Raw genomic sequence first — 42864 nt, forward strand, 5'->3', positions numbered from 1 at the left:
GGCGCCCCCCCCACCTGCGTGACCGCCACCAACGGCGCTCCGCGCCTGGTCCTCAATCGCCGGACGGGCTACCTCCCACCCACCCGCCCAACCTTCCCCTCACTGACCAACAGCCCGGCACCGTCAGGCCCCGAAACACCTCACCCACCGGGTGCCCTTACAGCTTGCCCACTGGGCACCTTCGAGCCCGCCCGGCAGTATCCAGCCCGTCCGGCGCTTGAGGACGAGGCGCGGAGCGCCGACGGCGGGGGTCCAGGGGGCGGCAGCCCCCGGTTTCGGAGAAGGGGTGGGACTGGGGCGCCCCGCGAAGGCCGACGGGCCCTAGGCCTGTCGCTGCTGAGCCGCGGCCTTCCGCTCGGCCTCGGCCTTCTCCTCGGCCTCCATCTCCGCGAACACATCGATCGGCGGCGGCGCCTTCGCCAGGAAGACCCAGGTGAAGTAGACGGCGAGGACCATCGGCGGCAGCTTGAGGGCGATCAGGACCCAGCCGAGCTGCTCGGTGTCCGCCCACCAGTACAGCGGGAAGAGGATGGCGTACTTGGCGAGGAAGATCAGGCCCCAGGCCAGCGACGCCTTCGTGTACGCCTTCTTGCGTCCCGGATTGCGGGTACGCCAGGAGAGGTTCTCGCGGAAGACCGGCCCGAGCAGCAGCCCGAGCAGCGGATAGCCGACGAGCGCGGAGAGGAAGAAGGCCGCGCCGAGCCCGGTGCCGTAGATCATCCCGGGCAGGTAGAAGTCCTTGGCGTTGCCCGTGAACATGGCGAAGGCCACGCCGAACGCGACGCCGAAGACGCCGCTGAACGCGTGCTTGACGGTGTCCCGACGGACCAGGCGGACCACGACCAGGATCAGCGCCACGGCGAGGGCCGCGATGGCCGACAGGTGCAGGTCCTTGCTGATCGTGTAGATCAGCACGAACAGCAGGCCCGGCACCATCGTCTCGACCGTGCCGCGGATGCCGCCGAAGGCGTCGAACAGCGCGGCCTGGGTCAGTGCCCTGGTCTCGGCGTCCTGGGCCGCGCGCGCGGCCTCCGCGTCCTGCGGGCGGTCGCCCACGGCCTGGTCGGTCGGCTTGTCGACTGACGTCACCGGTTACTCCCGTCCGAGCGGTCTGAGTTCGTACTTGGGATTGAAGAGCACTCTGCGGCCGCGGTCTATGGAGATCCGCCCCGACGCGATCAGGCGGCGCCCCGGCTCGATCCCCACGATGGAGCGCCGGCCGAGCCACACCACGTCGAGCGCGGCGGAGCCGTCGAACAGCTCCGCCTCCAGGGCGGGGACGCCGGCGCGGGGCCGCAGGGTGACCGTGCGCAACGTACCAGTAACGGTGACTATCTGGCGGTCGTGGCAGTCACCGATGCGCGTACAGCCGGCCGTCTCGGCGTCCTCGCGCAGCTCCTGCGACTCCAGGTCCTCCTGGGAGGACGACAGCCGGTCGAGCATGCGCCGGAAGCGGCCTGCCGGCTTGCCGGATCCAGGGGCAGAACCAGGAACAGCACTCATACCCGAAAGCGTACCGGTGGTCACCGGCGCCCCCGCAATGGGTGCGCTCACCTGTGCTGATGCCCACCAGGGGCGGGCGTCAAGCCTCCGGGGGGCGAAACCCGGCCACCGCTCCCCCGCCACCCCGAGGCCGCACTACCGTTCGAACCGGTATCCCATCCCGGGCTCCGTGATGAAGTGCCGGGGGTGCGCCGGATCCGCCTCCAGCTTCCGGCGCAGCTGGGCCATGTAGACGCGGAGGTAGTTCGTCTCCGTTCCGTACGAGGGGCCCCACACCTCCTGCAGGAGCTGCTTCTGGCTGACGAGACGGCCCGCGTTGCGCACCAGGACCTCCAGGAGGTGCCACTCCGTGGGGGTCAGGCGTACGTCGCGGCCGTTGCGGTTGACCTTCTTCGCGGCCAGGTCGACGGTGAAGTCCTCGGTGTCGACCATCACGTCGTCCTCACCGGCGCCGGTGGGCTCCGCGCGGCGGACGGCGGCGCGCAGCCGGGCGAGGAGTTCGTCCATGCCGAAGGGCTTGGTCACGTAGTCGTCGGCACCGGCGTCGAGGGCCTCGACCTTCTCGTCCGAGCTGTGCCGGGCCGAGAGGACCAGGATGGGCACGCGCGTCCAGCCGCGCAGGCCCTTGATCACCTCCACGCCGTCCATGTCGGGCAGACCGAGGTCGAGCACGATCACGTCGGGGTGGCGGGCGGCGGCGAGCTGGAGGGCGGTGGCGCCGTCCGGTGCCGCGTCCACCTCGTACTTGCGTGCCTTCAGATTGATCACGAGGGCGCGTACGATCTGCGGCTCGTCGTCGACCACGAGCACCCGGGTCATTCCTACCTGCCTTTCGGGCTTGTCAGCGCCGCTGACGCGGCTTTCGGTGCCACGTACGGGGCGTTCGGTGGCGGTCACGAGGTCATCTGGGCGGAGAGGTCCGGTACGACGGGCGGTCGTCCGGCCGCCGCCTTCAGCGTGAGCACCATCGTGAGGCCACCACCAGGAGTGTCCTCCGCGTTGAGGGTTCCCCCCATGGATTCCACGAAGCCGCGGGCGACCGCGAGGCCGAGGCCGACGCCGCTTCCGCGTGGAGCGTCACCGTAGCGCTGGAAAGGCTCGAAGATGCGGTCCTTGGCGTCATCGGGGACGCCGGGTCCCCGGTCGACGACCCGCAGCTCGACGCGGGCGCCGAGGGCGCTGGCCGAGACGAACACGGGTTCTTCCTCCGGCGCGTACTTGACGGCGTTCTCCACGATGTTGGCGACGGCGCGCTCCAGGAGGCCCTTGTCGACGGCGACCATCGGCAGGTCCTCCGGGATGTCCAGGACGACGCTGCCGTCGGGGACGCCGCCGAGGGCCATCGGGACCACCTCGTCGAGGTCGATCTCGCGGATCAGCGGGGCGACCGTGCCGGTCTGCAGGCGGGACATGTCCAGGAGGTTGCCCACCAGGTGATCGAGGCGGTCGGCGCCGGCCTCGATGCCCGCGAGCAGCTCGGCCTGGTCCTCCTCGGACCACTCCACGTCCTCCGAGCGCAGCGAGGACACGGCGGCCTTGATCCCGGCGAGGGGGGTGCGCAGGTCGTGGCTGACGGCGGCGAGCAGGGCGGTACGGATGCGGTTGCCCTCGGCGAGGGCGCGGGCCTGGTCGGCCTCGGTCTGCAGGCGCTGGCGGTCGAGGACCACGGCGGCCTGCGCGGCGAAGGCGGCGAGGACGCGGCGGTCCTCGGCGGGCAGGACGCGGCCGCTCAGGGCGAGCGCCATGTGGTCGCCGACCGGCACGTCCACCTCGGCGTCCTCGGGGCGGCCGACGTGGGCGCGGGCGCCGACGCTGCCCGCGCAGGTCCACGGCGTCACGTCGCTCTCGCGCTCCAGGAGGGCCACGGACTCCATGGCGAAGGTCTCGCGGACGGTCTCCAGGAGGGATTCCAGGCTGTTCTCGCCGCGCAGGACGCTGCCCGCGAGGTGGGAGAGGATCTCCGACTCGGCGCGGAGCCGGGCCGCCTGGTGGGTGCGGCGCGCGGCGAGGTCCACGACGGAGGCCACGGAGATCGCCACGGACACGAAGACGACGATCGCGACGATGTTCTTGGCGTCGGAGATCGTCCACTGGTGCAGCGGCGGAGTGAAGTAGTAGTTGAGCAGCAGGGAGCCGAACGCCGCCGACGCCAGGGACGGGATCAGACCGCCGAGCAGGGCCGCCGCCACCGTGAGCGTCAGGAACAGCAGCATGTCGTTGGCGAGACCGAGGTCCGCGTCGACGTTGGTGAGCAGCAGCGTCAGGAGCGCGGGGCCGACGATGCCGACCAGCCAGCCCCAGATGATCCGGGAGCGGCCGAGCCGGGCGCCGCGTGCCACGGGCAGCCCGCGCCCCTTGGCCACCTCGCCGTGCGTGACGATGTGGACGTCCAGGTCGGGCCCGGACTCGCGGGCGACGGTGGCGCCGACGCCGGGCCCGAAGACGTACTGCCAGGCCTTGCGGCGCGAGGAGCCGAGGACGATCTGGGTGGCGTTGACGCCGCGCGCGAACTCCAGGAGTGCCGCCGGGATGTCGTCGCCGATGACGTGATGAAAGGTTCCGCCAAGGTCCTCCACGAGGGTCCGCTGGACGGCCAGCTCCTTCGGCGATGCCGCGGTGAGGCCGTCGCTGCGGGCGATGTAGACGGCGAGGATCTCGCTGCCGGAGCCCTTGGCGGCCATGCGGGCGGCGCGGCGGATGAGGGTACGGCCCTCGGGTCCGCCGGTGAGGCCGATGACGATGCGTTCGCGGGCCTGCCAGGTGGAGCGGATGTTGTGCTCGCCCCGGTACTGCTGGAGGTATTCGTCGACCCGGTCCGCCACCCACAGCAGCGCCAGCTCGCGCAGGGCCGTGAGGTTCCCGGGGCGGAAGTAGTTGGACAGGGCCGCGTCGACCTTGTCGGCCTTGTAGATGTTCCCGTGCGCCATCCGGCGGCGCAGCGCCTGGGGCGACATGTCGACCAGCTCGATCTGGTCCGCGCGGCGCACCACCTCGTCCGGCACCGTCTCGCGCTGCCGGACGCCGGTGATCGACTCGACCACGTCGCCGAGCGACTCCAGGTGCTGGATGTTGACGGTGGATATGACGTCGATGCCCGCTTCGAGCAGTTCCTCGACGTCCTGCCAGCGCTTGGCGTTGCGCGAGCCCGGCACGTTGGTGTGCGGCAGCTCGTCGACGAGCGCGACGGCGGGCGCGCGCCGCAGCACGGCGTCCACGTCCATCTCGCTGAACCGGGAGCCCCGGTAGTCCAGCTCCTTGCGGGGCACCTGCTCCAGGCCGTGCAGCATCACCTCGGTGCGGGGACGGTTGTGGTGCTCCACGAAGGCGACCGCGCAGTCCGTACCGCGCTCGATACGACGGTGGGCCTCGGACAGCATCGCGTACGTCTTGCCGACGCCCGGTGCCGCACCGAGGTAGATCCGTAGCTTGCCGCGTGCCATGGCCCCATTGTCTTCCTGAAACTGCTGTGTACGCAGCGTCGACCTTACGGCCAACAATTACGGCAAAGGGGACGAGGCCGACCTTCCTGAGGCTCCTTGACACAACCCTGATGCCTTCTCCTGCGTCCTATTGCGTCCGCTGTGGGGCACGGCACATGATTTTCGGCCTTGAACGGCACGGTGGGGCCGCCCCGCCACGGCGGAGCGGCCCCGATGCGGTCCAGGAGCCCGGTCAGCGCGGGTTGTCCCCGTGCGTCAGCGTCTCCCAGGCCACGAAGAGGTTGTTGGACCCGGCCGGGCGCTTCTGCTCGGTGAGCCGCTGGGTGTTGGCCATGGGCACGCCGAGACGGTTGTGCAGGGCGTTGTAGCCGACCTCCGTGATGGGTCCGAGGCCGCGGTGCACGGAGCCGCCGCACAGCCATCCGGGCGGCGCCTCACCCAGCTCGTACTTGGCCTGGAAGCCGAGCGCGTGCTGGAGGCGCTCGCCGACGTCCGTGCCGTACAGGTCCTGGCCCTGGATGCGGCTGGTCTCGGCGACGTGCGCGATGGCGGAGATGCCGTAGCCGGTGTGCGTGAAGTCGCGACAGGTCTCCTGGGTGAGCCCGGCGACGAAGGTGCCCTGCCCCTGCCAGTACTTGACGATCTTCTCGCGGGTGTTCAGGTTCTGGCTCGGCACGGTCTTGGGCAGCGCGCCGTCGGAGGGCAGATAGACGTACGCGGCGGTGCGCGTGCGGAACTTCGCCATGGCCTTGTCGTACGACGCCTTGTCCTCCAGGAAGACGGAGATGCCGATCGCGGCCTCCATCATCGACAGCTCCCAGTTGCCGTTGGAGTTGGAGCCGTTGATGATCTTCGACAGGTAGACGTTGCGCAGCATGGTCGCGAAGCGCCCGGAGTTGGCCCAGGTGCCTGTGTACGTGTGCTTGATGATCTCCGCGGCCCTGGGCCAGGAGGAGCCGGCCCAGCCGGTCTGGAGCGGGGCGTTGCTGTTGGTGTGGTCCTTGATGGTGCCGGACCAGGCGTCCATCAGCTCGATCGACTTCTTCGCGTACCGCTCGTCACGGGTGACGTACCAGGCGAGCGCGGTGGTGTACGCGGCTATCGCGTCCTCGCGCTCGTCGGTGCAGCCGTAGTTGGGGTTGGAGTACGAGCCGCACTCGACGATCGCGCGGGGCTTGGGGGTGCGCGAGAGGGAGGCGTACTTGCTCCCCATCATCTGGTCGTAGGCGCCCTTCCAGGGCTGGGCGCCCGCGTTCACCTTCTCGCGGGTGAAGTCCAACTGGCTCTTGGAGACGGTCACTCCGGGGTGCGCGAAGGTGGCGGGGGCCGCGTCGGCGCGGTCGGTGCCGGGCCAGGCGAGGAGGGTGGCGGCGAGGGCGGCCACGGCGGTGGCGGCGGTCGCGAGGAGGGCCGGGCGTGGTCTGCGGCGGTGGCGTACGGGTGTGGGGGTGGGCGCCATGAAGAGGCCATCCGTTCGTGTATGTGAACCTCAAGTGCCTGTCTGAACACGCGTGTTGAACGGTGACCATAGGTACGGACCTGACTTCCGTCAAGGCTTGAAGAAGGCGGGAACCAGGCGGGAAACAGGTGGGAAGACGGCATGAAGAAGGCCCCCCGCGGTCCGGCGAACCGGACCGCGGGGGGCCTTGAAGGCGCTCGGGAAGGTCAGCCCTTCTCCGCCACCAGGTGCTTCAACGCGATGTTGAGCTTGAGCACGTTGACGCGCGGCTCGCCGATGAAGCCGAGGATCCGCCCGTCGGTGTGGTCGTCGACCAGCTTCTCCACCTGCTTGACGTCCAGACCGTTCTTGTCCGCGACGCGGTGGGCCTGGAGGTCGGCGTACTTCGGGGAGATGTGCGGGTCCAGGCCCGAGCCCGAGGACGTCACGGCCTCCGCCGGGATGTCCGAGGGCTTGACCTTGTAGTCGGACGTCTCGTTGTCCTTGATGACGGCGTCCCGGGCGGCGAGGACCTGGGCGCAGAGGCCCTCCTCGGCCTTGGGGTCGCAGACCTCCTTGCCGTCCTTCTTGCCGCCCTCCTTCATGGACCCGGAGTCGCCGGACAGGTTGGTGGCGCCGGAGAGGATCAGCTTGTACTGCGTGTTCACGCTGTTCTCGCCGAGCCCGTTGGACGGCCGGGGCTGGAACCACTTCAGGTCCGGCTCCGGGGTCTCCTGGCCCTTCTTCAGCGGCAGGTCGTAGCGCTGTCCGATCAACTCGGAGCCGACGACCTTGCCGCCGTCCTTGATCTCGGAGCCGTTGGCCTTGTCGTTGAACAGGGCCTGGGCGACGCCGGTCACGGCGAGCGGGTAGATCACGCCGCAGATGACGGTCAGGACGAGCAGGGCGCGCAGTCCGGCGCCCAGCAACCGGGCGGTGTTTCCTACGGAGTTGTTCATTTCAGGTCACCCAATGCCCGGGATGAGGGAGATGAGCAGGTCGATGATCTTGATGCCGATGAACGGGGCGACGAGCCCGCCGAGGCCGTAGATCCCAAGGTTGCGCCGCAGCATCCGGTCCGCGCTCATCGGCCGGTACTGCACGCCCTTCAGGGCCAGCGGTACGAGGGCCACGATGATCAGCGCGTTGAAGATGACGGCCGACAGGATCGCGGACTTGGGGCTGGACAGGTCCATGACGTTGAGCTTGTCCAGGCCCGGGTAGACCACCGCGAACATCGCCGGGATGATCGCGAAGTACTTCGCGACGTCGTTGGCGATCGAGAAGGTGGTCAGGGCGCCGCGGGTGATCAGCAACTGCTTGCCGATCTCCACGATCTCGATGAGCTTGGTCGGGTTGGAGTCCAGGTCCACCATGTTCCCGGCCTCCTTGGCGGCCGAGGTACCGGTGTTCATGGCCACGCCGACGTCGGCCTGCGCGAGCGCCGGGGCGTCGTTGGTGCCGTCACCCGTCATCGCGACGAGCTTGCCACCGGCCTGCTCGCGCTTGATGAGCGCCATCTTGTCCTCGGGCGTGGCCTCCGCGAGGAAGTCGTCCACGCCCGCCTCGTCGGCGATCGCCTTGGCCGTCAGCGGGTTGTCACCCGTGATCATGACGGTCTTGATGCCCATGCGGCGCAGCTCGTCGAACCGCTCCCGCATGCCCTCCTTGACGACGTCCTTGAGGTGGATGACGCCGAGGACGCGGGCGCCGTCGGTGTCCTCCAGGGCGACGAGCAGCGGCGTGCCGCCCGCCTGCGAGATCTTGTCGGTGAGCTCCTGCGCCTCGGGCGTGACGGTGCCGCCGCGCTCCTCGACCCAGGCGACGACCGAGCCGGTCGCGCCCTTGCGGACCTTGCGGCCGTCCACGTCCACACCCGACATCCGGGTCTGGGCGGTGAAGGCGACCCACTCGGCACCGGTCAGCTCGCCCTGGTGGCGCTCGCGCAGGCCGTACTTCTCCTTGGCGAGCACGACGATCGAGCGGCCCTCGGGCGTCTCGTCGGCCAGCGAGGAGAGCTGGGCGGCGTCCGCCACCTCGGCCTCGGTGGTGCCGCGCACCGGCACGAACTCGGCGGCCTGACGGTTGCCGAGGGTGATGGTGCCGGTCTTGTCGAGCAGCAGCGTGGAGACGTCACCGGCGGCTTCCACCGCACGCCCTGACATCGCGAGGACGTTGCGCTGGACCAGGCGGTCCATGCCCGCGATGCCGATCGCGGAGAGCAGCGCGCCGATGGTCGTCGGGATCAGGCAGACCAGGAGCGCGGCGAGCACGATCATCGACTGCTCGGCGCCCGCGTACACCGCGAACGGCTGCAGCGTGACGACCGCGAGCAGGAAGACGATGGTCAGCGAGGCCAGCAGGATGTTCAGCGCGATCTCGTTGGGCGTCTTCTGCCGGGCCGCGCCCTCGACCAGGTTGATCATCCGGTCGATGAAGGTCTCGCCCGGCTTCGTCGTGATCTTGATGACGACGCGGTCGGAGAGGACCTTCGTACCGCCGGTGACGGCCGAGCGGTCGCCGCCGGACTCACGGATGACCGGAGCCGACTCACCGGTGATCGCCGACTCGTCGACGCTCGCCACGCCCTCGACGACGTCACCGTCGCCGGGGATGACGTCGCCCGCCTCGCAGACGACCAGGTCACCGATCTTGAGCTCGGTGCCGGGCACCTGCTCCTCGGTCTTGCCGTCGGCGGACAGGCGCCGGGCGACCGTGTCGGTCTTGGCCTTGCGCAGGGTGTCGGCCTGGGCCTTGCCGCGCCCCTCGGCCACCGCCTCCGCGAGGTTCGCGAAGATCGTGGTCAGCCACAGCCACGCGGCGATCGCCCAGCCGAACCAGTCGCCGGGGTCCTTGAAGGCGAGCACGGTGGTGAGCACCGAGCCGACGAGGACGACGAACATGACGGGCGCCTTGATCATCACCCGCGGGTCGAGCTTCCTGATGGCGTCCGGGAACGACTTCAGCAGCTGCTTGGGGTCGAACAGGCCGCCGCCGACCTTGCCGTCTTCCGGCTTGTGCCCGGTGGGCACGTCCTGGTGCGGCGCACGCGTGGGAGTAGCGGTGGACGTGGAGGACATGGAGCCGGGCTCCTCTTGCTTCCTGGTGTCGGTTGTCATGACGCGAGACCCTCTGCGAGGGGCCCGAGCGCGAGCGCCGGGAAGTACGTCAGACCGGTGATGATCATGATGGTGCCGACCAACAGGCCCGTGAACAGGGGCTTTTCGGTACGGAGCGTGCCTGCCGTGGCCGGGATCGGCTTCTGCTCGGCCAGCGAACCGGCGAGCGCGAGGACGAACACCATCGGCAGGAAACGGCCGAGCAGCATCGCGAGACCGATCGTGGTGTTGAACCACTGCGTGTCCGCGCTCAGACCCGCGAAGGCCGATCCGTTGTTGTTCGCGCCGGAGGTGAAGGCGTACAGGATCTCGGAGAAGCCGTGCGCGCCGCTGTTGAGCATCGAGTCCTTCGGCGTCGACAGCGCCATGGAGGCACCGGTGAAGCCGAGCACGAGCGCGGGCGTGACGAGGATGTAGCAGGCCGCGAGCTTGATCTCGCGGGTGCCGATCTTCTTGCCGAGGTACTCCGGGGTGCGTCCGACCATGAGACCCGCGATGAAGACCGCGATGATCGCCATGATGAGCATGCCGTAGAGACCGGAGCCGGTACCACCGGGCGCGATCTCGCCGAGTTGCATGCCCAGCAGGTCGATGCCGCCGCCGAAGCCGGTGTTCGAGGAGTGGAACGAGTTCACCGCACCGGTCGAGGTGAGCGTCGTGGAGACCGAGAAGATCGCCGAGCCGCTGATGCCGAAGCGGGTCTCCTTGCCCTCCATGGCACCGCCCGCGAGGTCGAACGCCGGGCCGCCGTGGTGGAACTCGGTCCACATCATCAGGGCGATGAAACCGAGCCAGATCGTCGCCATCGTGGCGAGGATCGCGTAGCCCTGCTTGACCGAGCCGACCATCTTGCCGAAGGTCCGGGTCAGGGCGAACGGGATGACCAGGATCAGGAAGATCTCGAAGAGGTTCGAGATCGGGTTCGGGTTCTCGAAGGGGTGGGCGGAGTTGGCGTTGAAGTAACCGCCACCGTTGGTGCCCAGCTCCTTGATGACCTCCTGCGAGGCGACCGCGCCGCCGTTCCACTGCTGCTCGCCGCCCATGAACTGGCCGACGCCGTGGATCCCGGAGAAGTTCTGGATCGCGCCGCAGGCGACCAGGACGATCGCGCCGATGACGGAGATCGGGATCAGGATGCGGACGACGCCGCGGACCAGGTCGCTCCAGAAGTTGCCGAGCTCACCGGTGCGCGAGCGCGCGAAGCCGCGCACCAGCGCCACGGCCACGGCGATGCCGACGGCGGCCGAGACGAAGTTCTGCACCGCGAGGCCGCCGGTCTGCACGACGTGGCCCATGGCCTGCTCGCCGTAGTACGACTGCCAGTTGGTGTTCGCCACGAACGAGGCCGCCGTGTTGAACGCCTGGTCCGGGTCGATGGCCTGGAAGCCGAGCGAACCCGGCAGCGAGCCCTGGAGCCGCTGCAGCAGGTACAGGAACAGCACACTGATCGCGGAGAAGGCCAGGACGCCGCGGAGATAGGCGGGCCAGCGCATTTCGGTGTTGGGGTTGGCACCGATGCCCTTGTAGATCCACTTCTCGACGCGCAGGTGCTTGTCGGAGGAGTAGACGCCGGCCATGTAGTCGCCGAGGGGACGGTATGCGAGAGCCAGTGCGGCGACGAGCGCGAGCAGCTGGAGCACACCAGCGAGGACGGGACTCATTTCTTGACTCAGAACCTCTCCGGGAACACAAGGGCGAGGACGAGATAGCCCAGCAGGGCGACGGCCACGACGAGGCCGACGATGTTTTCGGCGGTCACAGCTTCGCCACCCCCTTGGCAACGAGTGCCACCAGCGCAAAGACCGCGATCGTGGTGACGACGAAGGCCACGTCGGCCATCGTGTGCTCCTAGATGAGATTCGGAATTACTGACGTGTTGAGGAAACCGCTTCGCTGGCGGGTTTCGATCGCCGTTGACACCTCCCTTACGGGCATTGGCGCCGCATTGACGACTCTCTTACGCGTTCCGTTTCCACCTGGGAAAACACCGATGGGCCGCACTCCCTCATAAGGGAGTGCGGCCCATCGGCTCGCAACTTTTCCGATCAGGCACGACTGCCATTCCCGCGCCCCGGGGTCACCCGTTCGGACGCGGCGGCGGCCGGATCGTCAGCGTACTTCGGTGATTTCCGGCCCGCGCGCGAGCTGGCCCATGCCTCCGGAGAACCGGGAGGTCTCCTGGTCCTCCTGCTGGACGCCCTCGGGCACCATCTGCGCGTCGTCCGGCAGCTTCAGGACGATCGGGTCGCGCGGGGCCATCGGACCCTCGCCGCGGACCACGACGGTGTCCCGGAAGATCTGCTCGAGCAGACCCGCGGCCTGCGGCTGCACGGCCCCCTGCCCGGAGATCACACCCCGCAGGAACCAGCGCGGCCCGTCCACACCGACGAACCTGACCACCTGGAAGCCGCCCGTGCCGTCCGGCAGCTGCACCGGCACCTGCGCGCGCAGCTCCCAGCCGAGCGGACCCTCGACCTCGTCGATGACACCGCCCTGCTGGGTGATGCCCGAGGCGATCTCCTCCCGGACCTCGCCCCAGATGCCCTCGCGCTTGGGGGCGGCGAAGCCCTGCAGCTGCACGGCGCTGTCCTGGAGCACGACGGTGGCCGCGACGATCGCGTCACCGGCGACCTCCACGCGCAGCTCCATGCCCTCGACCCCCGGCACGAAAAGGCCGCCCAGGTCGACCCGGCCCTCGCCGGGCTCACGGACCTCGGAGATGTCCCAGGGACCGTCGGGGCGCGGCTCCGGCTCCAGCCTCACGCGCTGCGGCTCAGCACCCTCAGTGCCCTCGGCATCCTCGTTGTCGATGCCGTCGACGACCTGCTCGGCCTCGCTCGCCGCGTCCTCGGCGGCACCGCTCTTCTTGCGACGTCCGAACACGTCACTGTCCTTCCCGGTCGGATACGACCGACGCGTATCGATTCCCACCCGTTTGTTCACCCGCGCTGACGCCCACGGCGGCATGGCCCCCGGTGGACCCGAATCCCCCTTCGGCCCGCACCGAGCCGGGAAGCTCCGCCACCTCCTGGAAGCGCACCTTCTCGACCTGCTGGACGACCAGTTGGGCAATCCGGTCGAAGCGCTCGAACCGCACGCTCTCGCGCGGGTCGAGATTCACCACGATCACCTTGATCTCCCCACGGTACCCGGCATCAATCGTCCCCGGGGCATTCACCATGGCGACACCGCAGCGTGCGGCGAGGCCGGACCGGGGGTGCACGAAGGCCGCGTACCCCTCGGGCAGCGCGATGGAAACCCCGGTCGGCAGCACCGCCCGTTCACCGGGCGCCAGTTCGCACGCCTCGGTCGTGCGCACATCGGCACCGGCATCGCCGGGCTGTGCGTACGCCGGCAGCGGTACGTCGGGGTCGACGCGCCGGATCAGCACGTCCAAAGGGGCAGGGTGGGTCACGGGTTCACCTCGAAGGCGCGGGCGCGCCGGATCTGGTCCGGGTCGTTCATGGCCGCGCGGATCTCCTCCGGGCGGCCGTTTTCGATGAAGTGGTCCACCTTCACCTCGATGAAGAGGGCCTCGGCACGCACGGCGACGGGACCTTCGGGCCCACCGATCCGGCCGGTGGCGGTCGAGTAGATCTTCCGCCCGGCCACGGCCGTCACCTCGGCCTCGAGGAACAGCACGGTGCCGACCGGAACCGGCCGCCGGAAGTCCGTCTCGAGCCGCCCGGTCACGGCGATCGCCCGCAGCAGCCAGTTCAGGGCACCGAGCGTCTCGTCGAGCGCGGTGGCGAGCACGCCTCCGTGCGCGAGCCCCGGGGCCCCCTGGTGCGCCTCGCGCACCGTGAACTCGGCGGTGATGGCGACGCCTTCACCGGCCCGCGCCTCCAGGTGCAGCCCGTGGGCCTGCCCTCCCCCGCACCCGAAACAGTGCTCGTAGTGCGCGCCGATGAGCTCGCCGGGCGCGGGCGCGTCCGGGTGGCGGACGGGACGTATGGCGTCCGCCGGGGGTGTCAGAGCTGCTGATGTACCACTCACAGGCGCAGACCTTACCTCCGCGTCAGCGGCCGTCGCGCACCGTGCCAAGCTTGGCTTCATGCAGCCTTACGAAGAACGCCTGACCGCACCCCGTTCGTGGTGGCTCGTCTCGGTCCTGGTCGGCCTCGCCGCCGCCCTGACGATGCTCCCGTTCGGCACGCTGCCGCTCCTCGGCGGCCTGGTCGGCGGCACGGCCCTGGCGGCGGTCCTCACCAGCGCGTACGGCTCGGTGCGGATCCGGGTCGTCGCCGGGTCCCTGGTGGCCGGGGACGCGAAGATCCCGGTGACGGCGCTGGGGGCGGCCGAGCCCCTGGACGAGGCCGAGGCGCGCGCCTGGCGGACCTACAAGGCGGATCCGCGCGCGTTCATGGTGCTGCGCAGCTACATCCCTACGGCACTGCGGGTAGAGGTGACGGACCCCGAGGACCCCACTCCGTACGTGTATCTGTCGACGCGGAACCCCGAGGGCCTGGCGGCGGCCCTGAACGCCGTACGCGCGGCGTAGTGGTCGTTCCCCGTCGTGGCGGCGCCCGGCCCTGAACTGCCCTGGGCTGCCCTCCTGGGGCGCCGCGGGCCAGGGGGCCTCAGGCCCCGAGCTCCTTGGGCCTGGACGCGTCCTTGGGCCTGGGCGCGAGCGGCAGCGGCTCGGCGGGGGCCTCCAGGGGCGGCAGGCCTTCGAGCGCGTCCCACGGCACCTGGCTGCGGCGCAGGTCGGCCCGCACGCGCTCGGCGAGCTTCTTGGTGTCCCTGCGGTTCATCACGGCGCCGACCGCCGCGCCCACCATGAACGGCAGCAGGTTCGGCAGGTTGCGCACCATCCGCTTCATGATCTGCTGGCGCAGTTCCCGCTTCATGTGACTGCCGAGCGCCGTGTTGATCGACGAGGGCTTGACCACGTCGATGCCGCGCTCCTCGGTCCAGGCGCTCAGATACGCGGTGCTGCGCTCCTTGAGGTTGCCCTCGGGCCGGCGGCCGTAGACCTCGTGCAGCTCCGCGATCAGCTTCAGCTCTATGGCCGCGACGCCGGTGATCTCGGCGGCCAGCTCGGCGGGCATCGCGGGCGGCACGGGCAGCATCGCCGCCGCGCCGACTCCGGCGCCCACCGTGGAGGTCGCGTTCGCCGCCCCGGCGATGAGCTTGTCCGCGAGCTGCTCGGGGCCGAGGCCCGGGAACTGCTTGCGGAGCGTCGCCAGGTCGCGGACCGGGATCCGCGGGGCGTTCTCGATGATCCGGTCGGCGAGATAGCCGATGCCGGCCTTGGCGCTGCGCCCGCCGCGGCGCACGCCGTTCTTCAGTCCGTTCGTGACGGCGGTGAGGCGGCGGCCCTTGCCTCGGGCCCCCTGCTCGTCCGTCTCCGTGCCTTCCCCGTCGAACTCCCTGTCCGCCGCTGCGAGAGCGGCCGTCTCCGGCACTGCCAGGGCGGAACCGCGCACCAGCGCGGGAACCGCCTCGTACGCCGCCTCAGCGGCGTTCTGTGCCCTTGTGGCGCCGTCGCCGTGCGACGGGGTGCCGGCAGGGTCGAGCGAGGCCTCAGGGCCCCGCTCGGCCTCCGACGCGCGCTCGGGCGCGTCCGCGTCCGCTCCCTGGTCCTGGAAGCGGTGCTTCCTGGGCGGGGTCGAGCCTGTCACGGCCGACCCCGCCTCAGTCGCAGTCGCGGCAGATCGGCTGGCCGTTCTTCTCACGGGCCAGCTGGCTGCGGTGGTGCACCAGGAAGCAGCTCATGCACGTGAACTCGTCCTGCTGCTTGGGGAGCACGCGCACGGCGAGCTCCTCGTTGGACAGGTCCGCGCCGGGCAGCTCCAGGCCCTCCGCGGCCTCGAACTCGTCGACGTCCACCGACGACGTCGACTTGTCGTTCCGCCGCGCCTTCAGTTCCTCGATGCTGTCCTCGTTGACGTCATCGTCGGTCTTGCGTGGGGTGTCGTAGTCCGTTGCCATGTCGCTCTCCCCCTCTGGGTGTCTGCGGTGTCTCAGCGCACGTAACGCGTGAGAGGCCGGACTTGTGCCCGACCTGAGGCGGAGATTTTGCCTCACATCAAGGTCTGTTACTCAATCGACACCCAACCGCACCCCTGAAGAGGTGATCGGTTTGGATGGCGATCGGGACCGTACACGGTCCGAATGTCGCACTTCACGGGCGCCACCCCGAGTACTTCCCGTGATCAAGACCCCCGAAAACCCGGATTTTCCCGGCTTTCCGGCGACTTCGACGGTCACGGAGAGTAGATGGCCGAAAAATCGCTCCTGTGATCGATCACACAGGAATCCTCGGAGACCAGGTCCCGAAAATTCCGCGTAAAGCGAACATCCTGGCGCTTGTGCGGCAGCATCTCAGATCGGCAGGGTGACTCGCATCACGAGCCCACCCCCCTCGCGCGGCTCCGCGATGATACGGCCCCCGTGGGCCCGCGCCACCGACCGGGCGATGGACAGGCCGAGACCGACCCCCTTGTCGCTGCCGGTGCGCTCGGTGCGCAGGCGACGGAAGGGCTCGAAGAGGCTGTCGATCTCGTACGCGGGCACCACGGGGCCGGTGTTGGTCACCACGAGGACGGCCTGGCCGTGCTGGGTCTCCGTCGTCACCTCGACCCAGCCCTCTTCCTTGACGTTGTAGCGCACGGCGTTCTGCACGAGGTTCAACGCGATGCGCTCCAGGAGCACGCCGTTGCCCTGCACGACCGCCGGGCCCCGCTCGCCGCGGATCTGCACGCCCTTGGCGTCGGCCTCGGACAGCGCCTGGTCGACGGCGCGGTCGGCGACCTCCGCGAGGTCCACGGGCTTGCGCTCCACGATCTGGTTGTCGCTGCGGGCTAGCAGCAGCAGGCCCTCCACGAGCTGCTCGCTGCGCTCGTTGGTGGCGAGCAGTGTCTTGCCGAGCTGTTGCAGCTCCACGGGTGCGCCGGGATCGGACAGGTGCACTTCGAGGAGGGTGCGGTTGATCGCCAGGGGTGTGCGCAGTTCGTGCGAGGCGTTGCCGACGAAACGCTGCTGGGCCGTGAAGGCCCGCTGCAGTCGCTCCAGCATCTCGTCGAAGGTGTCCGAAAGCTCCTTCAGCTCGTCGTCCGGGCCGTCCAGCTCGATCCGGCGGGACAGGTCCGAGCCCGCCACCGCGCGCGCGGTGCGGGTGATCCGGCCGAGCGGGGACAGCACCCGGCCCGCCATCGCGTAGCCGAAGGCGAAGGCGATGACCGCGAGGCCGAGCAGGGCAAGCAGCGAGCGGCTGAGCAGGTTGTCCAGGGCGACCTGGCGCTGGTGGTCGGTGCAGGCGCTGATCGCGGCGTTGAACTCGGGGATCAGCAGGTTGCCTGAGGAGGCCTGCGGGCAGTTGTCGCTGGTCACCCGGATCTCCCGGCCGCCCACGATCTTGAAAAGGGGTTCGTTGCCGGTGTTCAGGGCCTGCGCGGCGAGGAGGTAGATGATCGAGAGCAGCAGGATGCCCGCGATCAGGAACATCCCGCCGTAGAGCAGCGTGAGCCTTATCCGGATGGTCGGGCGCAGCCACGGGAAGGGCGGATCGATCTTCCTCGGGTCCCAGGTGGGCTTCGGGGGCGCCCCTGGGGGCGCGGGAGTCGCGGCCACCGGGTCAGATCCGGTAGCCGGAGCCCGGCACGGTCACGATGACGGCGGGCTCGCCGAGCTTACGGCGCAGGGTCATGACGGTCACCCGGACGACGTTCGTGAACGGGTCCGTGTTCTCGTCCCAGGCCTTCTCCAGGAGCTGCTCCGCGGAGACGACCGCGCCCTCGCTGCGCAGCAGCACCTCCAGGACGGCGAACTCCTTGGGGGCCAGCTGGATCTCCTTGCCGTCGCGGAACACCTCGCGGCGGTTCGGGTCGAGCTTGATGCCCGCGCGCTCCAGGACGGGCGGCAGCGGCACACTGGTGCGCCGTCCGAGGGCGCGCACCCGGGCGGTCAGCTCGCTGAACGCGAAGGGCTTGGGCAGATAGTCGTCCGCGCCGATCTCCAAGCCCTCGACGCGGTCGCTGACGTCGCCGGAGGCGGTGAGCATCAGGACGCGCGTCGGCATGCCGAGCTCGACGATCTTGCGGCAGACGTCGTCGCCGTGGACGACGGGCAGGTCGCGGTCCAGGACGACCACGTCGTAGTCGTTCACGCCGATGCGTTCCAGGGCGGCCGCACCGTCGTACACGACGTCGACCGCCATGGCCTCCCGGCGCAGTCCGGTGGCCACCGCATCGGCGAGCAGCTGCTCGTCCTCGACGACGAGTACGCGCACGTCGCTTGTCCTTCCTCTGTGCCCGGCGCGCGGACGCGCGCCGGGCAGGCCTGTACGTGGAGTGAGGACTCCATCCTGCCCCTTTCGGCCATAAACCGGCTGTAAGGCGGCCTCGGGCCCCGGGAATACGGGATTTTCTGCTCCGGTTGAGGTTTCCGTCGAAGGGGGTGGGGGGAGGACGGCCTTACACCCGCGATCACGCTTCGTATGTGGCACGCCACGACCTGCTTCACGCAGCGGGCGCCGGACGTGATCGCCCCTTCTCCACGGCACACCCCCGTGCCACCGACCCACGACCCAGCCGAGGGGGCGCAACCATGGACGCATTCACCGCAGGTCTCCTGCAGCGCATAAAGACCACGGAGTCCGACCTCACGCGGGCCCGCGAGACAGGCGACGACTTCCTGGCCGAGGTGGAACTGGCCGAGCTGGAGGATCTGCACCGCCTGGCAGCCGAGCACGGCGTGGAGGTCGCCGCCCCGACCCACTGACCGACCCGCGGACCGGGATCTCCAGCACCCGGTCCGGTGCGCACGACAGGGCCCCGGCACCTTCCAGGAGGTGCCGGGGCCCTGTCGTGCGCGGGGCGGGTCGCGCGGCTCCGGGCGGGGCCGGGTCGGTCCGCCTCAGCGCGCGTGGGTCCGCGTCAGTCGTGCCAGGCGCCGAGGTCGTCGAGGAGGGCCTGGAGGGGCTCGAAGAGGCCGGGCGGGCCCGCCACCGTCAGCTCGCCCGAGAGGGGCTCTCCGGGGCGGCCGCCGGTCAGGGCGCCCGCCTCCCGGGCGACGAGGTCCCCGGCCGCGAAGTCCCAGGGGTTCAGGCCCCGTTCGTAGTACGCGTCCAGGCGCCCCGCCGCCACGTCGCACAGGTCGATGGCCGCCGAACCGGCCCGCCTGATGTCCCGCACGCGGGGCAGCAGGTGCCGGGCGACCTCGGCCTGCCGGGCGCGCCGCTCCGCGACGTACCCGAAGCCCGTGCCGATGAGGGCCTGCTCGAACGGCGGTGCCGGGCGGACCCGGGCGGGCCGGTCGCCGACGTACGCGCCCTGCCCGAGCACCGCGCGGAACGTCTCGCCGCGCACGGGCGCGTGGACGACGCCGACCAGGGTCTCGCCGTCCTTGCGGGCGGCGATCGACACCGCCCAGTCCGGGCGGCCGTACAGGTAGTTCACGGTGCCGTCGATGGGGTCGATGACCCACTGGACGCCGCTGGTGCCCTCGGAGCTCGCACCCTCCTCGCCGAGCACTCCGTCGCCGGGCCTGCGGTCGGCGAGGAAGTCCGTGATCAGCTTCTCGGAGGCGATGTCCATCTCGGTGACGACGTCGACGGCGCTGCTCTTGGTCGCGGCGACGGCGAGGTCGTCCGGGCGGCCGTCGCGCAGCAGCTCACCGGCGCGGCTCGCGGCTTCCAGGGCGACGGCGAGCAGTTCGGCCTTGAGCCGGTCCTGCGGGGCGGGGTCGGTCACGGTGCTCCTCGGTGCGTCGCGCTAGGCGAACGGGCTGTCGGCGCCCGCGGCGGCGGGCTTGGGGGTGCGGGCGGGGCAGCAGCCCACGGGGCACAGGTCGTGGCTCGCGCCGAGGGCTCCCAGGGCGCAGGGGGCCGCGGCGCGCCCGCTCTCGGTGGCGGCGCGCTCCAGGACCAGCTCGCGGACGGCGGCGGTGAACCGCGGGTCGGCGCCGACGGTGGCCGAGCGGCGCACCGGCAGGCCGAGCTCCGCGGCCTTCGCCGTGGCCTCGGTGTCGAGGTCGTACAGGACCTCCATGTGGTCCGAGACGAAGCCGATCGGGACCATGACCACGGCCGGGGCGCCGGCCTCGTGCCGCTCCTCCAGGTGGTCGCAGATGTCGGGCTCGAGCCAGGGGATGTGCGGGGCGCCGCTGCGCGACTGGTAGACGAGCTGCCAGGGGCGGTCGACGCCGGTCTCCGCGCGGACCGCGTCGGCGACGAGGGCCGCCACGTCCAGGTGCTGGCGCACATAAGCCCCGCCGTCGCCGTGGGTCTCGGCGGGACCGGAGGTGTCGGCCGCGGCGGTGGGGATGGAGTGCGTCGTGAAGGCCAGGTGCGCGCCGTCGCGCACGTCCTCGGGGAGGTCGGCCAGGGACTTCAGGACGCCGTCGATCATGGGGCGCACGAAGCCGGGGTGGTTGAAGTAGTGCCGCAGCTTGTCCACGCGGGGCACGTCGAGGCCCTCGCTCTTGAGGGTGGCGAGGGCGGCCGCGAGATCCTCGCGGTACTGCCTGCAGCCCGAGTACGACGCGTACGCGCTGGTGGCGAGGACCAGGACGCGGCGGCGGCCGTCCTGGACCAACTCGCGCAGGGTGTCCGTCAGATACGGCGCCCAGTTGCGGTTGCCCCAGTACACCGGCAGGTCGAGGCCGTGCTCCGCGAAGTCCTTGCGCAGGGCGTCAAGGAGGGTGCGGTTCTGATCGTTGATGGGGCTCACGCCGCCGAACAGGAAGTAGTGCTGCCCCACCTCCTTCAGGCGCTCCTTGGGGATGCCGCGGCCACGCGTCACGTTCTCCAGGAACGGGACGACGTCGTCCGGCCCCTCGGGGCCGCCGAACGAGAGCAGCAGCAAGGCGTCGTAGGGAGTGGGATCCAGCGCTTCGGACATGTATTTGATCCTGCCACTCGCCACTGACAGCGGTGAAACCGCCACCCGGCGGCGCGGAAAACACGGTGCGCCCACGCCCCGGCAGCCGTAAGCTGTATCGGCCATCTTCACGCCTTACCGGAGTCCGCTGTCCGAGCGCTCCGCCGCCCCCGCGGAGTCCCACGTGCCGAGCCCCTACCGCGCCATATTCGCCGCCCCCGGCTCCAAGGGGTTCTCCGTCGCGGGCTTCCTCGGGCGGATGCCGCTGTCGATGATGGGCATCGGCATCGTGACGATGATCTCCCAGCTCACCGGGCGGTACGGCCTCGCGGGCGCGCTGTCGGCCACCGTCGCGCTGTCCGCGGCGGCGATCGGCCCGCAGATCTCCCGGCTCGTGGACCGGCACGGCCAGCGGCGGGTGCTCAGACCGGCGACGCTGGTGTCCCTGTGCGCGGTGTCGGGGCTGCTGCTCGCCGCGAAGTTCGAGGCGCCGGACTGGACGCTGTTCGTCTGCGCCGCGTTCGTCGGCTGCGTGCCGAGCGTGGGGTCGATGGTGCGGTCCCGCTGGGCGGCGCTGTACCGCGACACCCCGCAGCTGCACACGGCGTACTCGTTCGAGTCCGTCGTGGACGAGGTCTGCTTCATCTTCGGGCCGATCATCTCGATCGGCCTGTCCACGGCCTGGTTCCCCGAGGCCGGTCCGCTGCTCGCGGGCGCCTTCCTCGCGGTCGGTGTCTTCTGGCTCACGGCGCAGCGGGCGACCGAACCGGTGCCGCATCCGCGTGAACACCACACCGGGGGCTCGGCGTTGCGCTCCGGCGGGCTGCAGGTCCTGGTCGCCACGTTCGTCGCGACCGGCGCGATCTTCGGCGCGGTCGACGTGGTCACGGTGGCCTTCGCCGAGGACGAGGGCCACAAGGGCGCCGCGAGTCTGGTCCTCGCCGTCTACGCGCTCGGCTCGTGTCTGGCGGGGGTCGGCTTCGGGCTGCTGCACTTCAAGGGGGCTCCCGCCCGCCGATGGCTGCTGGGTGTCTGCGCGATGGCCGTGAGTATGATCCCGCTTCAACTGGTCGGGAATCTTCCGTTTCTGGCCGCGGCGCTCTTCGTCGCGGGCCTGTCCATCGCGCCGACGATGATCACGACAATGGCCCTCGTCGAACAGCACGTACCACGCGCGAAGCTGACCGAGGGCATGACCTGGGTGAGCACCGGACTCGCCGTCGGTGTGGCGCTCGGCTCCTCCATGGCCGGCTGGGTGATCGACGCCGCGGGCTCGCGCGCGGGGTACGCGGTCCCGGGGGTGTCCGGGGCGGTCGCGGTGGTGGTGGGATTCCTGGGGTATCGCCGGCTGCAACGGCCGGTTCCGCGACGGGGAGGGACCCATGAGCACGGGAACGGGCAGGGGCACGGGAGCGGGAACGGCGGGGATCGGCTCGAAAAGGCCGACGACGTGGCGTAACTGGGCGGGCACGGTCACCGCGCGGCCCGCGCGCGAGGCGACGCCCGCCTCGGTCGACGAGCTCGTCGCCGCGATCCGCGGGGCCCGGGAGGACGGCCTGAAGGTCAAGCCCGTCGGCACCGGCCACTCCTTCACGGCCACCGCCGCGACCGACGGCCTCCTGGTGCGGCCCGACCTCCTCACCGGCATCCGGAACATCGACCGCGCGGCCGGCACCGTCACCGTGGAGGCGGGCACGCCCCTCAAGCGCCTGAACGCCGCGCTCGCCCGTGAGGGCCTGTCGCTGACGAACATGGGCGACATCATGGAGCAGACGGTGTCCGGCGCCGTCAGCACCGGGACGCACGGCACGGGCCGCGACTCGGCCTCGATCGCCGCTCAGATCACCGCACTTGAGCTGGTCACCGCCGACGGCCGCGTCCTGACCTGCTCCAAGGACGAGCACCCGGACGTCTTCGCCGCCGCCCGCGTCGGGCTCGGCGCGCTCGGCGTCATCAGCGCGATCACGTTCTCCGTAGAGCCCATCTTCTTCCTCAGGGCCCGTGAGGAACCGATGGCCTTCGACCAGGTCACCGCGGAGTTCGACCAGCTCGTCACCGAGAACGAGCACTTCGAGTTCTACTGGTTCCCCCACACGGGCAACTGCAACACCAAGCGCAACAACCGCAGCGTCGGCCCGGCCGATCCGCCGAGCGCGATCAGCGCCTTCGTAGAGGACGAACTCCTCTCCAACGGCCTCTTCCAGGTGGCCAATTCGCTCGGCAGGGCCCTGCCCGCCACCATCCCCACCATCGCGAAGCTCTCCAGCAAGGCCCTGTCCGCCCGGACCTACACCGACATCCCGTACAAGGTCTTCACCAGTCCGCGCCGGGTGCGCTTCGTCGAGATGGAGTACGCGGTCCCGCGCGAGGCCCTGGTCGAGACGTTGCGCGAACTGAAGTCGATGATCGAGCGGTCACCGCTGCGCGTCAGCTTCCCCGTCGAGGTCCGCACCGCCCCCGCCGACGACATCGCGCTCTCGACGGCCTCGGGCCGCGAGAGCGCGTACATCGCCGTCCACCTCTACAAGGGCACGCCCATGCGCCGGTACTTCAGCGCCGCGGAGCAGATCTTCACCGCCCACGAAGGACGGCCCCACTGGGGCAAGCTCCACACCCGCGACGCCGCGTACCTGGCCAAGGCCTATCCGCGCTTCGGCGAGTTCACCGCCCTGCGCGACCGGCTCGACCCCGACCGCCTGTTCGCCAACTCCTACCTGCGGCGGGTCCTCGGCGACTGACGCGGCGCGCCCCGCCAGGCACAGCCCGGCCCGTGGGTCACTGCTCCGGCGCCTGCTGCTGCTCCTGTACGTCGCCGCTCCCGTTGCCGTTGCCCGTGCCGCCGCCGTTCGACGGGGTCGGCGTGGGCGTCGGGGTCGGCGTGGGGGTGGGCTTCGGGTCGGGCTTCGAGCCGTCGCCCGAACCGCCGTCGCCCTTGTCGGTGCCGCTGCCGCTGCCGTCGTCGCCCTTGTCCGTGCCGGAGCCGTCCCCGGAGCCGGTGCCCGAGCCGGTGCCGTCACCGGGCGAGGGCTTGCCCGACGGGTCCTTCGGCGTGCCGTCGTCCGGCTTCGTGCCGTCGTCCGGTCCGGAGGTGCCGTCGTCCGACCGCTGTCCGGGGTCGTCGGTGGCCGGCTGGTCGTCTTTGTTCGACGAGGAACCGCTGTTGGAGAAGGCATCCCGGAGGGTGGTGCTCTTGTCGTCGCCGCTGAAGCTCTTGCCGCTCACCAGCTCGTACGTGGTGATCCCGGCGAGCGAGACGCCGAAGACCAGGGCCGCGGCGACCAGCGGGCGCTTCCAGCTGCGCACGCGCGTGCGATGCGTGGTCCCTTCGGAGAACTCGTCCGAGGGGAACGGGGGCCCCTCCGGGGCGGGACCGCCGGGGGGCACGGGGCCGACGGGTCCGGCGGGGGCGGCGTGCGGGTGGGGTCCGGCCTGGCGCAGGACGCGGGTCTCCTGGTCGTGGGGCAGGAACTGCGTGGCGTCCACGGAGCCGAGCAGCTGGGTCCGCTCGGGGTCGGTTCCGGCCACGGGGAGCGCGGTCGTGGGGTCGGCGGGGTCGACTGCCGGGAGGGCCGCGGTGGGGTCGGCCGGGTGGACCGCCGGGAGCGCCGTCGTCGGGTCCGCGTCCGGGGTGGCCCTCCCCCACGTCGTGGTGACCGGGCCGCCGCCCGCGTGGGCCCGCGCCTGGAACGTCTCCGGCACCGGCGTGGCCCGCGTCACCGGGACCTGCTGGGCCTTCGGCTTGGCCTGTACCGCCACGTCACGTATCTGCTCGCCCGTACGCGAGAAGAAGTGCTGGAAGACCGTGCCTCCGCAGGTGGCGATGCCGCTCACCACACCGGCGCCGAGGATCGTTCCGTAGACGCCGAAGGAGGACGCGAGCTTGGCGGCCAGCACGGCCGCCACGGCACTCCCCGCCACCTGCGGCACACTCAGATCGAACCGCTTCTTCTCCGGCTCGCCCTCGCCCTCCGTCGCTTCCGTCGACTCCCCGCCGGTTTCCGGCTTTTCACGCATCTGCGGACCTTGCCTGCCTTTCTCGACTTCACGCATGACTTACGCATTCACGTATGAGCTACGCGAGGTACATGAGAAAGGGACGTACGCCCGAAGCGAATAGTTCCGTTTCTGGCTCTTTCGTGAAGAGCGCCACGCGCGCGCGGGGGACTCACGGCATCGGCTGACGCCAACTCCCTTCCCCCGTGAGAAGTTCGGCGGCGTGCCGGTCCACCCGGGTGGCCCGAATGGAGTAGTGTTGCGAGCCCTGGGTCCGGTCTCCAACCAGGGTGCCCGGGGCCAGCCAGGACCGCCGGGAGGGGGATCGCTGCACAGGGTGATCGAGTTGGTCACTTAGCGTTGCGAATCGGTAACCGTGCCATAACGGCGATCCAGGGCCCATGCCCGACACGCCGGGCAACTCGGCAAGGTTGTGGCAGGCTGCACCCGGGCAGGCCACACTCGACTAGCGGAAGCAGCGACGCACGTGACGTCGGCAGGCACCACCCGGGAGGTCCCCATGCCCGAACTGCGTGTCGTGGCCGTCAGCAACGACGGCACACGGCTGGTGCTGAAAGCTGCGGACAGCACGGAGTACACGCTTCCGATCGACGAACGGCTGCGCGCCGCCGTGCGCGGCGACCGGCCGCGACTCGGACAGATCGAGATCGAGGTGGAGAGCCACCTCCGCCCCCGCGACATCCAGGCCCGTATACGTGCCGGTGCCAGTGCGGAAGAGGTCGCCTCGCTCGCCGGGATCCCCGTCGACCGCGTCCGCCGCTTCGAGGGCCCCGTGCTCGCCGAGCGCGCCTTCATGGCCGAGCGGGCCAGGAAGACTCCCGTGCGCCGTCCCGGCGAGAACACCGGACCCCAGCTCGGCGAGGCCGTCCAGGAGCGACTGCTGCTGCGCGGCGCCGACAAGGAGACCGTCCAGTGGGACTCCTGGCGCCGCGACGACGGCACCTGGGAGGTCCTGCTCGTCTACCGCGTCGCGACCGAGCCGCACTCCGCGAGCTGGACGTACGACCCGCCCCGGCGGCTCGTCCAGGCCGTCGACGACGAGGCCCGCGCCCTGATCGGCGAGACCGACGACATCGCGGCGCCCGAGCCCAGCTTCCCGTTCGTGCCGCGCATCGCCCGGCTCCCCCGGGACCGGCCGCTCGACCGCGCCCTGGAGCGCCCGGGCGGGCCCGCGCCCGAGGCCGAGCAGGAGCCGGCCGCGCCCGCCGCGGTCGCCGAGCAGGAACGCGACTCGCTCACCAGCCTCCTGGAGGCCGTGCCGAGCTTCCGCGGCGACATGGTCGTCCCCGAGCGTCCCACCACGGCACCCGCCGAACTGCCGTCCGCACCGGAGGAGCCCGAGCAGGAGCCGGAGGCCGAGGAGCCGCCCGCGACCGCCGCGTCGGCCGGTTCCGCCTACGCGGACGTCCTGATGCCGCGCGCCGTGGCCAGCCACCGCGACCGCCTCGTCGGCTCCACGGACCGCCAGGCCGAGGCCGACGGCGTCCGGCCCGGCCGCCGTGCCGCCGTGCCGAGCTGGGACGAGATCGTGTTCGGCACCCGGCGCAAGAAGCAGGAGTAGCGGCGCCCGGCAGGACCGACCGGCGCGGGGCGCACCCGAGAACGGTCGGCGCACGCCGGTCGGAACGGTCGAGAGCACGGTGAAGGGCCTGTACGCGACATGCGCACAGGCCCTTCACTCGTCAACCACAACTCACTTCGCCGACCGCCCTCGCGGAGCGAACGGGCCGGCCCTCCCGGACCGGCCCGCGAGGTCGGGGCGCTCGGGTCGGCGGTGCCGGGCTACTGCGGCTCCGGCCCCGTCGCCACCGGACGCGCCGGATCTGACGACCACTCCGACCACGAGCCGACGTACAGCGCCGCCGGGATGCCCGCCACCGCGAGGGCGAGGACCTGGTGGGCACCGGAGACGCCCGAGCCGCAGTACACGCCGACCTCTGAAGTGTCGGACGCCCCCAGGGACTTGAAGCGGGCCGCCAGCTCGTCGGCGGGCCGGAAGCGGCCGTCCGCCGCGACGTTCTCCGTGGTGGGCGCCGAGACCGCGCCGGGGATGTGGCCGCCGACGCGGTCGATGGGCTCCACGTCGCCGCGGTAGCGCTCCGCGGCGCGGGCGTCCAGGAGCAGACCCGAGCGGGCCAGGGCCGCGGCGCCGTCCGCGTCCACCCGGCCCACGGACTCCGGGACCGGCGTGAACGTGCCCGCGACCGGTGCGGTCACCGCGCCGGTCTCCAGCTCCCCGTTCCACGCGGGGAGCCCGCCGTCCAGGACCCGCACCGACGGATGCCCCGTCCAGCGCAGCAGCCACCAGGCGCGCGCGGCGGCCCAGCCCTGCCCGCCGTCGTACACGACGACCGGCCGGTCCGCCGAGACCCCGGCCGCCCGCATGACCGCGCCGAAGTGCTCGACATCCGGAAGCGGATGCCTGCCCCCGGCCCCCGCCGGGCCCGCGAGGTCCGCGTCGAGGTCGACGAAGACCGCCCCGGGAACGTGTCCGGCCGCGTGCTCGGCCCGTCCGTCGAAGGGCGGCTCACCGGCCGCCTTGGCCGTACTCAATTGCCAACGGATGTCGAGAAGCACTGGCGGATTCCCGCCCGCCAGGTCGCTCGCGAGTTCGGATGCGGAGATGATGGCATTCATGGGCCCCATCCTTGCGCACGGGGTGGCCGCCGCGCTCAGCTCCGGATACCCTGCTCGGCCGGAACACGCCCGGACACGCGGCGTACGGAAACGAGCACGCCGCGTACCGCAGATGGACACAACCCTGCAATCGCGCGTTAACGGATGAGAAATGGCAAATCGGGCATCCTCCGCGAGGGAGCCCGCGAGCGCGGCGCGGCCGGGGCGCGCCGGGCACCAGGTGATGCGAGCATCTGCACGGGCGGGCATACGCACGGCGAAAGCACGTGCGTTCGGACAGCGAATCGAAGCGGAATCGAAGCGGAGTGGCATCGGCTGGGCGACGACGGATGACAGCTAACAGACAACAGATGTCAGACCTCGAACTCTGTTAGTCGTGATCCGTCGCCGCCGGGCTGTCGAAGTCACGAGGGCCCGAGGAGAGAGTGACGATGACCGAGGCACGGTGGCCGGACGACGGACGCGCCAAGGGCGCGCGGTGCACACCCGGCACGCCCTGCTGGGTGAGCCTGATGGCGCACGACCTGGCTGCGACCCAGGAGTTCTACGCGGCGCTTTTCGGCTGGACCTACGAACCCGGGCCGCAGCAGCTCGGCCCCTACGTGCGGGCGATGCTCGACGGCTGCGAGGTGGCGGGAATCGGACAACTGCCGGCCGACCGCCATCTGCCCATCGCGTGGACCCCGTACCTGGCGTCGGACGACGCGGGCGAGGCCGCCGAGATGGTGCGGCACTGCGGCGGCACGGTCGGCGTGGGGCCGCTGGACGCGGGCGAGGCCGGGCGCATGGCGATCGCGTCGGACCCCGCGGGGGCGGTGTTCGGGATCTGGCAGGCGTCGTCGCACCGGGGTACGGCGGTCGCCGGCGTGCCGGGCACGCCGACCTGGAACGAGCTCCTGACGCGTGAGACCGAGGAGGTCGCGAAGTTCTACCAGACGCTGTTCGGCTACACCGAAAAGGCCGCCACAAGCCCCGGGTTGGACTATCTGACCCTGCGCCTCGACGACGTCCCGGTGGCGTCGGTGCGCGGTGTCGGGCAGGAGCTGCCGGGCGACCGGGGCGCGCACTGGATGACGTACTTCGAAGCGGCGGACGTGGACGCGTCGGCGGAGCGGGTGGTCGAGCTCGGCGGCCATGTGATCAGCCCCGCACAGGACGGTCGGTACGGGCGGATCGCGACGGTCGCCGACCCCGAGGGCGCGGTCTTCACGCTCATCCGCTCGGAGCATCCGCGCGTGAGCGGCTAGGCCCCTAGGACCGCTCCAGGGTGTCGACGGGCAGCACGTCGGGAGACAGCGCGCCCGCGCGCGCGGAGGCCGCCGTCATGCGGCGCCGGTAGTGACGGCGGCACAGCACCTCGTAGCCCACTTCGTCGGCCGCCTGGTTGACGTCGCCGACGACGATCTGGGCGCCCTCGACGACCATCTGGCCGCCGACGGTGCGGGCGTTGTGGGTGGCGCGGGCGCCGCACCAGCACAGGGCCTCGACCTGGAGGACCTCGACGCGGTCGGCGAGTTCGACCAGGCGCTGGGAGCCGGGGAACAGCTTGGAGCGGAAGTCGGTGGTGATGCCGAACGCGAACACGTCCACGCCCAGATCGTCGACCACGCGCGCGAGCTGGTCGATCTGTTCGGGCGCGAGGAACTGCGCCTCGTCGGCGATGACGTAGTCGGCACGGGCGCCGCGCGAGAGGTGGTCGACGAGGTAGGCGTAGACGTCGAGGTCGTCGGCCACCTCGATGGCCTCCGTGACCAGGCCGAGCCGCGAGGAGAGCTTGCCCGCCCCCGCCCGGTCGTTGCGCGCGAAGATCATGCCCTGCAGACCGCGTGCCGAGCGGTTGTGCTCGATCTGCAGCGCGAGGGTGCTCTTCCCGCAGTCCATCGTTCCGGAGAAGAACACCAGCTCAGGCATGGGGGGTTGAGCGCCTTTCGGTGGGTGCGCGAAGAGGTGCGCGGGGGCGTACGAAGGGGGGTGCCGTCGGTGACGTACACGTCAAGAAGCAGCTAGGAGCGTACTTCGAGGAGCGGTACGAGTTGTTCGGCGGGGGTCATCGAGCCGTGGTTGCCGACCATCGCGGACTCCCTGGGCTCCTTCTGGGAGGCGGTGATGAGGACGTCGGCGTGGGCGGCGGCGACGACGTCCCCGATGCGTCCGTGGACGCGTTCGTCGACGCGCGGGCCGAACCAGCCGGCCGCGATGGCCTCGTCCCGGCTCGCCACCCAGAACTGCTCACCGAGCACCTCGCGCCAGACGGTGAGGACGTCGGCCTCGGCTCCGGGCACGGCGTAGACGTGCCGGGCGCGGCCCTCGCCGCCGAGCAGGGCGACTCCGGCGCGCAGCTCCCAGTCCTCGTCGAAGTCGATGCGGGAGGCGTCGTCGAAGGGGATGTCGAGCATGCCGTGGTCGGCGGTGACGTACAGGGCGCTGCGCGGCGGGAGCTGCTCGGCCAGGCGCTGGACGAGCCGGTCGACGTACATGAGCTGGCCGCGCCAGGCGTCGGAGTCGACGCCGAAGCGGTGGCCCTTGCCGTCGACTTCGGCGTAGTACGTGTAGACCAGCGTCCGGTCGGCGCCCGCGAGTTGCTCGGCGGCGAGGTCCATGCGGTCCTCGCCGGAGAGGCGGCCACGGAAGGTGCCGCCGCTGAGAGCGATCTTGGTGAGCGGGGTGTGCTCGAACGTCGGCGACGACACCTGGGCGGTGTGGATACCCGCTTCGTGGGCGCGCTGGAAGATCGTCGGGTACGGCTGCCAGGCGTGCGGGTCGGTCCAGGGCTTCCAGCGGAGCTGGTTCATCAGCTCGCCGCTGTCGGGGTTGCGGACCGTGTAGCCGGGCAGGCCGTGGGCGCCGGGCGGCAGGCCGGTGCCGACGGAGGCCAGGGAGGTCGCCGTGGTGGCGGGGAAGCCCGCGGTGATGGGGCGGCCGGTGCCGCCGCGCGAGGAGCCGAGCAGCGAGGTCAGGAAGGGGGCTTCGGCGGGGTGGGCGCGGAGCTGCTCCCAGCCGAGGCCGTCGATGAGGAAGACGCAGTTCCGGTCGGCGGGGGCCAGCTCGGGGATGAGCGGCGCGAAGCCGTCCACTTCCTGGTGGGCGACCAGGGTGGGCAGGAGGTCGGCGAGCGATCCCTTGCCGTACGCGGGCAGGGGCGCGGAGTCGAGGGCGAGCGGCTGGATGTCGTCCCACGTCGGGTGGGACATCAGCGGCCGGAGTCCGTGCGGGCAGCGGTGGCCTCGGAGAGGGCCTGGGCGAAGGCGAGGGTCTGGCGGACGGTGTCCGGGCCGTCCCCGGCCTCGCTCACGCGCAGGCTCAGGTCGTCGGCGGTGGAGCTGCCGGTGTAGCCGTGGTCGGCCTCGCAGTTGGGGTCACCGCAGGCGGCGGGCTCCAGGTCGATGCGCGAGACGGCGCCCCACCCGATGGTCAGGACGACCTCGCGGGGCAGCGATCCCGGAACGTACTTCTCCGGGTTGGCGACGACACGGCTGACGACCACGGACGAGATCCGGCCGATCTTCACGGACTCGGTGGAGGTGGTGGCGTACGGCGTCGGGGACGTGGAGTCGGCCGCCTGCTCGTCGGTGTGGCTGACGATGAAACGGGTGTCCGTGAGGACGAGGACCGTCACATGGCGGCGGACCTCGTTCGCGTCGAACGTGGTCTCCTGGTGGACCAGGTACGACCCGATGGTCTCGCCGCCGATCGCGGCCTCCACCGCCTCGGCCACGAGGGCCGGGTAGTAGCCGCTGCGCTCGATCGCCGCGCGCAGCCCCTGGGTCGTCGTACCGGTCTTTGCCATGCGCCCATCCTACGGCCCGGCGCCTGGCCCAAGGTGCCCAGTGGCCGCGCGAGCACCCCTTGTGTGCGGTCGTCGGCCACGCGCGCGGGGCGTCGGCGGGGCCGCAGGCGCGCGCCGTCAGTACGCGGGCAGGGTGCGGGGGCCCAGGTCGTCGCGGGCGGGCGGCGGTGCGAGGCGGACGGCGGCACTGAGGACGGAAAGACCTTCCTGGGCGACGACCACCGGCTCCAGTGAGACGGCGACCACTTCGGGGTGGTCGTCGACGAGCCGCGAGACCCGCATCAGGAGCTCTTCGAGGGCGGGGGTGTCCACGGGCGCCGAACCGCGCCAGCCGAACAGGAGGGGGGCCGTCCGGATCGACCGGACGAGGTTGCCCGCCTCCCTGTCGGTGACCGGGATCAGCCGGTGGGCGGTGTCGCCGAGCAGCTCGGACGCCGCTCCGGCGAGCCCGAAGGACAGCACGGCACCGGCGACGGGGTCGTGGCCCGCCCGCACGACGGTGTCCACGCCGCGGGCCACCATGGCCTGGACGACGGGACGCAGCTCGGCTGGCCTGCCGAGGGTGTGGGTCAGTTCCCGGTAGGCGCGCCGCAGTTGTTCCTCGTCGGCGAGGTCGAGGCGGACGCCGCCGAGGTCGGGGCGGTGGCGCAGGTGGGGCGCGGTGGTCTTGAGGGCGACGGGGTAGCCGGCCTCCCGCGCGGCGCGGACGGCGGTGTCGGCGTCGGGGGCGGGCAGGGCCCGGCGTACGCGGATGCCGTACCGCGCGAGCAGGTCGTGGGCGTCGTCGGCGTCGAGGGTGACTCCGCGGACGTCGTCGGCCTTGGCCAGGAGGCGCTCGATCAGCTCGCCCGCGCCCTGTTCGTCGATGTCGTCGTACTCGGGCACCTTGCCGGGCTCGGCGATGTCGCGCCGCCACTGGGCGTACTTGACGGCCTCGGCGAGGGCACGGACGGCGCGCTCGGCCGCGGGGTAGGCGGGGATGCGGTGGTGGGGTGGCGGGTCTGCCCGGGGGGTGGGGGGCGGCGGTTCGGCCGGGGACGAGGGCGGCGGGGACGGGGGCGAGGACGGTGGGGGTGGCGGTGGCACGCCGGGCCCGGCTTGGGGGCGCGGGGGGTCGGTGGGGCGGGGAGGGTGGGGCGGGGGTGTCGGTGCCCCGTGGTCCGCAGGGTGGGTGGGGTTCGGCTGGTGGGCCGTGGTCCCCAGGTGGGCCGTATCCCCCGCGTGGGTCGGTCCCGCCGGGCTGACTGTGTCCCCCGGGTGGGCCGCCTCCGCCGGGCGAGCTGTGTCCCTCGGGTGGGCCGCCTCCGCCTGGCCCGACTGGCCCGCCTGCTCCGCGATCGCCGCCCCGCGCGGCCCCGTGCTCGCCGCGGCGGACAGGGCCTTCGCGAGGCCTCCCAGCTCGACGTGGACGACCGTGACCGGCTTCGTGGGGCAGCTCGCGGCGGCGGCGCGCAGGGCGGCCGCCAGGGACTTGTCCTCGCCCTGGCGGGTGGACTCGCCGAGGGACGGGATGACGGTGACGACGACCGCGTCACAGCCGTCGTCGGCCAGCGCGGCGGCGAGGGCGGTGCGGAAGTCGTCCGGGGACGCGGAGGTCGTCAGGTCGAGGGGCGGCAGCGGTCGCAGGCCTTCGGCGACGCAGGCGTCGTACGTGAGCAGGCCGAGCGACTCGGAGTTGCCGAGGATGGCGACGCGGGGTCCGGCGGGCAGCGGTTGCCCGGCGAGGAGCAGTCCGGCGTCGACGAGTTCGGTGACGGTGTCCACGCGGATCACCCCGGCCTGCCGCAGGAGCGCCGACACGGTGGCGTGCGGGAGGCGGGTGGCGGCGCCCGCGTGGCCGGTCGGCGCGATGCCGCTGTGCCGGGCGCCCTGGACGACGACGAGGGGTTTCACGGCGGCGGTGCGGCGGGCGAGGCGGGTGAACTTCCGGGGGTTGCCGATGGATTCGAGGTACATCAGGGCGACGTCGGTGTCCGGGTCGTCGTACCAGTACTGGAGGACGTCGTTGCCGGAGACGTCCGCGCGGTTGCCGGTGCTGACGCACGTGGACAGGCCCCACAGGCCCGAGCCGCGGCGGTGCAGCCGGGACAGGAGAGCGATGCCGATGGCGCCCGACTGGGTGAACAGGCCGAGGCGTCCTGCGGGCGGCAGGTCCGGGGCCAGGGAGGCGTTGAGGCGGGTCTCCGGAGAGGTGTTGATGACTCCGAAGGCGTTGGGTCCGATGATGCGCATCCCGTAGGAGCGTGCTTGGCGGACGAGTTCACGCTGCCGCTCGCGTCCCTCGGGGCCGCTCTCGGCGTATCCGGCGGAGATGACGACGAGCCCCTGGACGCCGTGTTCGCCGCAGTCGGCGACGGCCTGGGGGACGCGTTCGGCGGGGACGGCGACGACGGCGAGGTCGACGGGTTCGGCGATGTCGCGCACGGAGCGGTGGGCGGGCACGCCGTCGATGTCGCCGGCCCCTTCGGGGAGGGCGCTGTTCACGGCGTACAGGCGGCCCGTGAAACCCGCTCCCAGGACATTGCGCAGAATGCCGCGGCCGACGCCGTCCGGGGAGCGGCCCACGCCGATGACGGCGACGGAGCCGGGCGCGAGGAGGCGCTGCACGGAGCGGGCCTCGGCGCGCTGTTCACGGGCGCGCTGGACGGCGAGGGAGCGGTCGGTGGGTTCCAGGTCGAGTTCGAGGCGTACGACGCCGTCCTCGAAGCTGCGCTGCTGCTGGTAGCCGGCGTCCGTGAAGACCTTGACCATCTTGGTGTTGGCGGGCAGGACCTCGGCGGCGAAGCGGCGGATGCCGCGCTCGCGGGCGACGGCCGCGATGTGTTCGAGGAGCGCGGAGGCGACGCCACGGCCCTGGTGGGCGTCCTGGACTAGGAAGGCGACCTCGGCCTCGTCGGCCGGCGCGGACGCGGGGCGGCCCTGGGCGTCGATGCGGTCGAAGCGGACGGTCGCGATGAACTCGCCGCCCACGGTGGCCGCGAGGCCCACGCGGTCGACGTGGTCGTGGTGGGTGAAGCGGTGCACGTCCTTGGCGGACAGGCGGGGGTAGGGCGCGAAGAAGCGGTAGTACTTCGACTCGTCGGAGACCTGCTCGAAGAAGCTGACCAGGCGGTCCGCGTCCGCGGCGGTGATGGGCCTGATCCGGGCGGTGCCTCCGTCCCGCAGCACCACGTCGGCCTCCCAGTGGGAGGGGTAGGGGTGCTGGTCCGCCGGGGCGGGCGCGGCGCTGTCCGACGAGGTCTGCGCTGGGCCGTCCGCCGGGGTCTGCATGGGGCCAGGGTACGGGTCGCGCGGCCGCCCGGGCCGGGGCAGTGTAGGAGTGGTCGAAGGGTGACCGGGTAAGGGACGTACGTCCGTGGCGGGTGGTGACGGACGTCCGGCAAGAGCATTCGGGTCGGCATGAGATAGTGGTCTAGACAAGTGTGAGACACCTGGAAGGGCAGCAACACATGGCTGAGCGCCGCGTCAACGTCGGCTGGGCCGAGGGCCTCCACGCCCGGCCCGCCTCCATCTTCGTCCGTGCGGCCACGGCCGCCGGCGTCCCCGTGACGATCGCCAAGGCCGGCGGCAGCCCGGTCAACGCCGCCTCCATGCTCGGGGTGCTCGGTCTGGGTGCGCAGGGCGGCGAGGAGATCGTGCTCGCTTCGGACGCCGAGGGTGCGGATGCCGCCCTCGACCGCCTGGCGAAGCTGGTCGCCGAAGGGCTCGAGGAGCTTCCCGAGACCGTCTAGTGCGCCTGGCGCTCTGTACGCGGAGAACGCCGCCCGGCACATTCACGAAGGGTCCGTCCTGAATTCAGGACGGACCCTTTGCGTATCCGGCGCGCGTCTCTTCACGCGCCCCTTCGCGCACCTCTTTCGCGCACCTCTTGTTCTCTTGTTCGCGCGTCTCGTCGCATTCTTCGCGCGTCTAGCCGCACGCCTGATGACGCATATGAGGTCGCACGCCTGGCCGTGCATTCGGTCGCACACCTCACACGTATTCGGCGCGTACTCGAATCCGAAATGCAGGCAGCGAAAAATTCCGTCCGCGAACACGTATCTCTTTGTATACGGCGCCGCCGTTAATTCCGGACGCTCACCGTGTTGACGGCATGTTGCGAATCCCTCACACGTCCGGCGCGGGGGCCGATCCGCGGCCGGTGCGCCGCGGGGGTCCGTTCCGCGTGCAGCAGGGTGAGCGTACGGGCCCGCTCGGCGTCGCCGCGGGCCACGGCGTCGACAACGGCGGCGCGCTCGGACCAGGTCTGTGCGGGGGCGGCCTGGGGCTCCGTGACGTACATCCAGGCGATCTTGTGGCGGAGCTGGGTGAGCAGGGTGATCAGGCCGGGGCTCGATGAGGCCTGTGTGAGCGTCTCGTGGAACCAGCCGTCGAGCGAGCGGAGGTCCTCGGCACCGCCGCGCCGGGAGCGCTCCTTGCCGAGCCGGACGAGCCCGCGCAGGACCTTCAGATGGGCGTCGGTGCGGCGCTGGGCGGCGCGGGCGGCCGCCAGGGGCTCCAGGAGCGCACGGATCTCCAGGAGGTCGGCGGCGTCCTGCTCGGTGGGCTCGGCGACGCAGGCGCCCGCGTGCCTGCGGGTCACGACGAAGCCCTCGGCCTCCAGCGTGCGCAGCGCCTCGCGCACGGGGACGCGGGAGACGCCGTAGCGGCGGGCGAGCAGTTCCTCGGTGAGGCGCGTGCCGCGTTCGTAGACACCGGAGACGATGTCGTCCCGGATGGCCGTGCATACCGAGTGCGCGGGAATGCGCATGACGGACCTCCGCTTTAATGCCCGCGAAACGCGTTGGTCGACGCGTCGGCCGACGCGTCGAATGGCGCTCGTTCAACGACTCCATGGACCCTGCCGCCATGAACTCTATTGCAGAAGGCCGGATTTTCCGACGGGAGGCCGGAATCCATGGATATCTTTTGGCCAAAAGGGCGCGCATACGCATGAAAGCCCCGGCTCGGGTGAGCCGGGGCTTTCATGCGTCCGGGAGGGTCCCGGCATCAGGATTCAGACGTTGATGTCGGGATTCGGACGTCGGCGTCGGGATTCGGACGCCCCACGTCGGGGATCAGACGTTGACGCCGTGCGAGCGCAGGTACGCCACGGGGTCGATGTCGGAGCCGTAGTCCGCGCCGGTCCGGGCCTCGAAGTGCAGGTGCGGGCCGCTGGAGTTGCCCGTCGAACCGGAGAGGCCGATCTGCTGGCCCGGGGTGACCGTCTGGCCGACCGTGACGCTGAGGGACGACATGTGGCCGTACTGCGTGTACGTGCCGTCGTTGTGGCGGATCACGACGTTGTTGCCGTAGGCGCCGCCCCAGCCGGCCTCGACGACGGTGCCCGCGGCGACCGCCTGGACCTGGGTGCCGGACGCGGCGTGGAAGTCGACGCCGGTGTGGCTGCCGGAGGACCACATGGCCCCGCCGGTCTTGTAGCCGGTGGAGACGTAGCTGCCGTCGATCGGCGAGACGTAGGAGCCGAGGCGCTTGCGCTCGGCCTCGCGGGCGGCGCGCTCCTTGGCCTCGCGCTCCTTCTGGGCCTTCACCTTCGCGGCGGCCTCGGCCTTCCGCTTGGCCTCGGCGGCCTTGCGCTTGGCCTCTGCGGCATCGGCGCGGGCCTCGGCCTCGGCCTTCTTCTGCGCGGCGGCCTCGACGGCGGCGTGCTTCTGCGCGGCGGCCTGGGCGTCGATCTCGCCGGCCAGGGAGTCGCCGACGGAGATGGACTGGGTGAGGCCGGTGTGCGCGTACTCCGCGGAGCTGCCTTCGGCGGCGAGGGCCGGCGCGGCCAGGCCCGAGATGACTCCGGTGGTGGTGAGCGCGGCGACGCCCGCGGCGCTGGCGGTCGTACGCGAGATGCGGCTCGGACGGCGGTGCTTGCCGGTCGGGCGGGTGAACGCCATGAAGCGGCTGATCCTTTCCTTCCTTCTCGCCTACCGGGTTAGCTGACGGGTTCGGAGCAGGAAGGTCTCCTACGGGCTCCTCGCCTCGCGGCAAGGGGTCCGATTCACCCCAGGGGACGTGTGGGTCCCCGGCTCCCCTGGCTCGCGCCGTACGGGGACTCGGCGATGGCTGTCCGGTGCCGCGGACGCGGCGTACTGCCTGACGGACAGCCGGACCGACGCTAAACGCCTCATCTTTCAATCGACAAACGAATCAGGCCTTTTGTAGCGCACGCCACAGGCCAGACGAGCAACCTCCATGTCAATTCGGACATATGGCGGCATGCAGGGACCCCAGTGGCTTCCTGAGCCGCTGGGGTCCCTGTTCCCACGAGGCGTTGATGCCGCTATGTCCAGCTTTACGTCAGCAGCTCGCCGCGGCCTGTACGCCGCCTTGGACGCCGCCGGAACATCGCCGCATCGCCGCCGGCCGATCCCGGCAATCAGCCGGTGACCACCGTCACTTCACCGATGCCGAGCGCCTTGACGGGCTCCTCGATCTGCGCGGCGTCGCCCACGAGGACCGTCACGAGCCGGTCGTCCGGGAAGGCGCTCACGACGGCCGCGGTGGCCTCCACGGTGCCCGTCTGCGCCAACTGGCGGTACAGGTGGGCCTGGAAGTCGTCCGGCAGGTGCTGCTCGACCTGGTCGGCGAGGGTGGCGGCGACGGCCGCCGCCGTCTCGTACTTCAGCGGGGCGACGCCGACCAGGTTCTGCACGGCGACATCGCGCTCGGGGTCGGTCAGGCCCTCCGCGGCGAGCGTGCGCAGGACCTTCCACAGGTCGTCGAGGGCCGGGCCCGTGTTGGGGGTGTCCACGGAGCCGCTGATGGCGAGCATCGCGGCGCCCGTGGCCCCCTCCGGGGACGTGGGGGCGGCGGAGCGCAGCACCTGGGCGAAGGCACGCACTCCGTAGGTGTAGCCCTTCTCCTCGCGCAGGACGCGGTCCAGGCGCGAGGTGAGGGTGCCGCCCAGGCAGTACGTACCGAGGACCTGCGCGGACCACACGCGGTCGTGCCGGTCCGGGCCGACGCGGCCGATGAGCAGCTGCGTCTGGACGGCGCCGGGGCGGTCCACGATGACGACGCGGCCGCGGTCGTCGGCGGTCACCGGGGGCACCGGGCGCGGCTCGGCCGTCCCGCCGGTCCAGGCGCCGAGGGTGTCGGCGAGGACGGTGTCCAGGTCGATGCCGGTGAGGTCGCCGACCACGACGGCGGTGGCCGTGGCGGGGCGGACGTGCCTTTCGTAGAAGGCGCGTACGGCCGCGGAGTCGATGGCGGAGACCGTCTCCTCCGTGCCCTGGCGCGGGCGCGACATGCGCGCGGACGCCGGGAAGAGCTCCTTGGAGAGCTCCTTGGCGGCGCGGCGCGCCGGGTTGGCGGCCTCGTGCGGGATCTCGTCCAGGCGGTTGCGGACCAGGCGCTCGACCTCGCTGTCGGCGAACGCGGGCGCGCGCAGGGCGTCGGCGAGCAGGCCGAGGGCCTTGGGCAGCCGGGACACGGGCACTTCCAGGGAGACCCGGACGCCGGGGTGGTCGGCATGCGCGTCGAGCGTGGCGCCGCAGCGGTCGAGCTCGGCGGCGAACTCCTCCGCGGAGTGCTTGTCGGTGCCTTCGGAGAAGGCCCTCGCCATGATCGTGGCGACGCCGTCCAGGCCCTTCGGCTCGGCGTCCAGGGGGGCGTCGAGGTGGATCTCCACGGCGACGAGCTGCTGGCCGGGACGGTCGCAGCGCAGCACGGTGAGGCCGTTGCCGAGCGCGCCGCGCTCGGGGGCCGGGAAGGCCCAGGGCCTGGCGGTGCCCGCCTGGGGCTGCGGGTGGAACTGCATCGTTGCGGCCTCGGTCACTTCGCCGTCTCCTCGTCTTCCTCGTCGGTGCCGGCGGCGTCTTCGGGGCTGGTGTCGTCCACGCCCTCGGGGGCGGTGGGTTCGTACACGAGCACCGCGCGGTTGTCGGGGCGCAGGCGGGCCTTGGCGACCTCCTGGACCTCCTCGGCGGTGATGTCGAGGACGCGCTGGACGGCGGTGAGGGCGAGCTGGGGGTCGCCGAACAGGACGGCGTACCGGCACAGTTCGTCGGCGCGGCCCGCGACCGTGCCGAGCCGGTCCAGCCATTCGCGCTCCAACTGGGCCTGGGCGCGCTCCATCTCCTCCGGCGTGGGGCCCTCCGCGGCGAACCGGGCCAGCTCCTCGTCGACGGCGGCCTCGATGACGGGGACCTCCACGTCGCCGGACGTCTTCACGTCCAGCCAGCCCAGGGAGGGCGCCCCGGCAAGGCGCAGCAGGCCGAACCCGGCGGTGACGGCGGTGCGGTCACGGCGCACGAGGCGGTTGTAGAGGCGCGAGGACTCGCCGCTGCCGAGGACCGTGAGCGCCAGGTCGGCGGCGTCGCTCGCGCGCGTGCCGTCCTCCGGGAGGCGGTAGGCGGCCATGAGGGCGCGCGCGGGGACCTCCTCCTCGACGACCTCGCGCAGCTCCTTGCCGATGCGCTCGGGCAGCGAGCCGTCGCGCGGGGGCTGCTTGCCGTCGTGCGAGGGGATGGAGCCGAAGTACTTCTCGACCCAGGCGAGCGTCTGCTCGGGGTCGATGTCGCCGACTACGGAGAGGACCGCGTTGTTGGGCGCGTAGTACGTACGGAAGAACTCCCGCGCGTCCTCGAGGGTGGCCGCGTCCAGGTCGGCCATGGAGCCGATGGGCGTGTGGTGGTAGGGGTGGCCCTCGGGGTAGGAGAGGGCGGTCAGCTTCTCGAAGGCCGTGCCGTACGGAACGTTGTCGTAGCGCTGGCGGCGTTCGTTCTTGACGACGTCCCGCTGGTTCTCCATCGACTCCTCGTCGAGCGCCGACAGGAGCGAGCCCATGCGGTCGGCCTCCAGCCAGAGGGCGAGCTCCAGCTGGTGGGTCGGCATCGTCTCGAAGTAGTTGGTGCGCTCGAAGCTGGTGGTGCCGTTCAGCGACCCGCCGGCGCCCTGCACCAGCTCGAAGTGGCCGTTTCCGTGCACCTGCTTCGAACCCTGGAACATCAGGTGCTCGAAGAGGTGAGCCAGGCCCGTACGGCCCTTGACCTCGTGGCGGGAACCGACGTCGTACCAGAGGCAGACCGCGGCGACCGGGGTCAGGTGGTCCTCGGAGAGCACCACGCGCAGGCCGTTGGCCAGCCGGTGCTCGGTCGCTGTCAGGCCGCCGGAGCCGGCCTCGGCTGTGGCCGTGTGACCCATGGGCATGTACGTCCCTTCGATCGCGAAATCCTCGATGAGTGCTGTCAAGTCCTGCCACTGTAAGCAAGGCCTCGGACCCCTGGCGAAGTTCCCGCTCCGCCCTCGGCGTAGTCGGGTTTCGCCCTCGGCGTGATCCGCCGCGGGCGCGGGCGCCGTCCCGCCGGGCGGGTGAGCGGTGGTGGCGGTGGGGCGGACGGGGCGCGCGCCCAGTGCGGGCGCGCCGTGGGGTCGGTCACGCGCGGTCGGTACGGGTCCGGCGGGCGTTGGGTACGGGCGCGGCGCACGGCCGGTAGGGGTGCGGCGCGCGGTTGACGCGCGCTCGGGGCCCGCCCACCACCGGGTCGTGGTCGGCGTTGTCAGTGGGACAGTCCACAATGGTCGGCGTCAGATCCCGCACTTGTTGGTGAAGGAGCCGCAGCAGCGATGGCCCGCCGCAGCACGAAGACCCCGCCGCCCGACGACTCGTTCGAGGAGAAGATCCTCGACATCGACGTCGTCGACGAGATGCAGGGCTCCTTCCTCGAGTACGCCTACTCCGTCATCTACTCCCGCGCCCTGCCCGACGCCAGGGACGGCCTGAAGCCGGTGCACCGCCGCATCGTGTACCAGATGAACGAGATGGGCCTGCGCCCCGAGCGCGGCTATGTGAAGTGCGCCCGTGTCGTCGGCGAGGTCATGGGCAAGCTGCACCCCCACGGCGACGCGTCGATCTACGACGCCCTGGTGCGCATGGCGCAGCCCTTCTCCATGCGCCTCCCGCTGGTCGACGGCCACGGCAACTTCGGCTCCCTGGGCAACGACGACCCGCCCGCGGCGATGCGGTACACCGAATGCCGCATGGCCGACGCGACCTCCTTGATGACGGAGTCCATCGACGAGAACACGGTCGACTTCGAGCCGAACTACGACGGCCAGGAGCAGGAGCCGGTCGCGCTCCCCGCCGCGTATCCGAACCTCCTGGTGAACGGCTCCTCCGGCATCGCCGTCGGCATGGCGACGAACATGCCGCCGCACAACCTGGGCGAGGTCATCGCCGCCGCCCGGCACCTGATCAAGCACCCGGGCGCCGACCTGGACACGCTGATGCGGTTCATCCCGGGCCCGGACCTGCCCACGGGCGGCCGCATCGTCGGCCTGTCGGGCATCAAGGACGCGTACGAATCGGGGCGCGGCACCTTCAAGATGCGCGCCACGGTCTCCGTGGAGTCGGTGACCGCGCGCCGCAAGGGCCTGGTCGTCACGGAACTGCCCTTCTCCGTGGGCCCCGAGAAGGTCATCTCCAAGATCAAGGACCTGGTCGGCTCGAAGAAGCTGCAGGGCATCGCCGACGTCAAGGACCTCACCGACCGTCAGCACGGCCTGCGCCTGGTCATCGAGATCAAGAACGGCTTCGTCCCGGAGGCCGTCCTGGAGCAGCTGTACAAACTGACGCCGATGGAGGAGTCCTTCGGCATCAACAACGTCGCCCTGGTGGACGGCCAGCCGCTCACGCTCGGCCTCAAGGAGCTCCTCGAGGTCTATCTCGACCACCGCTTCAACGTGGTGCGGCGCCGCAGCGAGTTCCGTCGCGGCAAGAAGCAGGCCCGTCTGCACCTGGTGGAGGGCCTCCTCGTCGCCCTCCTGGACATCGACGAGGTCATCCGCCTCATCCGCTCCAGTGAGAACTCCGCTCAGGCCAAGGAGCGCCTGATGGAGCACTTCTCCCTGAGCGAGGTCCAGACGCAGTACATCCTGGACACGCCGCTGCGCCGCCTCACCAAGTACGACCGCATCGAGCTGGAGTCCGAGCGCGACAAGCTGAAGGCGGAGATCGAGGAGCTGACGCGGATCCTGGAGTCCGACGCGGAGCTGCGCAAGCTGGTCTCGGCGGAACTGGCCGCCGTGGCCAAGAAGTTCGGCACGGACCGGCGCACGGTGCTCCTGGAGTCGGCGGGCGCGCCCGCGGCCGCGGTGCCGCTGCAGGTGGCGGACGACCCGTGCCGGGTGCTCCTGTCGTCGACAGGCCTGCTCGCCCGCACGGCCAACGGCGAGCCCTTCGGGGAGAGCGACGGCAAGCGCGTCAAGCACGACGTGATCGTCTCCGCGGTGCCCGCGACGGCGCGCGGCGAGGTGGGCGCGGTGACGTCCGAGGGGCGGCTCCTTCGGCTCTCCGTGGTGGACCTGCCGCAGCTCCCGGACACGGCTTCGGCACCCAACCTCTCCGGAGGGGCACCGGTCGCGGAACTGCTCTCCCTGGAGGCGGACGAGAAGCTGATCTGCCTCATGACGCTGGACGAGTCCTCTCCGGGCCTGGCCCTCGGCACCGAGCAGGGCGTCGTCAAACGCGTGGTGCCCGACTATCCGGCCAACAAGGAAGAGCTGGAGGTCATCACCCTCAAGGACGGCGACCGCATCGTCGGCGCGGCCGAGCTGCGCACGGGCGAGGAGGACCTGGTCTTCATCACGGACGACGCGCAGCTGCTGCGCTATCCGGCGGGGCAGGTCCGCCCGCAGGGCCGTCCGGCGGGCGGCATGGCGGGCATCAAGCTCGCCGACGGCGCGAAGGTCCTGTCGTTCACCGCGGTCGACCCGGCGGCGGACGCCGTGGTGTTCACGGTCGCGGGCTCGCGCGGCACGCTCGACGACTCGGTGCACACGACGGCCAAGGTCACGCCGTTCGACCAGTATCCGCGCAAGGGCCGCGCCACGGGCGGCGTGCGCTGCCAGCGGCTCCTGAAGGGCGAGGACTGCCTGAGCTTCGCGTGGGCGGGGCCGACGCCGCCGCGCGCGGCCCAGCGCAACGGCCTTCCGGCGGAGCTGCCGGAGGTCGACCCGCGCCGGGACGGCTCCGGGGTGTCGCTGGCGAAGCCGGTGGCGGCGGTGGCGGGGCCCGCCTAGGTTCTGTCCGGCGGATCATGTGACTGTCGGGTTGCCTGCTCGTTGTTCTCGGTGTGGGGCGGGGTGATCTGACGAACGCGGAGTGGGTGCG

At 71.3% G+C, this 42864-nt stretch carries 36 protein-coding genes and 1 riboswitch; of the genes, 8 read left to right on the top strand and 28 right to left on the bottom strand.

The window, feature by feature from the left end; genetic code table 11:
* Positions 1 to 321 precede the first annotated feature (321 nt).
* The 12 genes from ACFVHO_RS37025 to ACFVHO_RS37080 form a co-directional block, all read right to left on the bottom strand.
* Positions 322 to 1089: a DUF3159 domain-containing protein gene (locus ACFVHO_RS37025; protein ID WP_385724777.1), complete on the bottom strand. Its 768-nt coding sequence runs from the start codon at positions 1087 to 1089 to the stop codon at positions 322 to 324.
* Between the two features lie 3 nt (positions 1090 to 1092).
* Entirely contained in the window at positions 1093 to 1503 is a 411-nt protein-coding gene (locus tag ACFVHO_RS37030) for an OB-fold nucleic acid binding domain-containing protein (protein WP_190119441.1), read from the bottom strand.
* Between the two features lie 135 nt (positions 1504 to 1638).
* Positions 1639 to 2322 carry a response regulator gene (locus ACFVHO_RS37035; protein ID WP_087886167.1) on the bottom strand — a complete coding sequence of 228 codons (684 nt, stop codon included), beginning with the start codon at positions 2320 to 2322 and terminating at the stop codon, positions 1639 to 1641.
* A gap of 74 nt (positions 2323 to 2396) precedes the next feature.
* The gene (locus ACFVHO_RS37040; protein WP_385724779.1) at positions 2397 to 4943 is read right to left on the bottom strand and encodes an ATP-binding protein; all 2547 of its coding nucleotides are present in this window, start codon (positions 4941 to 4943) and stop codon (positions 2397 to 2399) included.
* A gap of 232 nt (positions 4944 to 5175) precedes the next feature.
* On the bottom strand, positions 5176 to 6402 hold the full coding sequence (locus ACFVHO_RS37045) for an alginate lyase family protein (protein WP_385724781.1): 1227 nt from the start codon (positions 6400 to 6402) through the stop codon (positions 5176 to 5178).
* 206 nt (positions 6403 to 6608) lie between these two features.
* On the bottom strand, positions 6609 to 7340 hold the full coding sequence (locus tag ACFVHO_RS37050) for a potassium-transporting ATPase subunit C (RefSeq protein ID WP_385724783.1): 732 nt from the start codon (positions 7338 to 7340) through the stop codon (positions 6609 to 6611).
* A 6-nt stretch (positions 7341 to 7346) separates the two neighbouring features.
* On the bottom strand, positions 7347 to 9500 hold the full coding sequence (gene kdpB, locus ACFVHO_RS37055; protein ID WP_385724785.1) for a potassium-transporting ATPase subunit KdpB: 2154 nt from the start codon (positions 9498 to 9500) through the stop codon (positions 7347 to 7349).
* Positions 9497 to 11161: a potassium-transporting ATPase subunit KdpA gene (gene kdpA / locus ACFVHO_RS37060; RefSeq protein ID WP_385724786.1), complete on the bottom strand. Its 1665-nt coding sequence runs from the start codon at positions 11159 to 11161 to the stop codon at positions 9497 to 9499. The genes kdpB and kdpA overlap by 4 nt, the downstream gene beginning before the upstream one ends.
* 8 nt (positions 11162 to 11169) lie before the next feature.
* Positions 11170 to 11259, bottom strand: a complete 90-nt coding sequence (gene kdpF, locus ACFVHO_RS37065; protein ID WP_033264828.1) for a K(+)-transporting ATPase subunit F — start codon at positions 11257 to 11259, stop codon at positions 11170 to 11172.
* 350 nt (positions 11260 to 11609) lie between these two features.
* Positions 11610 to 12383: a DUF3710 domain-containing protein gene (locus ACFVHO_RS37070; protein WP_385724788.1), complete on the bottom strand. Its 774-nt coding sequence runs from the start codon at positions 12381 to 12383 to the stop codon at positions 11610 to 11612.
* A gap of 1 nt (position 12384) precedes the next feature.
* The gene (gene dut, locus ACFVHO_RS37075; RefSeq protein WP_016639105.1) at positions 12385 to 12891 is read right to left on the bottom strand and encodes a dUTP diphosphatase; all 507 of its coding nucleotides are present in this window, start codon (positions 12889 to 12891) and stop codon (positions 12385 to 12387) included.
* Positions 12892 to 12911: 20 nt separating this feature from the next.
* Positions 12912 to 13496 (bottom strand): PaaI family thioesterase, encoded by a 585-nt coding sequence (locus ACFVHO_RS37080; protein ID WP_385724790.1) that lies wholly within the window; start codon positions 13494 to 13496, stop codon positions 12912 to 12914.
* A 58-nt stretch (positions 13497 to 13554) separates the two neighbouring features.
* Between ACFVHO_RS37080 and ACFVHO_RS37085 the strand changes: the two genes are divergently transcribed.
* The gene (locus ACFVHO_RS37085; RefSeq protein WP_385724792.1) at positions 13555 to 14001 is read left to right on the top strand and encodes a DUF3093 domain-containing protein; all 447 of its coding nucleotides are present in this window, start codon (positions 13555 to 13557) and stop codon (positions 13999 to 14001) included.
* Positions 14002 to 14080: 79 nt separating this feature from the next.
* Here ACFVHO_RS37085 and ACFVHO_RS37090 read toward each other — a convergent pair whose 3' ends face one another.
* From ACFVHO_RS37090 to ACFVHO_RS37105, 4 genes are all read right to left on the bottom strand, one after another.
* Positions 14081 to 15124 (bottom strand): hypothetical protein, encoded by a 1044-nt coding sequence (locus tag ACFVHO_RS37090; protein ID WP_385724794.1) that lies wholly within the window; start codon positions 15122 to 15124, stop codon positions 14081 to 14083.
* Between the two features lie 13 nt (positions 15125 to 15137).
* Positions 15138 to 15434: a DUF4193 domain-containing protein gene (locus tag ACFVHO_RS37095; RefSeq protein WP_030357326.1), complete on the bottom strand. Its 297-nt coding sequence runs from the start codon at positions 15432 to 15434 to the stop codon at positions 15138 to 15140.
* A 393-nt stretch (positions 15435 to 15827) separates the two neighbouring features.
* On the bottom strand, positions 15828 to 17075 hold the full coding sequence (locus ACFVHO_RS37100) for a sensor histidine kinase (RefSeq protein ID WP_385724795.1): 1248 nt from the start codon (positions 17073 to 17075) through the stop codon (positions 15828 to 15830).
* A gap of 4 nt (positions 17076 to 17079) precedes the next feature.
* Complete coding sequence (locus ACFVHO_RS37105) at positions 17080 to 17733, bottom strand: response regulator transcription factor (protein ID WP_016639100.1); 654 nt, start codon at positions 17731 to 17733, stop codon at positions 17080 to 17082.
* A 317-nt stretch (positions 17734 to 18050) separates the two neighbouring features.
* Between ACFVHO_RS37105 and ACFVHO_RS37110 the strand changes: the two genes are divergently transcribed.
* Positions 18051 to 18224 (top strand): hypothetical protein, encoded by a 174-nt coding sequence (locus tag ACFVHO_RS37110; protein WP_169786659.1) that lies wholly within the window; start codon positions 18051 to 18053, stop codon positions 18222 to 18224.
* Between the two features lie 155 nt (positions 18225 to 18379).
* On the opposite strand, the gene ACFVHO_RS37115 is transcribed toward ACFVHO_RS37110, so the two are convergent.
* Both ACFVHO_RS37115 and ACFVHO_RS37120 read right to left on the bottom strand, forming a co-directional pair.
* Entirely contained in the window at positions 18380 to 19195 is an 816-nt protein-coding gene (locus ACFVHO_RS37115; RefSeq protein ID WP_385724797.1) for an inositol monophosphatase family protein, read from the bottom strand.
* A gap of 21 nt (positions 19196 to 19216) precedes the next feature.
* Positions 19217 to 20344, bottom strand: coding sequence for a ferrochelatase (locus tag ACFVHO_RS37120; RefSeq protein WP_385724799.1), 1128 nt, complete (start codon positions 20342 to 20344; stop codon positions 19217 to 19219).
* A gap of 163 nt (positions 20345 to 20507) precedes the next feature.
* Between ACFVHO_RS37120 and ACFVHO_RS37125 the strand changes: the two genes are divergently transcribed.
* Both ACFVHO_RS37125 and ACFVHO_RS37130 read left to right on the top strand, forming a co-directional pair.
* On the top strand, positions 20508 to 21782 hold the full coding sequence (locus ACFVHO_RS37125; protein ID WP_385724801.1) for an MFS transporter: 1275 nt from the start codon (positions 20508 to 20510) through the stop codon (positions 21780 to 21782).
* A complete protein-coding gene (locus ACFVHO_RS37130; RefSeq protein ID WP_385724802.1) occupies positions 21706 to 23061 on the top strand; it encodes a D-arabinono-1,4-lactone oxidase in 1356 nt (451 codons plus the stop codon). Before ACFVHO_RS37125 ends, ACFVHO_RS37130 begins: the two co-directional genes overlap by 77 nt.
* A 37-nt stretch (positions 23062 to 23098) precedes the next feature.
* On the opposite strand, the gene ACFVHO_RS37135 is transcribed toward ACFVHO_RS37130, so the two are convergent.
* A complete protein-coding gene (locus tag ACFVHO_RS37135; protein ID WP_385724804.1) occupies positions 23099 to 24337 on the bottom strand; it encodes a hypothetical protein in 1239 nt (412 codons plus the stop codon).
* A 499-nt stretch (positions 24338 to 24836) separates the two neighbouring features.
* Between ACFVHO_RS37135 and sepH the strand changes: the two genes are divergently transcribed.
* Complete coding sequence (sepH, locus tag ACFVHO_RS37140; RefSeq protein ID WP_385724806.1) at positions 24837 to 25898, top strand: septation protein SepH; 1062 nt, start codon at positions 24837 to 24839, stop codon at positions 25896 to 25898.
* A gap of 221 nt (positions 25899 to 26119) precedes the next feature.
* Here sepH and ACFVHO_RS37145 read toward each other — a convergent pair whose 3' ends face one another.
* On the bottom strand, positions 26120 to 26974 hold the full coding sequence (locus tag ACFVHO_RS37145) for a sulfurtransferase (protein WP_385724808.1): 855 nt from the start codon (positions 26972 to 26974) through the stop codon (positions 26120 to 26122).
* A 431-nt stretch (positions 26975 to 27405) separates the two neighbouring features.
* Between ACFVHO_RS37145 and ACFVHO_RS37150 the strand changes: the two genes are divergently transcribed.
* Complete coding sequence (locus tag ACFVHO_RS37150; protein WP_385724810.1) at positions 27406 to 28221, top strand: VOC family protein; 816 nt, start codon at positions 27406 to 27408, stop codon at positions 28219 to 28221.
* 4 nt (positions 28222 to 28225) lie between these two features.
* Here the strand turns inward: ACFVHO_RS37150 and ACFVHO_RS37155 are convergent, their stop codons facing one another.
* The 4 genes from ACFVHO_RS37155 to ACFVHO_RS37170 form a co-directional block, all read right to left on the bottom strand.
* Positions 28226 to 28885: a thymidine kinase gene (locus tag ACFVHO_RS37155; RefSeq protein ID WP_385724812.1), complete on the bottom strand. Its 660-nt coding sequence runs from the start codon at positions 28883 to 28885 to the stop codon at positions 28226 to 28228.
* Between the two features lie 92 nt (positions 28886 to 28977).
* Positions 28978 to 30165: an alkaline phosphatase family protein gene (locus ACFVHO_RS37160; RefSeq protein ID WP_385724813.1), complete on the bottom strand. Its 1188-nt coding sequence runs from the start codon at positions 30163 to 30165 to the stop codon at positions 28978 to 28980.
* The gene (locus ACFVHO_RS37165; protein ID WP_385724815.1) at positions 30165 to 30761 is read right to left on the bottom strand and encodes a DUF5998 family protein; all 597 of its coding nucleotides are present in this window, start codon (positions 30759 to 30761) and stop codon (positions 30165 to 30167) included. Before ACFVHO_RS37165 ends, ACFVHO_RS37160 begins: the two co-directional genes overlap by 1 nt.
* Positions 30762 to 30878: 117 nt before the next feature.
* A complete protein-coding gene (locus ACFVHO_RS37170) occupies positions 30879 to 34031 on the bottom strand; it encodes a GNAT family N-acetyltransferase (RefSeq protein WP_385724817.1) in 3153 nt (1050 codons plus the stop codon).
* A gap of 179 nt (positions 34032 to 34210) precedes the next feature.
* Between ACFVHO_RS37170 and ACFVHO_RS37175 the strand changes: the two genes are divergently transcribed.
* Positions 34211 to 34492, top strand: a complete 282-nt coding sequence (locus tag ACFVHO_RS37175; RefSeq protein WP_289944909.1) for an HPr family phosphocarrier protein — start codon at positions 34211 to 34213, stop codon at positions 34490 to 34492.
* A gap of 332 nt (positions 34493 to 34824) precedes the next feature.
* Here ACFVHO_RS37175 and ACFVHO_RS37180 read toward each other — a convergent pair whose 3' ends face one another.
* The 4 genes from ACFVHO_RS37180 to ACFVHO_RS37195 form a co-directional block, all read right to left on the bottom strand.
* The gene (locus ACFVHO_RS37180; protein ID WP_385724819.1) at positions 34825 to 35511 is read right to left on the bottom strand and encodes a GntR family transcriptional regulator; all 687 of its coding nucleotides are present in this window, start codon (positions 35509 to 35511) and stop codon (positions 34825 to 34827) included.
* Positions 35512 to 35818: 307 nt separating this feature from the next.
* Positions 35819 to 36646 carry a M23 family metallopeptidase gene (locus ACFVHO_RS37185; protein WP_385724820.1) on the bottom strand — a complete coding sequence of 276 codons (828 nt, stop codon included), beginning with the start codon at positions 36644 to 36646 and terminating at the stop codon, positions 35819 to 35821.
* 13 nt (positions 36647 to 36659) lie between these two features.
* Positions 36660 to 36821, bottom strand: a riboswitch (cyclic di-AMP (ydaO/yuaA leader).
* Between the two features lie 307 nt (positions 36822 to 37128).
* Positions 37129 to 38529: a M16 family metallopeptidase gene (locus ACFVHO_RS37190; protein ID WP_385724822.1), complete on the bottom strand. Its 1401-nt coding sequence runs from the start codon at positions 38527 to 38529 to the stop codon at positions 37129 to 37131.
* Positions 38526 to 39902: a M16 family metallopeptidase gene (locus tag ACFVHO_RS37195; RefSeq protein WP_385724826.1), complete on the bottom strand. Its 1377-nt coding sequence runs from the start codon at positions 39900 to 39902 to the stop codon at positions 38526 to 38528. The genes ACFVHO_RS37190 and ACFVHO_RS37195 overlap by 4 nt, the downstream gene beginning before the upstream one ends.
* 417 nt (positions 39903 to 40319) lie before the next feature.
* On the opposite strand from ACFVHO_RS37195, the gene ACFVHO_RS37200 reads away from it, so the two are divergent.
* Positions 40320 to 42773, top strand: coding sequence for a DNA topoisomerase (ATP-hydrolyzing) subunit A (locus ACFVHO_RS37200; RefSeq protein ID WP_385724824.1), 2454 nt, complete (start codon positions 40320 to 40322; stop codon positions 42771 to 42773).
* Positions 42774 to 42864: the final 91 nt, after the last annotated feature.

This window comes from Streptomyces sp. NPDC127108 (assembly GCF_042677545.1).
Classification (GTDB): domain Bacteria; phylum Actinomycetota; class Actinomycetes; order Streptomycetales; family Streptomycetaceae; genus Streptomyces.

Excerpts from the sequence above, each read along its gene's own strand:
- ACFVHO_RS37030 (WP_190119441.1), bottom strand. The coding sequence starts at position 1,503 with ATGAGTGCTGTTCCTGGTTCTGCCCCTGGATCCGGCAAGCCGGCAGGC.
- ACFVHO_RS37035 (WP_087886167.1), bottom strand. The coding sequence starts at position 2,322 with ATGACCCGGGTGCTCGTGGTCGACGACGAGCCGCAGATCGTACGCGCC.
- ACFVHO_RS37040 (WP_385724779.1), bottom strand. The coding sequence starts at position 4,943 with ATGGCACGCGGCAAGCTACGGATCTACCTCGGTGCGGCACCGGGCGTC.
- ACFVHO_RS37045 (WP_385724781.1), bottom strand. The coding sequence starts at position 6,402 with ATGGCGCCCACCCCCACACCCGTACGCCACCGCCGCAGACCACGCCCG.
- ACFVHO_RS37050 (WP_385724783.1), bottom strand. The coding sequence starts at position 7,340 with ATGAACAACTCCGTAGGAAACACCGCCCGGTTGCTGGGCGCCGGACTG.
- kdpB (WP_385724785.1), bottom strand. The coding sequence starts at position 9,500 with ATGACAACCGACACCAGGAAGCAAGAGGAGCCCGGCTCCATGTCCTCC.
- kdpA (WP_385724786.1), bottom strand. The coding sequence starts at position 11,161 with ATGAGTCCCGTCCTCGCTGGTGTGCTCCAGCTGCTCGCGCTCGTCGCC.
- ACFVHO_RS37085 (WP_385724792.1), top strand. The coding sequence starts at position 13,555 with ATGCAGCCTTACGAAGAACGCCTGACCGCACCCCGTTCGTGGTGGCTC.
- ACFVHO_RS37095 (WP_030357326.1), bottom strand. The coding sequence starts at position 15,434 with ATGGCAACGGACTACGACACCCCACGCAAGACCGACGATGACGTCAAC.
- ACFVHO_RS37110 (WP_169786659.1), top strand. The coding sequence starts at position 18,051 with ATGGACGCATTCACCGCAGGTCTCCTGCAGCGCATAAAGACCACGGAG.
- ACFVHO_RS37120 (WP_385724799.1), bottom strand. The coding sequence starts at position 20,344 with ATGTCCGAAGCGCTGGATCCCACTCCCTACGACGCCTTGCTGCTGCTC.
- ACFVHO_RS37130 (WP_385724802.1), top strand. The coding sequence starts at position 21,706 with ATGAGCACGGGAACGGGCAGGGGCACGGGAGCGGGAACGGCGGGGATC.
- ACFVHO_RS37135 (WP_385724804.1), bottom strand. The coding sequence starts at position 24,337 with ATGCGTGAAAAGCCGGAAACCGGCGGGGAGTCGACGGAAGCGACGGAG.
- sepH (WP_385724806.1), top strand. The coding sequence starts at position 24,837 with ATGCCCGAACTGCGTGTCGTGGCCGTCAGCAACGACGGCACACGGCTG.
- ACFVHO_RS37145 (WP_385724808.1), bottom strand. The coding sequence starts at position 26,974 with ATGAATGCCATCATCTCCGCATCCGAACTCGCGAGCGACCTGGCGGGC.
- ACFVHO_RS37150 (WP_385724810.1), top strand. The coding sequence starts at position 27,406 with ATGACCGAGGCACGGTGGCCGGACGACGGACGCGCCAAGGGCGCGCGG.
- ACFVHO_RS37155 (WP_385724812.1), bottom strand. The coding sequence starts at position 28,885 with ATGCCTGAGCTGGTGTTCTTCTCCGGAACGATGGACTGCGGGAAGAGC.
- ACFVHO_RS37160 (WP_385724813.1), bottom strand. The coding sequence starts at position 30,165 with ATGTCCCACCCGACGTGGGACGACATCCAGCCGCTCGCCCTCGACTCC.
- ACFVHO_RS37165 (WP_385724815.1), bottom strand. The coding sequence starts at position 30,761 with ATGGCAAAGACCGGTACGACGACCCAGGGGCTGCGCGCGGCGATCGAG.
- ACFVHO_RS37170 (WP_385724817.1), bottom strand. The coding sequence starts at position 34,031 with ATGCAGACCCCGGCGGACGGCCCAGCGCAGACCTCGTCGGACAGCGCC.
- ACFVHO_RS37175 (WP_289944909.1), top strand. The coding sequence starts at position 34,211 with ATGGCTGAGCGCCGCGTCAACGTCGGCTGGGCCGAGGGCCTCCACGCC.
- ACFVHO_RS37180 (WP_385724819.1), bottom strand. The coding sequence starts at position 35,511 with ATGCGCATTCCCGCGCACTCGGTATGCACGGCCATCCGGGACGACATC.
- ACFVHO_RS37185 (WP_385724820.1), bottom strand. The coding sequence starts at position 36,646 with ATGGCGTTCACCCGCCCGACCGGCAAGCACCGCCGTCCGAGCCGCATC.
- ACFVHO_RS37195 (WP_385724826.1), bottom strand. The coding sequence starts at position 39,902 with ATGCCCATGGGTCACACGGCCACAGCCGAGGCCGGCTCCGGCGGCCTG.
- ACFVHO_RS37200 (WP_385724824.1), top strand. The coding sequence starts at position 40,320 with ATGGCCCGCCGCAGCACGAAGACCCCGCCGCCCGACGACTCGTTCGAG.